Source organism: Paenibacillus sp. CFBP 13594 (assembly GCF_014842675.1).
GTDB lineage: Bacteria > Bacillota > Bacilli > Paenibacillales > Paenibacillaceae > Paenibacillus > Paenibacillus amylolyticus_B.
Genome location: NZ_JACYVQ010000004.1, coordinates 1 through 57,671, shown reverse-complemented (window position 1 = coordinate 57,671; position 57,671 = coordinate 1). Strand labels below are relative to the sequence as shown.

Here is a 57,671-nt window from a genome sequence, read left to right as displayed (position 1 = left end):
GCTGGTTCTCACCCAGTTTGAATGGTGCAGGTGCCTTCATCTGCATGTCCTCTTCGCTGACCCACACCGTATCTTCTCTCGCATCCTCGAACAGATCATACTTCCAGCGACAAGATTGGCAACAGCCGCCCCGGTTGGAGTCCCGATCCGTAAAATGGTTGGAGAGAACGCAACGTCCGGAATACGAGGAACACATCGCCCCGTGAATAAAGGCTTCAATTTCAATATCCACATTGGCCTTGATCTCTTCAATCTCTTCAAAGCTGGTCTCACGTCCGAGAACAACACGTGGAAGTCCTTCATCTTTCCAGAACTTCACGGCTTGCCAGTTGAGTGTGGATTGTTGAGTACTTAGATGTACCTCAAGGCCTGGCACAGCCCGAAGGGCAACTTCAATAATAGCCGGATCAGCTACGATGATCGCAGATATTCCCGCATTATAAAGGTTTTGGAGGTATGTTTCGATACCCTCAACATCCTCATTATGTGCATAGATGTTTGTCGCTACGAACACTTTGGCTCCATACTTTTTGGCAAACTCCACACCTTCACGCATCTCTTCAAAGCTGAAGTTATCCGCGTTGGAACGCAGTCCATAGGCCTGTCCACCGATATACACGGCATCTGCACCATAATGGATTGCAAATTTCAGTTTTTCCAGATTACCCGCCGGAGCTAGCAGCTCCGGTTTGTCCAGACGGTTACGTTTACCCGAGAACTTCCGCTGTACCGCCACTGTTTCCATTCTGTTCACCTCATCTATTAATACACTTGTTCTTTATAGAAAAATCCAAACGACAATTCACGTTCAGGGTCCTGTAACTTCCGCACCTCAGCGAGCCACTCTTCAGAGAACGCATATGCATCAGCATCGGCTACATAACTGTCAATCGCTGTCCGATATGCACGTACAACAGCTTCATTGTAGGCAAGTGATTTTAACATCCCTTCAATTTTGAAACTGTGCACACCCGCCTCCATCAACAGATGGAGATCTTCGAGGATACATATATCCTCAGAGCTCATAATGTGTGTGCCATTAATGTCCTCATAGATCGGGAATTTCTCATCCCGGCGTTCAGCCTCAATCAGGAACAATCCCCGCTCTTTGCCCAGATGTCCCTCAACCGGCCGCCCTTGATGAGCCATGTAACTTTGCACCAGACTGCGCTTCGAATGATAAATATTCGTCATACCATGCACCTGAACCTGAGCTTCCACCTTCAAAAAAGGAACCATTTCCGTCAACTCGTCCATATTCAACTCACGGGCAAGCACAACACGACTAGCGCCCTTGGTTCCCCAATAGTTGGCCGTCGCATAGTTCGTTGAAGTCATCTCCGCATTCCAGTGCAGCTTCACATGTGGAGCGTATTCCTTCATGGTAGCCAGCACGGATGGATCATTAAACTCCACACCATCAATACCGATTCTGCCAAGTGCTTGAACATATTCAGGCAATTCTTTCAACAGTTCGTTGGACATCAGATTAGTCATGGATACATACACACGCGCCTGATGTTTGGCTGCAATGGCAACCACCTCTGCTGTATCTTCCACGCTAAAGCTGCCTGGAAGACGCATGCCGAATCGATCATCTCCAATAACCAGAGCATCTGCTCCCGCCTGGAGCAGCACTTCTGCCTCTTTCACATTCGCTGCTGTAACGAGCAGTTCATGTTTCTTACTCATATAATCCCCTCCGCTTATTGCGCAGCCTTACTTTTGGCTATATTTTGCTGGTGTTCCTTATACGTTTTGGCAAATAGATGTCCAGACGAGCCATCCTTTTTTGTCACATAGAACAGATACTCCGAAGCTTCCGGATTTAGTGCTGCTTCAATGGACGGAAGACTTGGACTGGCAATTGGACCTGGTGGCAAGCCTTTATTCAGATACGTATTATAAGGACTTTTCACCTTCAGATCCTTGTAGAACAATCGCTCCTTCGGTCTGTCGAGCAGATATTGCACGGTAGCATCAATCTCCAGCTTCATATCCTGATTGATCCGATTGTAGATTACACCTGCAACCAGAGCACGTTCCTCGTCCACTACAACTTCTTTCTCCACGAGTGATGCAATCGTCAGCAGTTCATGCAGGGAAAGGTTCTTTTCCTGCAGCTTGGCTTCCAAATCAGGGATAGAATTGATCTTGGTTTGAAATTCTTCCAGCATCCGTTGCATCACATCATGCGTTGAACTTCCTTTTTTAAGTTCATATGTCTCCGGGAACAGATACCCTTCCAATACGTAGCGAAGTTCTTCATCCACTGGAATATCTTTGAGGATATCTACGTCGAAGGCAGACGGATCATTAGCCAGCTTGATAAATTCATCCCGATCGACAACATGCTCATAAGAAAGCTTACCCGCCATTTGCAGAACGTTATAACCCTCCGGAATCGTAAATTTCACCATTTCTTCCGGTACAACTTCACCACTACTCAGCTTGCTAACAATCTCATCATATGTCACGCCAGGATTCATAGAATATGTACCCGCCATGAAATTAGAACCTAGTTTCTTCCACTTTAAATACCCTTTGAAGGTTAACCCACTTCGGATGAGGCCTTCTTCTTGAAGCTGATCCGCGATTTTCGAAGTTCCCGATCCGCTCTTAATCTCGAATACGACCGGTTCTGTAGAAGCTTCCACAGGACGCATCATACTCCATACGTAACCGCCTGCGCCTCCGGCAAGAACTACAATGATAAGCAGTATGACTACAATTGCTTTCCCTTTCAAAAAAGAAACAACTCCTTTACACAACCAAAAAGAGCGGACTTCTCCGCCCTCCCGGTTTCTTCAATTTGAAGCTGATTTAATCTTCGTCAATGGGGAGTGTACACTCATCATACAGTTCCGAGATGTTCTCCCACTCATCATCATCGTCGATCGTAACTAACTCTGGCATGATCTGGTCTTCACTTCCAGGTGATACCCGCAGAAGTTCAACCTCGTCATAAGGTCGCAACGAACTGCGGAGCACCGCGTACTGCTGACCGTTCACTTCGAACTCAGCCAACAAGTCATACGGTTGTGATTTACCGTTCTCTTCCTCGAGCTCAACATGAGCACCGAATGCCAGACGCAGTGAATCTGTCCATTTCAGGTCTTTGCGGCTATATTCCGTCATTTAGTTCGCTTCCTCTTCATCTTCAGCAAGAAATGTATTAAACGTCTCCTCGACGATATCCCATTCGGCATCATCTTGGATGACGAAAAGTTTAATATCGTCGCCCTCTTCTTCATAACGGAATGCATATACATCCGTTTCGCCATCTTCAGGTTCAACCGGAGCAACCATCATGTACTTGGCCTCCGAACCATCTACTTCAAACTTCATGATGACTTCAAATTCCTCTTCATTACCCTCGTCATCCGCAATGTAAATAATTTCCGCTTCTTCTTCCATACCCAGTTGATCTTCAGCCATTGTTGATCCCCCTCACCTTCTACTATTGGCATCCAAATAATTTTGCAAAATCAAGCTTGCGGCCATTTTGTCCACAACCTGCTTGCGTTTTTTCCGACTGACATCCGCTTCGATCAGCGTACGTTCTGCTGCCATGGTTGTCAGCCGTTCATCCCAAAGGTGAACAGGTAAATTCAGTTCATCCCGCAGGCGTTCGGCAAAAGCAATGCAGATCTCACCGCGCGGTCCTACGGTGCCGTTCATGTTTTTGGGAAGTCCGACTACGATCTCACTAATCTCATGCTCACGCACAAGTTCGGCGATCCGAGCGAACTCGCCTTCATCACGGCGGCGTTCTAGCACTTCCAATCCCTGGGCAGTCCAACCGAAGGCGTCACTCGCGGCAACTCCGATTCTTCGGTCCCCATAGTCCAAACCTAATATTTTCATCCATGCTCTCCCATCCTGGGGCCTGCTCAGGTCGATTACAAATAATCGCCTTCTCAAGCTTCAGGCTGTCTTCTGTCGGTTCATTTTCCGCTGCCTGCAAGGCTGCAACACAGCGGAAGCGGCGTACATTACCGGTGATTGGCCAGATAGGAACGTACAAGCTCTTCAATCAGCTCATCGCGTTCCTTTTTACGGACCAGACTACGTGCGTTGTTGTGACGAGGAATGTATGCCGGGTCTCCGGAAATCAGATACCCAACAATCTGGTTGATCGGATTATAATCCTTATCGACCAATGCATCATATACCGTGAGAAGAATCTCTTTGGAGGATGCTTCCTGTTCGTCACCTTTCACATTAAATTTAACCGTCTTATCCATGGAGTCCATTGATGACACCTCGCTCCTGCATGAACATGGGGACCATGTCCTGCCGAATTGATTTCTGTTTATATAATAACATATTCTGACTGCCACAAGTAAACAAAGGATAAGGCAATTGTGTTTTTTGCTTGTCCTTTACTGGCTTCAGCATAATGCATCATTCGATTCCACACGCTCTCGGGTACAAAAAATAAACGAACAGAACCATTTCGATTTATTTTTTGACGATTGAAAGCCGCTCAATGGATTTATGCATTATGCCCGCTAACCAGCGAAACCGCCAGTTTCAGCGCTTCATCCAGCTTGGTCGCATCCTTACCTCCGGCTTGCGCCATATCTGGACGTCCACCGCCACCGCCGCCGCATACTGCTGCGACTTCTTTGACGATTTTGCCTGCGTGTAATCCTTGTTTTACTTGTTCAGCAGGTACTGCTACAACAAAATTCACTTTGCCGTCCGCTGGAGCACCCAATACGAGTACCGCGTTAGGCAATTTTACTTTCAACTCATCTGCCACTGTACGCAGCGCATCCATATTCGGAGCATCTACGCGTGCTGCCAGCAACTGTGTATTTCCTGCTTGTACCACTTGATCCGTCAATTGACCAGCTTCCATGGCACTCAGCTTGCTTTGCAGGGATTCAGTCTCTCTGGCTGCTTCTTTCAGTTGTTGGTTCAGACCTTCGATCCGTTTAGGTACATCAGCCACATTTGCTTTGAGCAGTGCTGCTGATTGTTTAAGCAGTTCCAACTGGCTTTCCACATACAGATATGCGCCGCGGCCAGTTACAGCTTCGATCCGGCGTACGCCGGATCCAATTCCGCTCTCGCTCACCAGTTTGAAGATTCCGATCTCTGAAGTATTATTTACGTGACAGCCGCCACAAAGTTCCAAACTGTAGTCTCCGACTTGAACAACACGTACAATATCTCCATATTTTTCGCCAAACAGGGCCATTGCACCCATTTCTTTAGCTTCATCAATAGCTTTCAGCTCGATGTTCACGTTCAGACGGTTCCAGATCTGTTCGTTCACCTGACGCTCAATTTCTGTCAACTCTTCCGGCGTAATGCTGCCGAAGTGAGAGAAATCAAAACGTAGACGCTGTGGCTCTACGAGCGACCCTGCCTGGTTTACGTGAGTTCCGAGCACATCTTTGAGTGCCTTGTGCAGCAAGTGGGTGGCCGTATGGTTTTTGATAATGTCGCCACGTTTCGCTGAGTCTACTTCGGCATTGATCACATCGCCTACACGCAGTTCACCAGACTCCACAGTCACCAGATGTACATGTTGTCCAAGTGGAGCTTTGAACAAACCTTGTACTTTCGCTGTTACACCAGCACCTCGCAGCAAGCCCTGATCACTCACTTGACCGCCACTTTCCGCGTAGAACGGAGTCTTGTCCAGAACAACCTGACACGTCTGTCCTTCGCCTACAGATTCAACAAGGGCGTCACCAGCTACGATGGCTACCACTTTTGCTTCCGTCAACAGGTCAGTATAACCAACAAACTCGCTTTTAACCTCCAGGTCAGCAAGTGGTCCGCCTTGGACTTTCATGCTCTCGTTCTCTTGACGTCCAGCACGTCCAAGCTCACGTTGTTTCTGCATGGAAGCATCAAAACCTTCACGGTCCACAGTCAAACCATGCTCTGCTGCATAATCTTCTGTCAGGTCAAACGGGAAACCGTACGTATCATACAGTTTGAAAGCTTCAGGTCCGCTAATAACGGTGCGTCCTTCGGATTTGGCTGTGCCGCTGATATCAGCCAGAATAGCCAGACCATCTGTGAGAGTTTCGTGGAAACGCTCTTCCTCGGTTTTGATTACTTTGGCGATGAACTCCTGTTTGTCCACTACCTCAGGGTAGTACATGCCCATCACTTCACCAACGGTTGTTGTCAGTTCATACAGGAATGGACGGTCAAGTCCAAGCACTTTTCCATAACGAACTGCACGGCGAAGCAATCGACGGATGACATATCCACGTCCTTCATTACTTGGCAGAACGCCATCACCTACTGCAAAAGCAACCGTACGGATATGATCGGCAATGACTTTCAGTGCAACATCAATCTCTACGCTGTCGTTATATTTCACACCCGCAAGAGCGGCTGTTCTTTGAATCATCGGTTGGAACAGGTCTGTGTCGAAGTTGGAATCCACATTTTGCAGAATGGAAGCAAAACGCTCCAAACCTGCACCTGTATCAATATTTTTGTTAGGAAGCGGTGTGTAGCTGCCGTCCTTGTTATGGTTGAACTGGGAGAATACCAGGTTCCATACTTCCAGGTAACGTTCGTTTTCCCCACCTGGATACATTTCAGGATCACTCATGTCGTTTCCGTAAGCTTCGCCGCGGTCGTAGAAGATCTCGGTACAAGGACCACATGGGCCTTCGCCGATATCCCAGAAGTTTTCATCCAATTTAATGATACGCTCAGCAGGCAGTCCTACTTTTTCGTTCCACAGTTTGAAAGCTTCTTCATCTTCCGGATATACCGTTACGGAAAGACGCTCCGGATCGAAACCGATCCACTCTTTGCTGGTCAAGAATTCCCATGCCCATGTTACGGTCTCTTCCTTGAAGTAATCTCCAATAGAGAAGTTGCCAAGCATTTCGAAGAACGTATGGTGACGACGCGTTTTACCAACATTCTCGATATCATTGGTACGGATACATTTTTGGGAGTTCGCTAGACGCGGGTTCTCCGGCTTCTCACGTCCGTCAAAATATGGTTTGAGCGGTGCCATACCTGCATTGATCCACAAAAGAGAAGGATCGTTGTGAGGCACGAGCGATGCGCTCGGCTCGATTTTGTGACCTTTACTTGCAAAAAACTCTATCCATTTGGACCGGATTTCACTGGCTTTCATACTGGATGCCCCCATTAAATTATAATAGTCCGTTGCGTATTCGCTCCGGTTGGTCAACATTGCTTTTGTAAAAATAAACACAAAAAACGCCCCTGAATAATCAGGGACGATGTTATCGCGGTACCACCCTGGTTATTGCTGTTCATCCCTTGCTGCCCGGACAAACAAACAATCTCCTCGTTCATGCGAAATAACGGTCGCTCCCGGCAGGGTTGTCCTGCACTCCGAAATTAGCTTTCCGCCGCTTCATCTTTCAAGACTCTTCCAGCCATCAGTTCAGGCTCACCCTGATCCGATGAAGTCTATTCTCTGAGGAAAGGAACCCTCGGCGTACTTTATTTCATCATCGATTTCATGTTCTAAATATACACACTCATTATATCGGTAGCACAAGCGGGTGTCAACGCGGCTTCCTTGAAGATCTGCCCCTACTATTTAGTCGGTCCTTCGTTTGATGTAATAGGCGAAAAAGTGTTGCACAATCACCTTCAGGACGGCAAAAACGGGTACTGCCAGAATTAAACCTACAATGCCTGCCAGTTCACCTCCGACGAGCAGTGCAAATATAATCGACAGTGGATGCAGATGCAACGTACGTCCCACCACCTGAGGAGAAATAACGTTACTCTCCAACACCTGGCACAGTGTATTCACAATGACAACAAGTAGTACCATTTTAAACGATACGGTTGATGCCATGACCACAGCAGGAGCAGCTCCAAGGAACGGCCCCAAGTAGGGCACAATGTTAAACACAGCTACAATGCTTGCAAGCAGCAGGGCATACGGCATATCAATGATGATATAACCAATGTAGGCAAAGATACCAACAATGACACAGACAATAAACTGTCCCCGAATGTAGTTCCCCAGTGCAGTATCGATCTCTTTCATCACCGAGACAATCGCTTTACGACGTGAACGCGGAAGATACGCCACAATGGTGCGCTCAAACACCTCAAAGTCTTTTAACATATAAAAGATCAGAAATGGCACGATAAACACATTAAATAACACATTAATAGTCGCCCCGATATTGTCCATGAGCACGGTAATTCCCTGAGTTAGTCGATCCTCCATCTGAAAAAACCAACTGTTCATGCCTGTTCGCACACTTGGCGGCATTAATTTGTGATCCATATTGTTCATCAGGCTCTGTGCACGCATGGATAGTTCCGGCATATGCTCGTTGAGTTCCCCCAGCTGTTCAATCAGTACCGGAATCACATTCATCAGAATGACACCGAGGCAGGTCAGGAAAAAGGCATATATGAGTAGTACCGCAATCGTACGCGGCACCTTGCGCCCTCCCAGCATGCTGACAATCGGATTAAGTACATAGGATATGATAAGGGCTACGATAAAGGGTGCCAGCACTGTTTTCAGGAACGCATATAAGTGAAGCAGTAAAGGCCGCAGCAGCCATATAAAATATAAAATGATCAATCCGAGCAGCAGCCAGATCGCGTAACGGAACAGCTTGTTTTTGGTTAATTGCTCCACTTGCATCTCTCCTTTTGGACTGGCTCTGAGAGTCAGTATATGTAGGAAAGGTAATATTTATTAACACAGCGCAGAAGTGGAAAGGAGCAATCCGAACATTTTTTCTTAAAACCAAAAAACGCCTCCTTCATCAGAAAAGGAAGCGCATTTTGCAGTACGGCTTAGCATATAATCGTACAAACACCAGCCGAACCATTATGTAACCGCATCTATATACATCTGCCAACAATTAACGACAGCCCCCATGACAGACATTGTCATGAAACCGCATATAGAGGAAGTTATCCTGCTTATTAAGAAGAAGCGTGAAGATGAGGGAAGTCTTGTGGCAGCTCGTCCCCGAAAAACAAATCATCCAGGGAGCTCAGCGTACCGTCTTCTTCCACCTGATATACAGACATTTTCTCACCGTTCACCGTTAATTCGATAAAGCATCCCCAGCAATAAAACTGGTGGGAACCAATTTTCCCGATATCTTTGGAACTACAGTTTGGACATTTCATATTCATTCACCTATCCATTAACAGAATGAATGGCATTTTCCAAGCGTTGTTCACTCAGAGACGGCACCATAATGGCACTTTCCCCGATGGACATATCGCTTGTACATGGCAGCCATTTGCGGCCCTCGATCAGATCGGACACAAAACCGTCCGTAATTTCAATCCCTATTATTGTATTTCCCAACTCTTGGTCAAAATAAACATCGGAGACACGCCCAAGCAGCAAACCTTCTTCGGTGAGCACGGACATCTCCTTCAATTTAGACCGACCGAGGAGGTACGTGTATTTTATGTCGTCGGCTCCCGTCTTGCGGACAGCCTGTTGATTACGGATCATGACGGCATCTTCGCCGTAGGCAACGATATCTTGCCACTGCACGATTTTGACATGATTGGTAAACAGACCTTTGTTCTCAAGCTCAATGCCTTCGATCTCCCAATCATCATTCACAATGAAATCCTGGATTTTACCGACCTGCTTCCCGTCCTCAACATCAAAAACGGCAAGTCCGATCATTTCCTGAAGCTTCATCGCTGGGTCCCCCTCATCTTCTTATCATTAAATAGGCGCGGCGCTATTGCTAGGTATGCCCAAAGTTGATGAGTGGCAATCAGACGCCGATCATCAAAACCGCTTCTATCCAACCGATGAAATGGAACTTCTTCCCTCCTTCTGTTCCATGTGTAAAGTTCCCCTTAGGGTCTATTACGCAGTCGTCCAAGAATGGTTCCAATTTTTTCGGCGGTTATCATGATTTCTTCCGTAGTATTACCCAATCCCCAGCTAAATCGAATCGCAGAGTGTAAAAATGTTTCAGACAATTTCATCGCTTTGAGCACATGAGAGACTTCGAGTGAACCGGAAGTGCAGGCAGAACCGCTTGCAACAGCAATCCCTTCCATATCCAGATTCATTAACATCGTCTCTGTGGACACTTCCGGAAAGCTGATATTCAGGATGTTTGGCAGCGTATGCTCCAGGTGTCCATTCACATGAAAGTGCTCCGTCCCCACATGAATTTCAAGCTGTTCCAACAAAAGTTTACGCAATTCCAAATCATGCTGACGATGCGTATCCATTTGTGCTGATGCAATCTTGAGAGCCTCGGCAAATCCGGTAATACCTGCAATATTTTCCGTACCAGCGCGCCGCTGACGTTCTTGCAATCCCCCATGAGCTCTTGCTTCCAGCACAATTCCTCGCCGTACATAGAGTGCACCCACGCCCTGAGGTCCGTTGATTTTATGCGCAGAGAAGCTGATCAGATCCACAGGCAGTTCTTTACATGAAATATTCTGACTGCCCAAAGCCTGAACCGCATCGGTATGGAACAAAATATTATGCTTACGTGCCAGCTCCCCGACCTCGCGTATCGGTTGAATCGTACCCACTTCATTATTGGCATACATCATGGTAATCAGCACCGTATCCGGCCGAATGGCCTCTTGTAACTCGTCCAGATTTATTCGTCCTTGATGATCCACAGATAGATAGGTTACTTCATAACCTTGCCGCTCCAATTCTTGACACGTATGCAAAACAGCATGGTGCTCAATGGCGGTCGTAATGACATGTTTCCCCTTATCCTGTCTTGTTGAGACGGCTCCGAAAATGGCCAGATTGTCGCTCTCTGTGCCACCTCCGGTAAATACCAATTCGTCCGGGAAACAGCCCAAAGACGCCGCAATGACATCCCTTGCTCCGCTGACAGTCCGTTTGGCCTCACGCCCAAAGGCATGGATACTTGATGCATTGCCAAATTGTCCTGTCATGACGTTCATCATCGCTTCTGCGACTTGTGGATGCATAGGTGTCGATGCGGCGTGATCCAAATAAATTCGTTTCATTTATCTTCACCCCGTTATATGTTAAATTATCTTATTTTTCTGTTATGGAATATGTTTCGTACCCTTACATGCTCACCAACCGCAAGCCATTGTAAAACAGATGTTATGGCATGGATAAAGCCCCCAAATGGGGGCTCAAGTAAGTTAGCATGTCATGCTAGCGCAGTGATTGTTAAATATAAAACATGTAGCTATCTTTTTTGTCCTGATCCTGGAATGTAATCAGGTCTTTCAGTGTTGTGGAATCCAACACTTCCGCAATGCCGTCACGAATACGCAACCACAGATCACGTTTCGCCGGATCATCTTCCTCTGTGAAGTCTACTGGAGAGATTGGCCCTTCCAGTACACGGATTACATCGCCTGCAGTTACGGTTGCAGGATCACCCGCAAGGATATAACCGCCGTAAGCGCCTCTAATGCTCTTCACCAGTCCTGCATTCCGTAGTGGAGCGATCAGTTGCTCCAAGTAATGCTCCGAGAGCTGGTTGCGCTCAGCAATACTTTTAAGTGATGTAGGGCCTTCGCCTATTCTGGCAGCAAGCTCCATCATGATTGTGAGGCCGTAACGGCCTTTTGTCGATATTTTCAAAGGAGTCACCTCTTTCAATTTTCAGAAACGATTGGAAACTTTATATTTAATCCTATGGTCCATGACCGTCTGTTTCACGATCTGTCCACAGCGGAGATGCATTGAGATTAGCATATACCTTCTAATCCTCCGTATTCCGATCATAACCCTCAGCTAATGTTAACATATCTGCATGCTTTATGGAAAAGAAAGATTGACGATATTCCAAAATGTGCGTCTGTGGTGGACACTATCCAAAATTGGCCGGGTGTATCGTATCTTGAGTCCGGTTATGCTAGAATAAGAAACGAAACACATTTATATATAGAAATGGTGATAACGATGTCCAAAACAATTGAAAATACACGGGTCGTCGTTGGCATGTCCGGAGGTGTCGATTCTTCCGTTACCGCACTGCTGCTGAAAGAGCAAGGGTACGATGTCATCGGCATTTTCATGAAAAACTGGGATGACACTGACGAGTTCGGCCACTGTACCGCTGAAGAAGATTCAGAGGATGTACGCCGCGTATGTGAACAGATCGGCATTCCTTACTACACTGTCAACTTCGAGAAAGAGTATTTTGATAAAGTATTTACCTATTTCCTTGATGAATATAAGTCGGGTCGCACGCCAAATCCGGATGTCATGTGTAATCGTGAGATCAAATTTGGTGAATTCCTGAACAAAGCTCTGGATCTCGGCGCAGATTATGTAGCTACAGGACACTATGCTCGCCTGATTGAAGAAGATGGCACATTCAAGCTGCTGCGTGGTGTGGACAACAATAAGGATCAAACTTATTTCCTTAATGCACTCAATCAGAACCAGTTGTCCAAAGCCATGTTCCCGATTGGTCATCTGCCTAAACCGGAAGTACGCAAAATCGCAGAAGCGGCTGGTTTGTATACTGCCAAGAAAAAAGACAGCACAGGTGTCTGCTTCATCGGTGAGCGTAATTTCAAAGAGTTCCTGAGTAACTATCTACCTGCCAAAGGTGGAGACATGGTTGATATCGCGACCGGTGAAGTCAAAGGTCGTCATGACGGTCTGATGTACTACACACTTGGACAGCGCCAAGGTCTTGGCATTGGCGGTTCCGGCAATGGTGAGCCCTGGTTCGTTGCAGACAAGAATCTGGAGAAAAATCAACTGCTTGTTGTTCAGGGCGATGCCCATGCAAGCCTGTACTCCAAATGTCTAACCGCAACGGGTGTGAACTGGATTGCTGGCACAGAGCACATGCCTAATGTCCCCTACCGTTGTACTGCCAAATTCCGCTATCGTCAGCCGGATCAAGGTGTAACATTGACCTGGCAAGAAGATGGAAGTGTGGATGTACAATTTGACCAGCAACAAAAAGCCATTACGCCAGGACAAGCCGTTGTTTTCTACGACGGAGAGGTCTGCCTGGGTGGGGGTACGATCGATCAGGTGCAAAAAGTACCTGTACCCGCAATGCAATAATAGAGCTTGTCCATTAAAATGTGGATTATACACAATACCGTGTATCCCTATTAAAAAAGCCGTCTTTCATGTATACCATGAAGGATGGCTTTTTTCCTGCTTATTTTTGCAAAAAAATTAAAAATAGTTCGTTATGCAGTCAACCAGACTCCTGCCAAGCAGGCCAACACCCCAACTACAATCGAACTGACAACGTAGAGCGACGCGCTTGCGTATCGTTGTCGACCCATAAGTCCTAACGTCTCATAACCAAAGGTAGAGAACGTGGTGTACGCACCGCAAAATCCGGTTCCCCAGATCACCCAGATTCCATCTGAGATCATTGCAGATTCATGCCACCCGTATAACAACCCAAGCAGCAGTGAACCACTGATATTGATGATCCATGTTCCCCACGGAAAAGCCGCTCCCAGCAAGCCCGAGATCCATTTGCCCAGACTGAAACGCAGTACCGCACCCAGTACACCTGCAAAACCAATCCATAAGATCATGAGGCATCACCCTCTTGTCTTGGCGCTCTCAACATACGCTGTCCGATGCTCATTCCCAACACACAAAGCATTAATCCTGCCAACAGACTTACGCTCATATAAAGGGCGGCATTGACCCACTCGCCCCCTTCGGATAAACGAACAATATCCAGTGTAAACGTGGAGAATGTTGTAAATGCTCCAGTAAAACCAGTACCAATGGCCAGTCGAAGTTGTGGTGTTATTTTGCCTGGAACAGCTATAGTAAAGAACCAACCCAAAAAAAGGCTGCCCATCGCATTGATTAACAGTACCGCCCAAGGGAATCCTCCATGGCCAATTGGTATCGCTAACTGTACGGCGTATCGGGTTAATGTACCGAGAAATCCACCCGCCCCTATATACAAAAGCTCTTTCATTGTGTGCATCTCCCGAGTGATCTGTCTCTTCTTACAATTCCCTGCGCCGCTGTTGGTTCAGCCTGATCTTCGATTCGTTACCCTGATCCGTTGCCTCATAGAATACTCTCCGTGAGAGCTGCTTTGGCAGATATTCCTGCTTCACATAATGCCCAGGGTAATTGTGCGGATATTGATAGCCCTCATGTCCAAGTTTTACAGCACCCGAGTAATGCGTATCTCGCAAGTGAAGCGGAACTTCTGCCGATTTCACTTCATCAATCGCGTTCATGGCTTTGGAAATGGCGGTGTACACCGCATTGGATTTTGGACTTTCGACCGCGAACAGAATCGCTTGTGCGATGTTCAGCTTGGCTTCGGGCCAGCCGTTATTTCGGTACGCATCAAGTGCTCCAATGGCCTGAGTCATAGCTTGCGGGTTCGCAAGTCCAATATCTTCACTGCTTGCTGCAATCAGACGCCGAATAAAGGTCATCGGGTCCATGCCGAGCTTCTCCACCGCGTATAGAAACCAAAACAGCGCCGCATCACTGGAACCCCGAATACTCTTGTGAAATGCAGATAACACATCATACTGTGTCGATTCATCCGCCTTCACAATCGGTCGTCGAATAGACTCTTCTGCTACACCAAGCGTAATATGAATGGACCCATCCTTTTCCGGTGGCGTCGTCAACGCAGCCAGTTCAAGTGCGTTAAGCGCACGCCGAATATCTCCGTTGGCCATCGTAGCAATATGTTCAAGCGCCTCATCGTCCGCCTGTAGTTCCATGAACCCCAGACCTTTGTCCGCATCGCTCAATGCTCTGCGCATTGCAATAAGGGAATGATCCTTGTTTAGCGATTCCAGCTGAAACAGAGTTGAACGACTCATCAAGGCTCCATTAACATAATGAAAGGGATTCTCTGTTGTTGCGCCGATAAAAATAATCGTGCCCTTCTCTACCGCTGGCAATAACGCATCCTGACGTGAACTGTTAAACCGATGTACCTCGTCGAGGAACAAAATGGTTTTGGTTCCATACAGCTGTTTATTCGTTTGCGCCTGTTCGATGACTTCACGCACATCCTTGACGGAAGCTTCCACTGCATTCAGACGTACGAACTGTCCTTGCGTTTGCTGGGAAATAATATGTGCCAAGGTTGTCTTGCCACATCCCGGAGGGCCATATAACAAGATGGACGAAATCTGATCGGCCTCAATGGCGCGCCGGAGTAATTTCCCTGGTCCAATAATATGTTCCTGTCCAATATATTCATCCAGATGCTCTGGCCGCAAGCGGTCCGCGAGCAATCTAGCTTGTGGTTTTGAGTCTTGTTGAAACGAAAATAAATCCATTGCTCATCACTTCCTTAACGGATTGCCTTGCCTTGATTACAATTACACTTCTGATGGTTCTCCACTCTCTATCATATCATACTCTCGCGGTAACATAGCCATAAATGCATGAAGTGCACTGCTGACAAAGGCATCCTTGCGAGTAATAAAATGAGTCATCATGCGATTCATACCTACGGGAAGCGTATGCGTGCGCAATAATCCATTTTTGATCTGATGCCTAATCACAATCTCTGGTAATAAGGAAATTCCCATGCCGGACGTAACTCCACTAATAATCGCTTCAAGGGTTCCAAATTCCATTATTACTGGGCGGGTAACACCACCCACCTCTAACCATTCCTCCAAAATCTGACGATAGGAACACCCTATGCTGTAGACAAGAATGGGTTTACTCTTAAGATCTTCATCCGTAGGACCCATGCCAGAATAGACAACAAATAGTTCCTCATCAAATACGGGAATAGAAACGATATCAGGATGATCACAGGGACAGCCTATAAATGCTCCCTCCAATTCATACCCAATAACCTGATCCATAAGCATCTGCGAATTGCCAGTAACCAGTGACAAGGAGACATCTGGATACTGTTTATAATATCTGACGAAAAGTTCAGGTAGTCGCACGGCCGCTGCGGTTTGTGTAGACCCTATTCGCATTGGACCCGATGGTGTGCTCGTCGCTCGAAGCGCCTTGGAAGCATCATTCAGCAAACCAATAATTTTATCTGCATAGGTCACCAACATTTCTCCGGCTGGAGATAACGTCATGCCTCGGTTATGACGAATGAACAACGTTGTACCTACTTCTGCTTCCAGATGCCGGATTCGTGCCGTTACGTTGGATTGCACATACCCCAGTTTAGAAGCAGCTTTGGTCAGATTCCCTTCCTGTGCAACACACTGAAATATTCTAAGATCCCCGCTCTCCATGGTCCCTCCACTCTGACATCATTCAAAATGATATCCGCTTCATTACCAATCATTATACTTCATGTGTAAACCGGACTACAATTCATGTAGATCCCAAACCAGTCATCTGACTGGATGATGATAAGGAGTGTTCAGCATGACATACTGGAAAAATAGAGTTGCTCTGATCACAGGTGCTGGAACAGGTATAGGCCGTGCTGTAAGTCTAATGCTGGCTGAGCGTGGAGCGTTGGTCGCCGTCAACTATTCCCGCTCACAAGATGCAGCAAGCGAGACTGTTCAACACATTTTGGGTACGGGAGGCCATGCATTCGCCGTTCAAGCTAATGTTGCCAATGATCTTGATGTCCGGCGGATGGTCACTACAGTTACTGAAACCTATGGCCCGATAACTGCACTTGTAAATAACGCCGGAATCACGCATCATATCCCCATGCACGATCTGGAGTCTGTTACAGATGACATCTGGAATGAGCTGGTTGATGTGAATGTAAAAGGCATGTTTCATTGCGTTCGTGCAGTGACGGAGGGCATGAGACAGGCTGGTGGTGGTTCCATCGTGAATCTGGGCAGCATTGCAGGCAGTACGGGTTCTGGCTCATCCCTTCCTTACGCCGTCTCCAAAGCGGCAGTTCACGGCCTGACCTTATCCCTTGCGCACGCACTCTCACCACACATTCGGGTGAATGCTATCGTCCCTGGCGCAGTTGCTACAAGGTGGTGGGCTGGAAACGAGGAGCGAATGCATCGTCTCGGTGGAGAAGTGTTATTACAGCATATTGCCTCACCTGAAGATATCGCACACATGATCTGTGCTGCGCTGGAACAGCAATCCATGACCGGGCAGCTAATTACTGTAGATAGCGGACAGACGTTATGAGCTCCAGTCATGATAAAGATACCCGGATCATCAAACCATTGAAATATACACTATTGATCATTTTGACAACGTTAATCATGGGCACTTCTTTTCCAGTTGGCAAGATCGGCATGTTATATGCCCCATCCTTCCTGCTCATGGGCATACGTTATGTACTGGCTGGTGGATTGATGGCTTGGTTTCTACGCAAACGTCCTTTGCCTACCGAGTGGCAGTCTTGGTTGAAAATAATCCTCATTGGTCTGTTTCAATCCGCAGGAGTGATGGGCTGCGCCTACTACAGCATGAATTGGATTACATCCGGTGAATCCGCCATTATTACGTTTACCAATCCGTTACTGGTCATTATCCTCAGTGCTCTCTTATATAGAGTGACCTACCGTTTCAGTCAGTGGATCGGTGTTATACTCGGTTTCATCGGGATTATGTTAACCTTTGGATGGCAGATGAGCTTTAGTCCTGGAACCTGGATTGGATTTGGTGGTGCGATCTCCTTTGCAGTATCCACATTGCTCATCAAACGCTGGGGCGATGGCTACGATACTTTTGTTTTAACAGCCTATCAGATGCTCGCGGGAGGTGCTGCGCTTCTTCTATTGAGCGCATGGACTGAACAGCCTCACTTTATGGTCAATACCACCTCGGTTATGGCTCTGCTCTGGTTAACGTTTGTTTGCTCCATCATTCAGTTCTCACTCTGGTTTTATCTGCTTCAGAATAGTGACCCAGCCCAAACCAGTTCGTATCTGTTTCTAGCACCGTTTTTTGGTGTATTATCGAGTTGGATTTTACTAGGAGAACACGTTCAGTGGTTTGCATTGGCAGGCGGTTTATTCATTGGTGTTGGTATATTCCTGGTGAATCGTCGCTCGTCCAGAATGAGAAATAGCGTAACATAACCCTGAACTTCCACCGTCGTTCTTTCTCGGAAGCTTAAGCAATTCTTGCACAACAGCAGAAAAGGCATGCGCTTATGGGACACTTTCCCATGAACGTCATGCCTTTTCTTGTATAGCAAACTTTACTCACCCAAGCTCAGGCCAACCCTGAATGGTTACAGGCTCGCCGTCGGGATTATGTGTTGCAGCCGCGTATTCTGGCAAATCATCCTCGTGGAACAACCACAATTCGTGCAAGGCCCTTGTACAACCAACGTACAACAGCTTCGCATCACCTGCATTCGGCAAATAATGCTTCTGGTCTACGTCTGCCACAATAACCGCATCAAACTCCAACCCTTTGGACAGATAGACAGGCAAAACGGAGTGCCCACCAGTGTACTGCTTTTTGCCACCATCGATCAGGTTCAGATCCCAGCCTGCGGCCTGTAGGTCACGGTGAAGTTCCTCTGCTTCATGCAGTGTACGGGTCAGGATGGAGACGGTTCGGTAGTCTTTGACCGTTAACATCTTCAGAGCCTCTTCAAGGCTCGCCGTCCGCCCTTCTCCTCCATAAGCCAACGTCCGAACTGGATCACCACTACGGAAAACAGGTATCGCCGTAATCCCGCTCTTGACGCCACGTTCCAGAATCGTGTTGGCATAATCGATAATTTCCATCGTTGAACGATAACTTCGGGTCAATGCAAAGTATGCATTCTGTTCCTCAGGAAATAGAGAACTCATCTCTTCCCACGCATGAACACCACGGTACTCATGAATGCCTTGGGACAAGTCACCCAGTATGGTGAAGGAATGCCCTTTGACGAACTGATCCAATAACGCCACATGAAAAGGGGAAAAGTCCTGCGCTTCATCAATCACAATATGGTCAAACCGCTCCGAACCCTCAATATCATGGACCAATGTATGAATGTATACCAATGCAGGCAGATCCTCTTCACGGACGATATCCTGCTTCAGATCTGCTGCCGTTTGTTTCATGACCAGTTTTGGAATAAGTCCGCTGAGCGAGGATGGCACAGAGCCACCCTTTGCAGCTTTGAACAGCTGTTTGTATAACGTAAGCGGCTCGTATTGAGGCCATTTTTTGGCATAGGCTTTCTCACGAGTAGACGCTTTTTTCTTGCGTTCTTTGCGCACAGCTTCTGGCATCGGTTTCTTAAGTTCCATCTCAATCCAGCGGTGAACCCGCGCCATGACCCGTACTTTGCGTTTGGCCAGCGGATAATGTTTGTACTCCTCACCGAACCAGTTCTCGATCTCCGTCTTGCTGAGCACCTTACCATCCCATGGACTGAAGTCCATATCCGGTACGGAATCCGCTTCCATGCCTGACAGCCACTCTCGAATAAGCTCCATGAAACGGATCGATCCTTTGTAACGTCCAGGTACATCATCATTCAATTCAGGCCGTGCATCAGGTGTTTCGAACCAGGTGTTCAATGTATCCGACGTATTCGCCAAAGGCATTTCCAGCCCCAGCAGATTCATCGCCCAATCCGGGAATGTCCGCTGCTGAATATCCCCTACTCCGAGTTCCGGGAGTACATCCGAGATGTAATCCAGGAACATGTGGTTGGGTGCAAAAATAACCATTTTCTCCGCAGATACCTGCTCCTTGTACTGATATAGCAAAAAGGCAAGACGATGCAGGGCAACCGTTGTTTTCCCTGATCCGGCTACACCTTGAATGATTAATGCGGTATTTCGCGCCGCACGAATGATCAGATCCTGCTCCGCCTGAATCGTAGATACGATGTCACGGAGTTTGTTATCCTTGTTCTCTCCCAGACGATAAACGAGGAATTCATCCGATACCGCTGGCTGGTCACTGTCACGGTTATATGTATCCGCCACACGTTCCAATATCCGCTGCCGAATGACAACGTTCCGTTTCAGGTACACCAGACCTTCAATAAGCCCTTCCGGGGCTTCATACGTAGCGGAGGCTTCCCCTCCGGTAAATGAGTAAAACAGGCTGGCGACAGGAGCACGCCAGTCGATGACGAGCGGATGCTCTCCCACCTCTTCGCGGTCTACGCCGATTTTGCCAATATACAGCGGTTTCCGTGCACCACTGCCCTGTTCTTCGAAATCCAAGCGTCCGAAATAGGGTTGCTGCGCGCTCTTGGACAAGGCGGTGCGGCGCTCTTCGCGTCCAGCTTCCAGCACTTGTTCTGTGAAGTCGTGGCCGGTATACACCGGAATGTTCTGCAGTCGTTCCAGCTGACTATCCACTTCCTCCATCGTTCGCTCTAACCTGTACTCTTCTTCTTGATAGGCACTTTGAAAGCTGTCTGACATGTTTCAGTTACCTCCTAAGAATATGTTTTGCTCTGTATCGCCTAGATCTGGAAATACAAAAGGATACTTACTATATCACATAGGGCAATTGAAAGCCACATCCGTTTTGTAAGCTTACTTTTGTAATATATGAGGCTCATCTGAATTGATAATTAATGATGGCACTGACAAGCGCACAACAACCAAACAAAATAAACCACCAGGCCCACTTGTTTCTGGCCTGCCTGCGCCTGCTGTTCAATACGCCGTAAATCCCGATTAGCAATACGATGGTGGAAAAACTAATTCCTACGATCCAACCAGCCATGATATCTGCCCCCATTGTTTTCAGTACACACGATTAGTCTCTTATTTCCTGTGTTTTAAATGAAAAGCTCCTCCTCGAATATCCACTTGGAATTCACCTTTTCCACTTTTGTGTATTAGATTATTGCTGTCCCCATGAAGAGGAGTCAATTCAAATTCACTTTTTAACGCTCCTGATCTTCTTTTAAGTAAAATTCGGAAACCTTCGTTATCTGGAATGGAAACCACTGCCTTTGCCCCTGTGAATACAAAACGCAATCTCTCTGGCATCTTGAGACAGTCCATATTTAATTTTCTGCCTGTTGTGATAATTTGCAAGTGGCGAAACTCCCCCGAAATGTCGATCTTGGCTGAACTGGATTGAAGATTAAGCTTATCTGCACTAAGGTGTTTTACTTTCACTACGGATGCCACTGCGCACAGTTCAAGCTCCTCCATCCTCCCTGATAGGTCTACACGACCTGAGGTGATCTTACATTGACAGCGAGTGGCCAGAAGCCGATTCAACCGGAGGTGTCCTCCTGTGGAGATCAGCGAAATACTGTTAAAAACCCGAGCTGGTACATGAATCTCCAATGTTGTTCTACCAATATTTATTCCAACGTGGCCTCTCCTTTGTCTCCCGTCCACAATGCTTAAGGAATCCCCTCGTATGTTAACTTGCATCAGCCTTCGCTTGGAAAACCACGCATCCACATATTGCATGACGTGTATCAGTTCATCCACACTCGGAAGAACTCTGATATCTCCTGACAACCAATTTAACTGTATATCATGAATGGGTTGATCAATGTCTATGCTCTTGCATATGGCAAGCTCACTACTTTTCAACATCTTTTCCCTCTCCATTTCAAACAATCAGGTGTATGTTTATTCCGCCTCCGCATAGCCTCCTGTGCTGGCATGCCGATTCGTAATTCGCTGAATGAGCTGTTCGCTAACGATATCTGCCCCCAAAAGCTTCATCATGTGTTGCAAAAACTTAAGCCTTTCCAATGTCTGCTCCTGATCTCTGCCAAATAGAAGAGGGTTGATCCAGATGTTGACAAGCAGCATGAAGATTTCAGCACACTCCAGCGGATATTCGACTGAAATGGACCCATCTTCCTTGCCTTGCTCCATAATATTGGCAATAATTCTTGCGTCTTTTAGAACACCCTTCCTGATTCCACCAAGTACAAACTGCGGATTCTTGATCTGAGTGCTTAGAACCTGATCAATTGAGTTAGACTGGATTCCAGGATCAACAATAATATTTTCCAAAATACTCGTGAGCTTCTGTCTGGCATTCGGAGCATGCGTGTTCTGGATGAGTTCCATAAACATGTCTTCTGCCCGCCCAAGCTCCTTCTCCATCACTGCACTAAGGATATCCTCCTTGGATTTGAAATGATGATATATTGCACCTTTGGACATACCTAATTCATCTATAATGTCTTGAATACTGGTCTTTTCATATCCCTTTTCGGTGAACATTTGAGTTGAGACTGTCAGAATCAGGTCCAGTGTCTGCTCAGGATATTTATTTCTGGCCATAAGTTCCTCCTTATACATACCAACGGTCGGTATCTATAATATAGAGTATGTTGGTCTTATTGTAAATATGAGGAATTTAAGAAAAGAAAAAAATCTCCGTTGAAATACCTCATGAGTATTTCAATGGAGATCCTGCAATAATGAGAATTACTCTTCGTTTTGTACTGTAGCTGCATTTCCTTCCTGTGCCACAAACTGTTTTTGAGCTAATTCACGGTATACCGGATGATTGCTAATTAATTCCGTATGAGTTCCTGTTCCGGTAACATGCCCATGCTCCAATACAACAATCTGATCGGAATCCACCACTGTGGACAATCGGTGCGCGATCACGATCGTGGTTCTGCCTTCCATCAGGTTGGACAAAGCCTGTTGTACTTCATACTCCGAGGTGCTGTCCAGACTGGATGTTGCTTCATCCAACATGAGAATATCCGGACTGCGCAGTAAGGCACGAGCAATAGCAATCCGCTGACGTTGGCCCCCGGATAGCTTAATTCCTCTCTCGCCCACTTCCGTGTCATAACCCTGTGGCAGCTTGTCGATAAAATCGGCAGAATAGGCCATCTCAGCAGCTCGCCGGATCTCATCCATCGTGGCCTCACGACCTAATCCGTACGTGATGTTGTCTTTAATCGTACCCGCCATAAGTGGACTTTCCTGAGATACATACCCAATCTTGCTACGCCAGGAGGATAAGGAATACTCCGTTATGGCTTGTCCCCCATACGAAATGTGGCCTGAATCGGGCATATAAAACTGCTCCATCAAGGAGAACAGTGTTGATTTGCCACTACCGCTTGGGCCGACAATCGCTGTCACTTTTTGTGTAGGTACCGTCAGATTGATTCCGTGCAGCACTTCCTCACCTGTGACATAGGAAAAGTGTACATCATGGAATGCAATCGTCTCATTTCCTTTTGGAGCTACCTTGGTGCTGTGATGTGGCTCTTCCTCATCGGCAAGGATCGCTTGTATGCGCTCTGTTGCACCTACAACTTTCTGTAAACGGGAGTATAACGTCGTGAATTGTCCCATTGGCATAATGACCTGGAACAACAGCAATATGAACGCGACCAGTTCACCCGGTGACAGCATGCCAGACGCTACGCGCATTCCCCCCACACCCAGAATAACGACCAACACGGCAGTCATGACAAATGTAAACAAGGGACCGATGAGAGCGAGGATACGTGCTTCCTGCAAACCAAAAGCGAACATTTTACGAATCCGGGAATCCCCTGCTTCCACTTCCTGTTTCTCCGTGCCGTAGGCTTTGACCAAGCGAATCTCGCCAATAACCTGACTGAGCACGGACGTAAGACCTGCCATCTCGTCCTGCTGCTTCTTGGAGATCTTGTACATTTTCTTCCCGACCGGCAACAGAATCAACAGCGTAAGTGGCACCAGACTCAGAATAATGAGCGACATCACCCAATCCAAGTAAAATAGTAATGCCACGCCACCCACAACAGCAACGATGTTGGATACAAAAGACACCAGATAATCTGCTATCAACGTCATGATCTGGCTTGTATCATTGGTAATCCGGCTCATCGTATCGCCTGTCCGATTTCGGTCGAAATACGGCATTCTCAGCGACAAGACCTTGTTCCACAGCTTAGTGCGTAGCGTTGCGACCACGCGTTGTCCTGCGTAATTTAACATATAAATGCTAATACCTGAGGCAATCGCCTGAATCACAAATGCCCCAAGCAATAACAAAATCACAGATTTGTTCAATGCCGAAGTGGTAAGTCCATCAATCAGACCTTTGGTCATCAATGGCACGATCAGTCCGGCTGTTGTTTGAATCAGGGTTAAGATGAGGGCAAGAATCAAAATCAATTTTGGCGGATTCGTGGAAGCGATAAGCTTGACGAAATCCTTAAATCCCTTTTTTCCTACCTTCGGTTCATTCTGCCCTGTTTGTTGCTGCTCTTCCATTTCCGTTCCTCCCGTTCTCCATCTGCTCACCAGAGATCATACGTACGAATTTACATGACGTTGCCTTTTGTTGTTTAACACAGCTTTACAAGATACCATGTAACACAAAATTGGCTAAAAAGAGGATGGAAATGCCATACATGACCACAGGTACCTGTTTACCTTGACCTGCTGCCAGCTTCGCTAATGGATAGGCAATAAATCCAAACGCCATACCGTCCACGATGCTATATGTAAATGGAATCATGACCATGATCAGAAATGCTGGGAATGCCTCTGTAAAGTCACCAAAATCCATATCTTTCACACCTTGCACCATCAGGCCACCAATAATGATCAAGATGGGTGCAATTGCACTGTCCGGAATGTAACCGAGCAACGGGATGAAGAAAAAAGTAGCCCCGAATAACACGGCTGTAACGAGTGGAGTCAAACCTGTGCGACCGCCTGCCGCAATTCCGGCTGTAGTCTCGGCTGCAGCAACTGGAGGACTACTTCCGAATACGCCTGCCAATACGGTACTAATGGATAGTGCGCGCAGACTTCCTTTGAACCGCTCTGGACGACCAATCATCTGTGTCTGAGCGGTAATTAATCCGATATTTTCGAACACCACAATTAGCAGTAGCAAAAATACCGCGATCCAGAACGCGACATCAGCCAGCTTCATTAGAGACAATTCGCCAAACAATCCACCGTATTGACGCAGCGCATCCATCGCTGATACGGATTCACCCGGGTTCACTGCTCCAAGTACATAGGCAAGGCCTGTCCCGACCAGAATACTGATGAGAAGTCCACCCTGTACGTTACGTATAAATAAAATCAAGGCAATCACCAGCGTAACGCAGGCTGTAATGACATTCGGATCATTGAAATGCCCAATCGCGACAAATGTGGTCTGGTGCGCGATAACGATTCCACTTTTTTGCAAACCGATAAATGTCAGAAACAAACCAATCCCGACCGTAATGCCATGCTGCAGATTTTTCGGGATCGCTTCGCTGATCATTTTGTATAGTGACGTAAACGCAACAATGGCAAACAGTATACCTGTAACGGTTACAACGGCCAGCGCTTCTTGCCAGCTTAATTTCATGGAATGTACAAGTGTATACGTGAAAAATGCATTAATCCCCATTCCGGGTACCACGATAATCGGTGATTTTCCGCCAAATGCCATGAGCAAACAGCCTGCAATGGACGTCAGCAGGGTTCCAACCATAGCTGCCTGCAAAGGCATCCCGGCATCGGAAAGAATTGTAGCATTGACCATAACGATATAGACCACGGCAAAATAGGAAATGGCTCCCGCCACAACTTCCTTTTTCCACTGGTCTCCTGGCTCCATGCCAAGACGTCTGGCCATCCATCCGTGTTTCATTTCGTTCTATTCCCCTCTCTATATAAATTCAACTAAAAAATGTTTACACTTGCCACTCCGATGACAGAATAATCTTCCGATCGCTGTTATCCCCAAGATTTTTTTAGCATTTCCTTCTCCAGTGGGAAAATCCGGTGATAGCGTATGCTTCCGATGTAGCTTTCTTTCCGAAAGCTTTTAGGCGAACGCTTCGCTTCTCCAGCTTTTTTCTGTCCTCTCCGTTCTTGTGTAAAAAGTTAAGTCGAACCTATATGCCACAAATTCGTTTATGTATGTATCATCATTTCGCGCAGCAGTGAATATCATACACGGTTTTGACTTTGAAGTACATGACGTAACTCTGACATTTATCTAGGAATACAGTTCGGCTATCATAGACGATTGACGTCCCATCCGCTCCGTATTGCGAAGTATAACCTACACAAAAAAGCGTGGATGCCTTATCGGCATCCACGCTTCTTCCGTTGGCAGCAAGTTACTGCTGCTTGTTCTCTGCAATTTCTAACAAATCCTTAATCGCAACACTGACCATAATCAGTCCGGCTACCGGAGGCACAAATGAATTACTCGCAGGTGGCTGTTTGGCCTTACGAATTTCTGGAGCATTCTCGGGAACGATTTTCTGTGTTACGTCCTCACGCGGTTTCATCGGCTTTTCAGTCGAGAAAACCACTTTCACACCTTTTTTAATGCCATCTTTACGAAGTGTAGTCCGCACAACACGGGCAATCGGGTCCATGGTCGTTTTCGAAATATCCGCAACCTGGAATTTCGTTGGATCCATTTTATTCGCCGCACCCATGCTGGAAATCATCGGAATTTTACGTTTCAGGCACTCTTTAATGAGATGGATTTTGTAGATAATCGTGTCGGATGCATCCAGCACATAATCCAGTTCATATTTGAACAGTTCCTCATACGTTTCTTCCGTGTAAAACATATTTAATGCAATGGCATCACATTCCGGATTGATCAGTTTCACCCGTTCCACCATCAGGTCCGCTTTTTTCTGTCCCACTGTCGTGGTCAGCGCATGAATCTGGCGGTTGATGTTGGTGATATCCACGACGTCTTTGTCAATCAGGATGATGCGTCCCACACCACTACGGGCAAGAGCTTCTACAGCAATACCACCTACGCCGCCAATACCGAGCACAGCGACTGTACTATTTTTCAATGCGTCCAGACCTTCAGGTCCGATCGCAAGTTCTGTTCTTGAAAATTGATGGAGCATTGAGAATCGATGCCTCCTTTATTTCTTTTCCGCTACCGGTTTACGGGCTACACGGATATGAAGTTGTTCCAATTGCGAGTCATCCACTTCGGAAGGTGCATTCATCAGCAGATCCGTTGCACTTGCCGTTTTCGGGAAGGCAATCGTTTCACGCAGATTTGTGCGACCCGCCAGCAACATCACCAAACGGTCAAGACCAAAAGCAATTCCGCCATGTGGTGGTGTTCCATATTCAAATGCTTCCAGCAGGTAGCCGAATTTCTCATTCGCTACTTCTGTAGAGAGTCCAAGGGCAGCAAACATTTTCTCCTGAACGTCACGTTTATAGATACGCATCGAACCGCCACCTACTTCATAACCATTGAGAACAAGGTCATAGGCTTGGGCACGAATAGCACCCGGATCTGTGTCGAACAGATGTACATCTTCGTCTTTTGGACGTGTGAACGGATGGTGTTCTGCCACATAACGTTTTGCATCTTCATCATATCCGAGGAGTGGGAAGTCCACAACCCAAGCGAATTTGAATTTGCTGTCATCGATCAGTCCGAGTTGACGGCCGATTTTCAGACGCAATGCACCCAGCACGTCAGCAACCACTTTTTTCGTGTCAGCAGAGAAGAGCAACAAGTCGCCATCCTCAGCACCTGTGCGTTCTTTGACAGCTTCGATTTCTTCAGGCGTGAAGAACTTCACGATTGGCCCTTTGAACTCGCCGTCTTTTACTTGAATCCAAGCCAGACCTTTCGCACCGTAACGTGCAGCAAATGGTCCGAGATCATCGATCTCTTTACGGCTCCATGTGCCACAGCCTTTAGCGTTCAGCACTTTCACTTCTCCACCTTTTTCGATGACGGAAGCAAACACTTTCACACCACTGTTGGCTACAATATCGTTCATTTCAACCAGTTCCATACCGAAGCGCAGATCTGGTTTGTCTGAACCATATTTACCCATTGCATCTGCATACGTAATCCGTTGGAAAGGCAGTTCCAGCTCAATACCTTTCGTTTCACGCAGCAATTTGGCCATCAGTTCTTCCATCATTGGCAGCAGGTCATCCTGTTGCAGGAAAGAAGTCTCGATGTCGACTTGAGTGAATTCTGGTTGACGGTCTGCACGCAGATCCTCATCCCGGAAACAACGAGCGATCTGATAATAACGCTCAACGCCACCCACCATCAGCAATTGTTTGTAGATTTGTGGGGATTGTGGCAAGGCGAAGAATTCACCTTCATGCACACGGCTCGGTACGAGATAATCACGCGCACCTTCCGGGGAACTCTTGGTCAGGATTGGTGTTTCCACTTCAACGAACTCTTCTCCATCCAGGTAGTCACGGAACACTTTGGATGCTTTGGAACGCAGTTTCAATGTTTCGAACATTTCCGGACGACGCAGGTCCAGGTAACGATATTTCAAACGAAGGGATTCATCAACTTCAACACCATCTTCAATGAAGAATGGAGGTGTTTTGGCTGCGTTCAGCACTTCGATTTCTGTGATTTGAACTTCAATTTCGCCAGTAGGCAGGTTTTTGTTAACTGTTTCTGCATCACGTTTAACAACTTTACCCGTTACAGCGATAACATACTCGCTACGTACGCGATCTGCGATTTGCAAAGCTTCACCGGAATAAGCCGGGTTAAAGACAACTTGTACAATTCCGCTACGATCACGCAGATCGATGAAAAGTACGCCCCCCAAGTCACGGCGGGTTTGAACCCAACCGTTCAATGTTACTGTTTCACCGATGTGTGCGGGTGTTAATGCGCCGCAATGATGACTTCTTTTCATAACCAAACTCCTCATTATGTGAATTTCCGTTCTGTATGGGCAATTATTACCTGCTCTTCAACAGTCCGGTTACGTGTAGACCATGTATTCAAAAAGGCATGTTACCTCTGGCCCGCCAACTTCCGCTTAATTGGAATCGTCGGTGAACCTCAGTAATTTTGCCGGATCAATTGTTTAACTTGAATGTTTAAGACTTAATGTAATACTTCGTGCTTATTTACCTTCGCGAATTGCTGTTACCAGATCATCAAGCTTCACGGTTTGTTGCTCACCCGTATCCATCGACTTGAGGGCGATCTCACCACGCTCTAGCTCGTCATCACCAAGGATGGCGGTATAGCGGGATTTGAAACGGTCAGCTGACTTCATCTGTGCTTTCATCTTGCGACCCAGATAATCACGTTCACCAGACAGTCCAGACTGGCGAAGTTTGAACAACAGTCGGTTCACTTCACGATCAGCGGCCTCTCCCAGAGCAACAAAGTACACATCCAGTGGAGCGAGCGTAGTCACCTCAATGTTCTGGTGCTCCAGAATCAGTTGAATACGCTCCAGACCAATACCGAAGCCGATGCCCGGCTGATCAGGTCCGCCGATATCTCCAACGAGACCATTGTACCGGCCACCGCCGCCAACCGTATCAATTGCTCCAATCCCTTGGGCTTTTAATTCAAACGCAGTCAGCGTGTAATAATCCAAGCCCCGTACCAGACGATTGTTCACAGCATAATCTACTCCGAAATCATCCAGGTATGCCTGTAGCTTGGCAAAGTGATTCAAAGACTCTTCATCCAGGCTATCCAATATGGACGGTGCCCCTACGAATTTGTCCTGATCGACTTTACAGTCGAGTACACGCAGCGGATTACGCTCCATGCGGGACTGACAGTCCTTGCACAGGCTGTCTTTCATCGGTCTGAGGAACCCAAGTAATGTCTCGCGGTATTCTGCACGGCTAGTCGAGTTACCAACGGAGTTGATCTCCACTTTAACATCCTTCAAGCCGAGCTCAACACACAACTGGTAGCCCAGTGCGATGACTTCGGCATCAATCGCCGGGTCCAGTGCACCGATGGCTTCTACACCAAACTGGTGGAACTGACGCTGACGGCCTGCCTGCGGACGCTCATACCGGAACATCGGACCGATGTAATACAACTTGCTCACATCCGGTTCGCCGTAGATTTTATTCTCTACATACGCACGGACAACACCGGCTGTTCCCTCTGGACGAAGAGTCATGCTGCGATTGCCTTTGTCATCAAAGGTATACATTTCTTTCTCAACGATATCGGTAGTCTCTCCTACACCGCGTACAAATAAAGAAGTCTGTTCGAAGATCGGTGTACGAATCTCACGGTAATTAAAACGTCGACACAGATCTCGTGCTTTTTCTTCTACGTACTGCCATTTCTCGACAACTCCAGGCAGTAAGTCCTGCGTTCCAGTCGGTTTTTGAAAAGCCATCTTGATCCCTCCAGCATTGATTTTTTTCTGTAAAAGTTAATCCAGAAATGTTACACCTGGACTCTCCGACTGTAGTACCATCTTTTGATCGCTGTTATCCCCAGATTCTTTGAATTAATTTTTTTCAATGTGAAAATCCGGGGATAAAGGCGAACGCTTCGCTTCTACAGATTGGTTCTACAATCTCCGTTATGGTATAAATGTTAGAATCAACTTATATAACAAAAAAATCCCTCGCCCTGTCTGCTATGTATAGCAAACAAAGGGACGAGAGATTGTGTAATATACATTCACCCGTGGTACCACCCACATTCCGGAAACCTGACACTTTAGCCGTTCAGGTGATCTCTGGTGATTCAACATTGCCTAGGGCACTGTAATCAAGCAGATATTCCGCTCTACGTGTAACGCACGTCCTGCGCAGGCCGGCTACTGGTCAACAGATCATGTCTGTTATGTTCGCCGTCTGTTCTCGGGGAAGTCATTCGTCCGCTCATCAAGAGAATCCTTACAGCCTTGGGATTCCTCTCTGGTCATGTGGGTACGGAGTACTTGGTCCCGTCATCAAATCAGTAATATAGTTCAAAAATCGACTTGTATTGACTGTAGTCAACTTATTATTTTCTGATTGTAATGAACCGCAGTGCTAAAGTCAAGGGTTAACACGAAAAGATAGCTCTAAAAAATTTTACTCACACGCAGCATGGTATGAGGAGTCCACAGAAAATATGGCTAGTAGAAGCTGGATTCATCATATGAATTCCAACTTCTATTCGCTTCTTATTCCTCTATTGTTGCAGCATCCACTTCAACAGATCCGGCGCGCTCGCCCATAAACGGGAATGCATAATGACATATTCAATCGCTTCGTCGGAGTCGCCCATCCCGACAAAATCAGGGAGGTTATGCGGCAACCGCTTCAAACCCAACAGGTAATCAGGCACATGTTTGTTCACACCCCGCGCCACACGGTACAGCATTTTGAGCTGGGAGGTGATTCCGTTTTTCTTATACTCCAGAATAATCTTGTCATAGGCAAAGGCCGCTGCGGCGTCACCTCTTCCATACTCCTCCAGCAATTGCTCTGCCTGATCCAATTGGTTACTGTACAAATACACAGCAGCGAGCAAGTAACGTGCTCCGGTATTGTCTTCCGTATTAAGCTCTAGAATATGCTCCAGGACTTGTGCTGCTTCTTTCGTATCTCCGCCAAACCAGCAGGATTCGGCATAACTTTTGCATATCCGGATATAGGGACGAGTCTCATGAAGCCCCCAGAAGTCCCCTTTGTTCTCCTCAAAGAACAGTTCGCCCAGTTCACGTTTGCCAGCAGCGATTCCTTCCTTGAGGTAAGATCGTGCATCTTGCTCATCGTCCGATTCCTCAGCTAGAATGAGATACGCATCAGAACTGTCAGGATACATCTCCAGCGCTGTTTCCGCCATATGTACTCTCCGTTTGGAAGAGCTCGCTTCCCTTGCCTTAGACAGCAGAGCCTGTGCTTTGTCTTTCGATGTGCCTGGACCGTTCAGCATCAATAGCTCGTCCGTTTCCCCGCCCATGCCGTATTCTTCGATGTAACTACTCATCTCCTTAACCTTCCGGGAGATCGTGCCTGTCGTTACCTCATATTTATCAGCCAGCTCAGCCTTTGAGACATTGAAGCCGTATTCCTCGGACAGCAAATACTCAATTGCAGCAGAGAACGAGCCTGTCTTCTTCACAGTAGGACGGGTCTGACGGGAGTAGCCGTTCCATAACACCAGAGCTTCCAAAATCACCTCTGGCTCGTATTGTTTCCTCATGTTCTCAATAGTCTGCAGGGCCAGCTGTTCGTGAGCCGGATGCTCCCATTTCAAATCGCTTGCCACCATCTTTTTCAGCTTGGTCAAGGTCAGTTTGCTCTCAGGCTGAATAGAAGCTTCCCGAACCGGTTGCTCCGTTGATATTATCCCCAGTATGGATTCTACTGCAGAGGACTCCTTGTTGAGACAACATTTCTTATATTTTTTCCCACTACCGCATGGGCATAAATCATTTCTTCCAACCTTACTCAAAACTAATTCCCCCTTAAATCTGTCTCTAGCCATTCGCATGAGAACTCTGTTGCTTTAGCATTGTAGGTGTCATTTCTCTAACGAGGCATTCTATATAACTTTCAAATTCCATCGATCAAGCAGAAACGGCTGCCCCGTACTTATATAAAAAAGGTGGGGCCGTTTCAGCGAGTATGTGTTCATCTGGAATATGACGGATCACTCTGGCGATGAGTTCCTCATACTCACTGTCATAGGATTGGATTCGCCTGAACCCAATCGCTGGAGCTAAATTTACCGTCCAATGTAACCCAACTATGAAAACAATTCGCTGTAGAATATATAAACCCATCTCTCTATTCTAGCAAAAATTGAATAAAGGGGTAAGCTCTGCCCAAAACATACACATTCTCAGCTCAAAAAAAAATAGCCTGCACACGGTGTGCAGGCTCAAAGGATATATAAAAAAAGGGGGTCATGTGTGTTATTATAAGCCCACTATGTTAAAGGCTTATGTATCTAATATTACAGTAATATTACAAAAATGATAGCGCTTTATAAATTAACTTTTTAATATCCTCCTGATTAAAAAGCCCTTGCACATCACTCGACTGTGTGGTCGAGCAGTGCAAGGGCCATGAAGTATCTACACGTTAATTCAAATCTTCCACATAGGCATGGTTGGAACGAAGCTTATGAACAATCTCGTCATAATCCTCATCCCTTACTTTGGCAGACAGAACATAATGCAGATCATCATAATCGGCCGAAGAAACATCCGCCGCTTGCAGCAGGTCTCCATCCTCATTCACTCTGTCACGAGTATCCCGTTCTGCATCACGGTCCACATTGGCTACCACAGGGATCACATTTTCGCTGGCTGGAACACCAGGGGCTGCACCTACACCCATTGCTCCGTTGGTACCTACGCCACCTGCTGTATTATAAGGCACCAGTGGCACCATAACACGCGTGTCTCTACCTATCGCACTATCAAGTTGACCTACTTCCAAATGCTCTGTACGGAACGTCTGAAGTGAAGTTCTTGCTCCCTCTGCCTCGTCCTCGGTTCGAAAATACGCCTGAATATGTTTTGTCATGTCAAACCCTCCTTTTTCGGAATGAAATGCAACGTGAAGTTTGTAAACGTCACGATGTAACGTAGTTAAGATACATCAATATATGTCAGTTTCACTAGCTGAAGTTATATTACTTTTAGCAGTTCACGTACAAACGCTGGCTCATCTTCAGGTGTTCGGGATGTAATATAGTTTCCATCCACAACGGCCTCATGATCCTTGAACTCTGCTCCTGCGTTTACCATGTCATCCTTAAGTGGTGGATAGGATGTAATGGTGCGGCCTTTCAACAGACCGGCACTAGCCAAAATTTGCGGGCCATGACATATCGCTGCGATTGGTTTCTTCGCACTGTTGATCTCAGTGACAAACTTCAAGATGTGCGCATCAGATCGCAAATTCTCAGGGGATGATCCACCAGGAATCACGACTGCATCATACTCTGAAGCGGATGCGTCAGCAATCGCCTTATCTGTCGTATAGGAGGCCTTTCCTCCTTTACCTTTAAGGGTCTCACCGGCTTTTAATCCGATAATCTCCACTTCGTGTCCAGCTTTTTTTACTTCGTCATACGGAACCTGCATCTCCGAATCTTCAAAGTCATTCGCCAATAAAAAAGCAACTTTACTCATAATGTATGTTCTCCTTTCCGTGTTCGAACTTTCTTTATGAATCGGGCCTTGCAGTACAATGGCACTTCGTTGTGCCTCGTTTTGTTATTACCCTCACCAGAGCAATTTATAACAATTCAATGTAATTTCATTTTGTAACGAAGTCATCAAACGAACATTTAAAAAGATCATCTCATGACAAAAAGTCCTGATTCGGTAAGGAATCAGGACTTTTTCAGAATCTGTATGATCCAAATATCGGATAATTATATACCTGTGTAAACATTCAAGATCGCGGAAGATGACTCTGCTTCCCTTTGTCCGAATCCTGAAGTGCCCAGATCGTTGCAACATACTCAGCAGCCGAACGGGCAAGGTGCAATGATTCATACAGGTTGCCAGGGAGTAACAGAGGTTCTGAACGGGTACGTGTTTCTTTCGCAGATTGGCGCATAATTGGATGGATGCTCCTTTGATCATGAAATAGTCATCAACGAATTATCCCTCATTATGGCCTGAACCCTATGAAATTATGCACGTAGTTCCTGACGAACCGGACTTTCAAGCATCAAAGTCACGGGTCCCCAGTTGGTAAATGTTACATCCATCATCGCTCCGAAACGCCCGGTTTCCACCTGAATACCTTTATCCCGTAGCAGTTGATTAAACGTTTCATATAACAGTTCTGCCGCTTCAGGTCGGGCCGCAGCCGCAAAGCTCGGGCGCTTTCCTTTGCGACAATCTCCGTACAGGGTAAACTGGGAAACAGACAATACAGCACCGCCTACATCAAGCAGGCTGAGATTCATCTTCTCCTGATCATCCTCAAATATCCGCAACCCACTAACTTTGTCAGCCAGATACTGGGCATCCTTCCCGGTGTCCTCATGGGTAATGCCTACGAGCAGCATTAATCCGGATTCGATCTTACCTGTCAGCTCGTCTCCCACAGTCACCTGAGCCTCTTTACAGCGTTGTACAAGCACCCTCATCTTACAGGCTCCTTACTGCATAATCCGATGCACTGAATAGACATCTTTCACACGTTTGATCCGTTCTACAACGGATTGCAGATGATCCGTATTACGAATCAGAATTGTGACGTGCACCAATGCTAATTTATTTTTATCTGTCCGTCCTGTAACGGCAGATATATTGGTTTTACTTTCAGATACAGCCTGAAGTACCTCATTGAGCAAGCCATTCCGATCATGGCCTGTAATCTCAATATCCACACTGTAACTTGCTTCGATATTCTCTTCCCACTCGACCTCTATAACACGTGCTGCTTCTTCACCGTCTGCACTTGTAGGAATATTCGGACAGTCACTACGGTGTACGGAAACGCCGCGTCCACGTGTAACGTATCCGATAATGTCATCTCCAGGTACAGGATTACAGCATCGTGCGAATCGAACAAGCAGATTATCGATGCCTTTGACACGAATACCGTTGGTTGGTCGATTTCTGCGCTCAGGCGCAGGTTTCAGCTCGCGCATCTCAGAATTTAATTCCAGCAAACTGGATTCTTCCTGCTCTTTACGCAGTTTTTCGGTTGCTTTGGTTACAATCTGTGCAGCAGTAATCCCACCGAATCCAACAGCCGCAAGCATGTCCTCAATATCATTAAATGCATATTTTTTGGCAGCTTCCATCAACTTGTCATCCGTCATCCACGCAGAAGGATCAAGCCCCATACGTTTCAGTTCACGCTCACAGCTTTCCCGACCTTTTTCAACGTTTTCTTCACGGCGTTCCTTCTTGAACCATTGTTTGATCTTCGCTCGTGCATGAGAAGATTTCGCAATTTTCATCCAGTCCTGGCTCGGTCCGTAAGAATGTTTGGACGTCAAAATTTCGATGATATCACCTGTCTTCAGATGATAATCAAGCGGAACAATCCGACCGTTTACTTTGGCACCAATGGTCCGATTACCAACCTCCGTATGAATTCGATAAGCAAAATCCAAAGGAACAGAGCCGATCGGCAATTCAATGACTTCTCCTTTTGGCGTAAATACAAATACCAGATCCGAGAAGAAATCCATTTTGAGCGATTCTACGAATTCTGACGCGTCCTGTGCTTCATTTTGGAGTTCAAGAATTTCGCGGAAGAACGTAATTTTATCTTCGAATTGCGGACCTGCCGCTGCGCCTTCCTTATATGCCCAGTGAGCAGCGATACCAAATTCAGCAGTCCGGTGCATATCCCATGTCCGGATCTGTACTTCCGTTGGTTCGCCATTGGGACCAACTACGGTTGTATGCAGCGATTGGTACATATTCGCCTTTGGCATCGCAATATAGTCTTTAAAACGTCCAGGCATCGGTTTCCATAAGGTGTGTATAATTCCCAGGGTAGCATAACAATCCTTGATATTATCCACAATAATACGAATGGCAAGCAGATCATAAATTTCGTTAAACTGCTTGTTTTTGGTGGTCATTTTCTTGAACACGCTGTAGATATGTTTCGGGCGGCCCGAAAGGTCTGCCTGAATGCCCATCTCATCGAGTTTGTTCGTAATTCCGTCCATAACCGTATCAATATATTGCTCACGTTCGGCACGCTTTTTGTGCATCAGGTTCGCAATACGGTAATATTGCTGCGGATTCAAATAACGGAGGGCGATGTCCTCCATTTCCCATTTGATCGCAGAGATCCCCAGACGGTTCGCAATCGGACAGAAAATTTCCAGCGTCTCATATGAAATTCGGCGCTGGCTTTCTTCCGACTGAAACTTGAGTGTCCGCATATTATGCAGACGGTCAGCCAATTTAATCACGATGACACGGATGTCCTGCGCCATGGCGATGAACATTTTGCGGTAGTTCTCGTTCTGCTGTTCTTCCTTGGAGCGGAACTTAATACGTTCCAGCTTCGTCAAGCCGTCAACAAGCATGGCACACGTATTGCCGAAATGATTGCGGATCTCTTCAAGTGAGACCGTAGTATCCTCTACTACATCATGAAGAAGCGCTGCTATTATGGAGATGGTGTCCATCTGCATGTTCACAACAATGTCGGCAACCGCAAGCGGATGCAGAATATACGGTTCTCCCGATTTTCGCGTCTGTCCATGGTGGGCCTGATCAGCAAATTCGTAAGCTTCTCGTATGCGCACCAGATCGGGTTCTTTGATATATGCCCCGGCCTTCTCGAGTAATTGCTCTATGCCCATTCTGATCTGTTCCGTGTCCTTTCTATACCAAATGGAACCCGTGACAGTGCTGCAACACAGGTTCCCCGTAAAAGTAATTTCCTATAATTATGACGCTTCGCCCGTTTCCCGTCAACTGCTGACGAATAAGAGCGCTTATCCAATTTTTATATTGGTGATCTGTATTACTGTTAACCCGTTTCCCTATGCTTCACAGGGGATTGAATGTATTTCTTTAATTCTTATGTATTATTGCCGTTATTTGCTGAAATAGAAGGAAAATTCATGAAAATATAAATTCCATCGCTCTGCTACGTCAAAAATGTTATTGCTTAATTAAGAGAAACTCTGTAATCTATTGAAAGTTTGTGTTTCGGAAAAGGAGATGAAATTCATTGCAACGCGAAATTCAGGTTAATCAAAAGATGCCACTTGGCTCAGGTTCACTGCTTAGCCTTCAGCATTTGTTCGCCATGTTTGGCAGCACGGTGCTTGTACCTAACCTGTTCGGTGTCGATCCAAGTATGATCCTGCTGATGAACGGGATTGGAACACTGTTGTACATACTGATGTGTAAAGGTAAGATTCCAGCATATCTCGGATCAAGCTTTGCCTTTATTGCACCTGTCACAATGGTATTAAAAGAAAATCCAGGTAACGGTTACTCCATGGCACTGGGCGCCTTTATCATTACAGGTATTGTGTTCTGCCTCGTAGCCCTCATTATTAAATATGCTGGTACCGGATGGATTAACGTAGTCTTTCCCCCAGCAGTTATGGGTGCCATTGTTGCCCTGATCGGTCTGGAACTCGTACCCGTTGCAGCTGGTATGGCCGGATTAATTAATTCGGATCCTGTAGCTAACCCCAACTGGTTTCCTCAGGCAAAACCCATTATTCTCTCTATGGTCACGCTCGGAATCACTGTCATTGGAGCCGTGACGTTCCGTGGTTTCCCCAAAATCATTCATATTTTAATCGGAATTGTATCCGGTTATGTATTGGGTAGTTTAATGGGTCTCGTAGACAAACAAGCTATTGGACAAGCTGATTTCATCTCACTACCGACTGTAACCACACCTACATTTGACTGGTCCGTCATTTTCACCATTTTACCTGTAGCGCTTGTCGTTATCGTAGAACATATTGGACATTTACTTGTAACCAGCAGCATTGTGGGCAAAGATCTTTCGAAAGACCCAGGCCTCCATCGTTCCCTGCTTGGTAACGGGGTATCCACCATTCTTTCCGGGTTTGTAGGATCTACTCCCAATACAACCTATGGTGAGAACATCGGTGTTATGGCACTGACCCGCGTATACTCTACATACGTCATTGGTGGGGCAGCGGTTATTGCAATCGTGCTCTCCTTCTCAGGGACGTTCTCAGCACTTGTAGCTAACATTCCTGTGCCTGTTATGGGTGGGGTATCCCTGCTTCTGTTCGGAGTTATTGCAGCATCGGGTCTGCGTATTCTGGTTGAACAGAAAGTCGACTTTGCCAAGCCGACCAATTTACTGCTTACTACACTTGTACTGGTCATTGGACTGAGTGGTACTGAGGTTGTCTTCTACGGCGTTCATCTGAAAGGGATGGCACTGGCAACCATCGTCGGAATCCTGATGAGCTTGTTGTTCAAACTGTTTGAAGTAATGGGTTGGTTGAATGACGATTCGCAAAAACAGCCTATCACTGAAAAAACGCCTGATTAATCTCACTGTACCGTATATAATCAAAAAAAGCCTGTTCTATCCAACCTTAACGGTTGGATAGAACAGGCTTTTTTATAATCATTAATGCTGTATATTATTTCCCGGGAAACGGAAAAGCAATTCAGGTTTTAATCACAACACTCCAAGTGGAGATTTAAACTTAGTAGTTCATCAATGTGAATACATCGATTTTTCCAGGCAACTTAGCACGACCATTCAGATCAGACAGCTCGATCAGGAATGCAGCACCAACAACGTTCCCACCCAATTGTTCAATCAAGTTGATGGAAGTTGCAATCGTTCCACCCGTTGCGAGCAGATCATCTGCGATCAGGACATTTTGACCTTTTTCAATCGCATCTGTGTGCATCGCGAGTGTATCCTTGCCATACTCGAGATCATAACCAACTTCAATCGTCTCTCCAGGCAGTTTTCCACTTTTGCGAATCGGAGCAAAACCGACACCAAGAGCGTATGCCAGAGGGGCGCCCACAACGAAACCACGTGCTTCAGGTCCAGCAATAACGTCAATTTTGAGATCAGAAACCATCACTTTCAGTTCATTGATCGCATTGCGGTACATTTCTCCATCCTTCAACAATGTTGTAATGTCCTTAAAGCTGATTCCCGGTTGTGGAAAGTCAGGGATGACACGAATATAATCTTTAAAATCCAAAATAATCTCCTCCTAAAATAAATACACAAACTTCCATCTAAGATACGCCCTTCATCCGGGATATCATCCATTGTGTCAGTTGCGGTGTGGCTGCATCCAGCATCACCTGTTCTATCTCGGCCATATTTTCGAGCGCCTGATAGTGACGTGAAGCGGTTAGTTCACGCTTAGGCGGGTTATCCACAAACGTAATTTTGCCGTTATCACGGGTAATGAAGGATAACTCTTCGAATACATCCAACATCATCGTAATCATGCGCGGCGAACAACTACACTGACGACTGAGCACAGGAGTAATCTCTTGTTCCTCCACGGGTTCAGCTTTCCATTTCAACACCTGCATATAAATACGCTTAAAGAGTTCTCTGGAAGGCATCTGAAGGCGATCTCGGCGGTTGCCTGATCCGTGCAGAAGGATGATATTCTCAGCTCCACTGAACAAAGCCAGCATGGCATTAAGTTGTTCCGGGGTTTCCGGCGTATCAAACACAAATAACGTCCGGACTTGTTCCTGTCCATAATGCTGTGCAGCAGCATTACACGGAAATAACCCGACCTTTCTATCATATACCCAAAGGCAAGGTTCATACAATGAATTTCCCTCGGAAACGTCTGTTTCTTTCCGAACAATTGCACCAACAGAACCAGATTTATATCGCAGATGCACCTCAAGTGAGCTCAAGAAATGTTTCATCGCATTTAATGGCTCGGCATTTCCGCGCAAATCAAACACTTGAACCTGAGGAACATGAATGTCCTGAAGCATCAATTGAGGTTTTCTCATTCCATTCCATTCATTGATGGACAGTTCTCCCATCACATCAATAACGGAACCTGGGAGAAGAAATTCTGCTAACGCTCCCTTGCCAAAAGCGACGGTTTCCAGTTGCTGACCATCCTGTTCCAGAACCAGTTTCAGATGGCGTTTCTCTCGTCCCATCGTTCTGGTTTCCTTCACAGTCACACTTCTCAATACAAACCGTGGCGAAGGATTGCTCATTCCAAAAGGCTGCAATCTGTCGATCTCCTGGATCACTTTCAGCGGAACATCACTGATTCTGCATTCATCATCCGCAAGACGTTGAGGTACAAAGTCCTCTTCAGTTAATACAGATGCAGCAAACTCATTCAAACCAGCCTCAAGTTCTTCCAGCTGTTCCCGATGCAAGGTCATACCTGCTGCAGCAGGGTGTCCCCCGTAATGGTCCATAGTGTGTTTATTGACTGTGAGTGCCTGATAGATATCCAAGCCCTCAATGGAGCGCGCAGAGCCCTTGCAGACACCGCTCTCTGGATCGATCCCAAGGATAAGTGTAGGTCGGTAATAACGCTCCAGCAATTTGGACGCCACAATACCAACCACTCCAACGTTCCAGCCCTCACCAGCCAATACGATTACATCTGGAACGGATCCTGAACGTAGCTGTATCTTTTGTTCCAGCTGTGCAGTTGCTTCTTGTAATATGCCCTCTACGACTTGCTGCCGCTCCCGATTCAATAGATCTAGTTGGCCCGCAAGCGTATGAGCTTCATCCAGATTCTCGGTGGTGAGAAGTGATACCGCTCTCCCGGCATGATCCAAACGTCCACTGGCATTAATACGAGGTGCCATGGCAAAGGCAATATTAATTGAAGTCACCTGACTCTGATCCACTCCACTGATTTCCAGCAATGCACTCACACCGGGTAGACGTGAACCACGCATCGATTCTATTCCATAACTGACGATAACCCGGTTCTCCCCTTCCAAAGGCATCAGATCGGCTACGGTACCGATGGCGGCAATCTCCATCCATTCACCGGGTACCTCCCCGATTAGTGCCTGAGCAAGTTTCAGGGCTACTCCCGCTCCGGCCAAACCTTTAAAAGGATACGGACATCCTGGAAGTTTTGGATTAATAAGAGTAAAGGCTTCTGGCAAAATTTCAGGTGGCTCGTGGTGGTCTGTCACAATGACTTCAATTCCCAGTGTTGCCGCATAGGCAATCTGTTCAACAGCACTGATTCCGGTATCCACGGTAATAATCAATGAAACGCCTTGTTGATGGGCCCAATCCAACGCATGGTTGTGCAACCCATACCCTTCATTCGAGCGATGAGGGATATAGATATCGTACGAAGCCCCAAGATGACGCATCAAATGGATCATAAGCGATGTGCTGGATACGCCATCAGCGTCATAATCCCCGTAGATCAAAATATGTTCTTCCCGCTCCAATGCCAGTTTGATACGTGGCACAGCTTCATTCATGCCGAGGAGCAGATAGGGATCATGCATCTGATTAAGGTCAGGATGCAAAAAACGTTCGGCCTCCTTCTCATTGTGCACTCCTCGACTCACAAGCAAACGTCCAACAAGGGGTGAAACGGAAAGCGCCTGCGAGAGTCCCGCAGCCGCCTCCAAATCGATATTCGGTGTATTCCACCGGTATTGCGAATAAAGCAATGATAACGCTCCTTTCCTGATCTACTGGACCCGCGCTTCACTACTGAATTAATGTCGCTTCGTGATCGGGCAGTTCATGATTGGATTTATAGGGATAACCTGGATCATAAGGTATCGCTTGAATCTGTACTTCTTTCACATGACTGAAACGGGTGAGCAGTAATGTCTTGGCACGATTTGCAATCTCCTGTGCTTCCAGTATCGAGATCCTCGGATTCACACTAATGACCAGCTCAATCGTAACGTCATGTTCCTGTTCACGTGCAACCAAATGCTCAATGGTAATGATGCCATATACCCGCTGTACGGTCTCTTTGAAATCTGACGCTTCTTCCTGCTCCAACTCCTGAACGAGTGAACCATAGACTGTGTCCACAATCATTCGGTAACCCTTGTGAAGCACAAAACAGGAAGCAATCAACGCAGCTGTGGGGTCCAGGTAGAGCAGCATGCTCAAACCCGTTTCTTCACCAGCCATCGATCCTATAATGCCGATTAACACGGTGAGCGAACAATAGAGTGCACGGCGATGTTGCTGTGCATAGGCCAGCGCCTGAGACTGGTTTCGTTTACGGAAATATCTGTACTGAAATTGAAAAATCGCTTCTTTCACAGCCAAAGCTGCAACAGCCACCAAAAGTACCGACTTGCCGGGTGCTTCCGGTTCACTTCCGGAGAGACTGCCCAATGCGGAGATGGCAAGCTGTAATCCACCCATGAGAATCAGCACAGATAACAATACTGAGATTCCGGGTCTAGCAACACTTGAATGTTCTTTAAACCGTCCCCTGCGAGCCTTGCTCTTATCACGTACAGACTTGGAGGGAAAGAGACCTGCCAGGGCAGAACCAGCTTCAGAAGCAGAATACAAGCCGTCAGCGAGCAATGATTTGCTGTTTGCCATATAACCGACTCCCGCCTTGATCACCGCAAGTCCCATATTACCAGCAATACCGCTCCATGTGGCAGCCTGGGCAGATGGGATATGTTCTCTGGTCATGAATATTCCCCCTTAATTCTGTACATAAAGTTGCAAAACCGCGCCTGGCAGACGCGGCTTCACAATAAAATGTTTAGTTAGATTCTTTAGCTACTGTCTTAGGTTTGTTCGTTTGTTTACCTTTGAGCGTAAACCATAATGGAGCTGCAATAAAGATTGAAGAATAGGCACCGAAGAATGTTCCGATCACCATCGCCAGAGAGAACATACGAATCGACTCTCCGCCAAAAATAAACAAACAGAGTGAAGCAACAAATACAGTAAATGTTGTATTCAGCGAGCGCGTCATCGTTTGGGCTAAACTATGATTCACCACTTCACGCAAATCAGCTTTCGTTGATTTTTTGGCGAAACGCAGATTCTCCCGAATCCGGTCAAAGATAACGATCGTATCGTTGATCGAGAATCCGACAATGGTTAACACTGCCGTAATAAAGGTCAGATTCACTTCAAGACGGAATATAGAAAATACACTTATAACTACGAAGGCATCATGGAATATGGAAACAACTGCTGCCAAAGCGAATCGCCATTCGAATCGAATCGCAACATAGATCATGATTCCGATACTGGCAATCAGCACCGCATAGATTGCATTACGCTCAAGCTCTTTGGCCATTTCTGGATCAACGGTATTCACTTCATAAGAAGCAGTCTCATCCAGTTTGCTAAATTCTTGCTTGAATTTGCTTTCTTGGTTTTCATCCAGTACGTTCGAGAATCGAATATTAACCCGATCAGATCCAGTTGTAATCTGGACTTCCTTTGTGTCAACACCCAGTTCATTCACGATTGGATTGATTTGCTCCGTTGTAACTGCTTTGGATACGGTAATATCCACATTTGATCCTGAACGGAAGTCAACGGCGTAGTTTAATCCAAGTGAGAGCAAACTGATAATCCCTACCACAGTTAAAATGATCGAGAATGTATAGGCAATTTTACTTCCTTTAATATAATCAAAATTCCAATTAAAGCGCACGAATTTCACTCTCCTTCACTCCGAAGTACTTAGGCTTCTTCAACACGTTAGCCCGTACGAGCAGGGTCAACAGGAAGCGGGAGAAGAAAATATTCGTGATGATACTGGTGACAATATCAAAGATCAGCACGAGTGCAAAACCTTTAACCGCACCTGTACCCAGGAAGAACATAACAGCGGCCGCAATAATGGTAGTGACATTGGAGTCAATGATTGTCCGGAAGGAATGTTTACCACCCGCTTTAACCGAAGACAAGATCGACTTACCACTGCGCATCTCTTCTTTAATCCGTTCGTACGTGATGATATTGGCATCCACCGCCATCCCTATACCCAGGATAAACGCCGCAATACCTGGAAGGGTAAGCACGAATTCTCCTAAATAGAAGATTGCAAGTACCAGCCACGTATGTGTAATCAAGGCAAAACTCGCAATAATACCAGGAATGCGATAAAGCCCAATCATGAACACTAGAATAATAACGGAACCAATCAATCCCGCTTTAATAGTCTGATCCAAAGAAAGCTTACCAAGTGTTGCACCAACACTTTGTGAATACTTCTCTGTAAGTTTCAGTGGCAATGCACCCAGGTTAATGGTGTCACGAAGCTGGTTTGCTTCGTCACGTGTGTAAGCACCCGAAATCTGAGCGGAACCATCTGTCAACTGTTGTCTAACGGTTGGAGCAGATAGAAGCTCATCGTCCAAATAAATAGCGAGAGGTTGTCCGATCAAACGTTTGGTAATCTCGGAAAATTTGGCTTTGTCTTTCACTTGAATGTCAATCATCGGCTCATTCAATTGAGTGAACACAACTTTGGCTGCATTCTCAACAAATTCATTTCCGCGAAGCTCAATTTTGGTGTATTCGCCTTCCTTGTCGTTCTCTGCTTTACTACGGAAGGTCAAAACAGCAGGTTCTTTCATTTTGGCTCTAACTTCAGCCTCATCCGTAACCCCTGCCAACTTCAATCGAATCCGGTTGCTTCCTTCAGTGGTTACCTCCGGTTCGCTTGTTCCAAGCGCATTGGCGCGGCTTTCAAGGCTTTTGGCCGTTTGCACCAAAGATGCTTTCGTTACTTGTTGACCTGCTTCGAGCGGCTCTGCTTCATATAAAATCTCGTAGCCTCCCTTTAAATCAAGGCCCAAGCGTATATTTTTGAGCAGTTCCGGGCTTGTTCCCACCATTACCCCTGTGGTGACAAGCACGACCAGAATGAAACTGATAATTCTTTTCATGCCGTTCCTAGATCCCCTTTCGTTCTCAATATTCCTATTATAGCGATGCCGTAAAAAGCAGTCAATTTTCAACAAAAAAGATCCCTTTCGTCTAGAAAGAGGACCCCCGGTATGCAGACACGGTCATAAAGTTCATAAAGCTTGTTGCTTTCAGTGACAAAATGTCGTTCACCAGCTGGTGAAGCGGTGGAATGCCCTGTTTTTCATATTTATGACTGACGCAATTCCAGACATCTTTGCTGGTGACATATTCGTAACCGACAAGCCTTAATTCCTCCGCCTTGCTACGGCAGAGCATCTCTATTGACTGTTCCAACTCCACATCATTCATTTCTTCCAACGGGGAGCCTCCCTTCGTACATCCAAGCCTTTATGCGGCATCAATATTACATGATTCGACTTCACCTAATCATATTCCTTCTTGCTGATTATGGTTCTTTTTGTTAATCGTGTCCAAGTTGTCATGAGAAGATAAAGGACTGGCATAGGATGAAGAACAACGGCTTTGTCCCGTTTATGTTGATAGCCTGTACTTTCAACCGGGAAAGAGGGGTAGTCTTGAAGAAACAGACATTTATTCAGGGGGCCATGATCCTGCTCGCGGCAGGCATAATTAATCGAATACTTGGTTTCATACCGCGCATTGCGCTGCCACGAGTCATCGGTGCAGAAGGTGTTGGCATCTACCAATTGAGCTATCCCTTTTTTATCGTACTGGTGACATTAATTACGGGTGGTATTCCGCTCGCCGTAGCCAAGCTCGTTGCCGAAGCTGATACCGGTGCCAATCGTTATTCTCCCCAGCGAATCCTGCAAGTAAGCTTAAGTTTTACGTTGACCCTTGGTGTTGTATTCATGTTTTTGTGCATCCTGTTTGCACCCTGGGTTACCAAGTACGTGCTCACTGATGAGCGGGTGTACCATACGTTCGTTAGTATGAGCCCCATGATTGCCATTATCGCCGTATCTGCTGTCTACAGAGGGTACTTCCAAGGCAAGCAAAATATGATGCCTACTGCCATTTCATCCATTGTTGAAACCATCATTCGTATCGTCTGTGTCATTTGGTTTGCCTGGCTTCTCCTCCCCCACGGTATTGCCCAAGCTGCTGCTGGTGCCATGCTGGGCGCGCTCGTTGGAGAATTCGGCGGTATGCTTGTACTCTTGTGGAAGTATAACAGGCAGAAGAAAGAGTTACCGCTCGCTATGCAACAGAACATGTCCAATCTCACAGCCAAACCTTTAAACCCAATACCTTCAGTTCTGAAAGAAACGGGTACTCCACAGCCGGGATTAATCCGGCGTTTGCTTGCAATCTCTATTCCTGTTACAGCAGGCCGATTGGTTGGCTCCTTATCCTATCTGGCCGAAACCATCGTTACTGCCCAGAGTCTGGCTCTGGCAGGCATATCCAAAGGGCTCGCTACAGCACAATATGGTGCATTACAAGGTATGATTATTCCTTTGCTGCTGCTGCCGGGGGCACTAACCTCATCGCTCGCGACATCACTTGTGCCTTCACTGTCCGAAGCTTCTGCTCAGGGAGATCGCGCACTGATTCACAAAAGAATGCATCAGGCCTTACGTTTGGCACTTGTGACAGGTGCTCCGTTTTCCGTGTTTATGTATGTGCTTGCCGAACCGATGTGTCTTGTTCTGTATAATGATGCATCGATCGGAAGCATGCTGAAGCTAATGGCTCCTTTTGCTTTGTTCATTTATATTCAAGCTCCTCTTCAAGCTGCATTACAAGCTCTTGACCGTCCAGGTAAAGCATTGCTAAATACGTTTATCGGTGCTGTTATCAAAATCACGATGATTTTAACGCTTGCTTCCCAGCCTGAATATGGCATCTTCGGTGCAGTCATCGCCATCTGTGTGAATTCTACGGTAGTTACCCTGTTGCATGCCCAAAGCGTACGTAGCCTGCTACAGTTCCGCTTCAAAATGATGGATTGGGTCAAGACGGGTGCAGGAATGTTTATCATGGGAGCAGCGACCCTACTTGTATACGAAGAGACTGCCATGATATTGCCTTTTTGGGTAAGGATGCTTCTCGCTCCTTTTGTCGGGCTTATCGTGTATTTCATCGTCATGGGCTGGACCAAAATGATTGACTTTCATGATCTGTCCCGTGTTCCTTTGATTGGTTCATGGTTCAAGCGCCGGTCAGGCAAATGATTTTCATTTTTTATCATCTTTTGGACTGACATATATCTTCCCATTGTGGTCAATGGAACATATAAATACATCCTTGAAATCCAGAATTCCGTTATATTGAATTTGATTTTTCAGCCAAAATCTCGTTTTCTGAATGATCTCAAGATTCTGATCCTGAACCTTTCCGTCCATAATTAAGGGTAGTGGCAGACCTTCATATTTAATATTTGGAAATTTGATATTTGGAGATCCGTCAATCTGGTTTTTTCCCGTTTTGGATTTACTGGAAGAAGAATCTTCTGAGTCAGAACCGGAAGAATTGCTGTCGTTAGAAATATTCTCATCCTTGGGAAACACGGTCAGCTTGCCTGTGGTCTCCAAAATAGCGAAATCAACCTCACCGATACTGTCTACATTCTGTTCACGGAGTTGTTGCAATAGATCATCCAGATTATAGCGTTGCTTCCGCATCTCATCCCGGTGAAGGACGCCTTTGGAGATCAAAACAGTAGGTTTGCCATCAATTATCAGGCGAAGACGCCGACTTTTAAGACCTATAAAGGCCATTCCGATCTGTACAATGATCAAGGTAAGCATGGGGGCAATCCCGTGAGAGAGCGGTTTATCAATATCTTCAATGACAAAAGCAGCCATTTCAGCAAGCATAATGGACACGACAAGATCAAACATGGATAGCTTACCGATCTCACGTTTACCCATAACCCTCATTGCACAGTACACCAAAAAGTACATGAGAATGGTTCGAAAGATATGTGATCCGACATCTGGGAAGTTCACAACAGGGGTCCTCCTTCGAAACTGAGTTTTTAACAGTTAGCTGGGTAGTGCAATCCCTATTTTGACCTGAACCTTACATGCTCATGCAGAAATAATCCGTTCATTTAATGGAAAACAGTTCATAAGTCCGAAAGCTTGACCATACACTGTATTAACTTATAACTTGTACAAGGGGGTTGCTTCATGCAATTGATCCGCCGCTTGGTTTCGTTTCGAGTGTCCAATCCGATTCTGTCAGGCCTCTGTCAGGCTTTTGTATGGATGTTTATCGGGGCATTTATTCTCTCCTTGTTTCTCTGGATGAGCGGAATGCGGGAACAGGACCTCTCGTTGTATACCTATGTTGTTCATGGCTTGTCATTATTGGTTGGTGGTTTTGTGGCAGGCAAACGTTCTGGTGAAAAAGGATGGTACTACGGAGGGATTACCGGAATCGTATATGGACTCCTTGTGCTGTTGATCGGATTTCTCGCGCTGGATGCTTCGTTTAATTGGAAGGATAGTCTACAACTGCTTAGCGCGTTTTTCATTTCAGCTCTCGGTGGCATATTCGGTGTAAATACGCATCGCTCCTAACTGACTGGTAAAGAACATCGACCTTCACTCATAAATCAAAAAAGAGAACCGGTGTCTCCAGGGAGATCCGGTTCTCTACTAGTGAATACGCCACAAACGTACCCTTATTATTCTATGTTACAGTAACTATTCAACAGCCGTATCACGAGCTACGGCCGTGCTGATTGCATTGCGGTCAAATGTAAGCTTAGTTACATCGTTTACACGCAATACAACCACATCGTCCGTAATCTCAGCGATCGTTCCGTGAAGGCCACCAATCGTTACAATTTTATCGCCTTTTTTCAACTGGCTCAGCATGGAATTCCGTTGCTTTTGCTTTTTGTTCTGTGGACGAATCATTAAGAAGTAGAAAATCGCAACCATGAGTACTAAAGGTACAATCAAAGATACGATTCCACCGCCTTGCGCTCCTGCTAGAGGCATTCCTTGAAACATTCAAAACTCCCCCTTATCGACTATACGTACAGATATTACTTGTTACGCCGGCTTCCGCAAAACTTGAATCAGAAACCTTTGTCATTGTCATGAAGACCATATTGATCGAAAAATTCATCCCGGAAATCAAGCAAACGATCTTCCATAATGGCTTTACGTACGTTACGCATCAAATTCTGCAAGAAATGAAGATTATGGATCGTTGTCAAACGCAGGCCAAATGTTTCATCTGCTTTGATCAAATGACGCAGATAAGCTCTGGAATAGTTGCGGCAAGTGTAGCAATCACATTCAGGATCTAATGGTCCAAAATCTGTTGCAAACTTGGCATTGCGAACTACCAGACGTCCTTGGCTGGTCATTGTTGTTCCGTTACGGGCAATCCGGGTTGGCAGAACACAATCGAACATGTCCACTCCACGAATTGATCCCTCAATCAACGCATCGGGCGAACCTACCCCCATCAAATAACGTGGTTTATTGGATGGCAACAAAGGTAACGTATAATCCAATACACCATACATCAAATGTTTCGGTTCTCCAACACTCAGTCCACCAATAGCATACCCCGGGAAATCCATGGAAGTCAAATCTGCGGCGCTCTGACGGCGAAGATCCTCATGCATGCCTCCCTGTACGATGGCAAACAGACCTTGGTCATGCGGACGAGCGTGACTTTCGAGACAACGTTCCGCCCAGCGGCTTGTTCTTTCGAGTGATTTTTTTACATATTCATATTCAGCCGGATACGGTGGGCATTCATCAAACGCCATCATAATATCGGAGCCAAGTGCGTTCTGGATTTCCATCGCCACTTCAGGAGAAAGGAACTTCTTGTCTCCATTCAGATGAGAACGGAAGTTAACGCCTTCTTCCGTAATTTTGCGCATCTCGCTGAGAGAAAACACTTGGAATCCGCCGCTGTCCGTCAGAATTGGACGATCCCAGTTCATGAATTTGTGCAATCCGCCAGCTTCACGGATGATTTCATGTCCTGGTCTTAGAAACAGGTGATAGGTATTACTCAAAATAATCTGAGCATCCATTTCTTTCAACTCTTCAGGGCTCATTGTTTTGACAGTCGCCTGTGTCCCTACAGGCATAAAGGTTGGTGTCTCAATAATACCGTGAGGTGTATGTACACGTCCCAGACGTGCACCGGATTGTTTGCAAGTTTTGATATGTTCATACGTAATTGCTGCCATTGGTTTTAATCATCCTCTAAAAGTTAATCGTTATACCGTTATACTAATATATCAACATGGCATCGCCGAAGCTGAAGAACCGGTATTTCTCTTGGATGGCTTCCTCATATGCCTGCATAATATGTTCCCTGCCTGCTAGTGCACTAACCAACATAACCAACGTGGATTTCGGGAGATGAAAATTCGTAAGCATCCCATCGATCACTTTGAAGGAATAGCCTGGGTAGATGAAAATGCTGGTCCATCCGCTGCTCGCTTGCAGTATTCCATTTTCAAATTTGCTGCCTACCGTTTCCAGAGTCCGGCAACTGGTTGTACCAACCGCAAAAACACGGTGTCCATTCTCTTTGGTCTGGTTAATCAGGTCTGCTGTTTCTTGTGACAAGGAGTAATACTCCTCATGCATGACATGATCTTCTACAACGTCTACCGACATTGGTCTGAATGTTCCCAGTCCTACATGAAGCGTGATGAAGGCCACATTAACACCTTTGGCACGAATCTGATCCAACAATTCATCCGTAAAGTGCAGTCCCGCTGTAGGTGCAGCAGCCGATCCTTCATGCTTGGCATACACGGTCTGATACCGTTCGCGGTCATCCAATGTCTCCTTGATATAAGGTGGCAACGGCATCTCACCCAAACGGTCCAGAATCTCCTGGAAGATTCCATCATACGTAAACGTAAGCGTACGTGCCCCCATCTCGCCCTCTTCTTCAATGATTGCCTTCAGTTCCTCACCGAATACGATGACCGAACCGGCTTTCAGCTTTTTACCCGGCTTAACCAGTGCTTCCCACTTGTCGCCTTCCACATTTTTAAGCAATAGCACTTCCGCTTTTGCTCCTGTATCTTCTTTTGTACCAAACAGACGAGCTGGAAGAACACGTGTATCATTCAGAATCAATGTATCGCCGGGATTCAGAAAATCGATAATATCAGGAAATGTTTGATGATTAATCTCACCACTATCTTTGTTCAAGGTAAGCAAACGGGATGCCGTGCGATCAAGCAACGGCGTCTGTGCTATCAATTGCTCCGGTAATTCAAAATCATATAAGTTCACATTCATTTAGTTTCATTCCTTAACAATAGTCGCATTTTGATAATAGTGTTTCAATATTGCCTGGTAATCATACCCCTCATCTGCCATGCCTTTGGCTCCCCATTGGGACAAGCCCAATCCGTGGCCATTGCCCTGACCGATGAACATGAAGGTCTGACCCTGCGTTACCGCTCTCGCTTGACCATCACCACTCATCACCACAAGGGCATTACCGGATGATGAGCCTGTACCAGAGGCAGACATTACAGCAGCACCATTAGAACCGGTTTTGCTGGCTGTTTTGCCGTCAGCGCCTAATACAGTATAACTTCCGGTTCCTGCAATATCAAATAAAGTGCTCGGTAATCCACCAAGCGCAGAGCGGTATGTATCGGCATATTTCACCGTCATAGCCTGTCCGTTGGCAGTGACTTCAAGTGCTCTTCCGGAAGGTCCACGCTTGGTCACTTCCAAGGTTGAGATTGAAGCAGGAACAGACGCTGTTGTTTTACCCTGAAGGGATTTAACCAACTGTGCAGACGTGAAAGGTCCTCTCACCCAAGCATAATCATTCGATTGAGCCACTTTTGCCAGTACAACAGCTTCGTTGCCTGGATTCATTTTGGCTACAGGTTCAACGGTGGATTGAATTAACGGAATGGCACGTACATTGGTGTTCTGAGCCGTTACCGTCACTTTGGCCAGTCCCGCATTGGTCTTGGTCGTTAATTCTTTGATGTTATCCTCACGAATGTACCCGCTAACGCCTGAACTCAGCAGCACATGGTACCACGTATGTAATCCTGCCTGGGCTGATGTATCCCCTGAGCTAACCACATTGGTGAACACACCTGCTCCGCCGTTCCATACCTCAGAAGGATGAGCGGTCTGTCCGCCCGCATTGGAGGAGAACACCGCTTCGATAATTTTCCCACCGCTCTTGACTACTTCTCCAGCAGTTGCATCTACTGCGCTGGTTACTTTATCGTTCTCCGAACCAATCCCGTTATAGGCTTGGCTGAGCGTTGTATCCACAACATTGGCAATTTTGAAACGTTCACCCTGTTGAAGCGCGTAGGATCGGGCAGCTACGGCTTGAACTTTCAGAGCTTCAGCAGGCCAGGAGGAATACACCTCTGCCCCTACGACAGAGTACAGGTATTGCTCCAGTGGAACGACATTGACCAACGCCAGATCACCACTTACGATGCTGATTTCCATATCTCCACGATACGTTCGCTGGGAACGTTCCACTACTTTGATACCATTCCCATTCCCTTGTACCAATGCTTTGGATTCAGTACCTGCAATGGTGTAATGGGGAGCTGTTTTGAGTGCATCCGTACTTAATCCTGCATCCTGGCGGATGATGAGCCCTGCACTATTGTTGACAGGTGAAAGGCTTACCCCCGGAGCTTTGGCTTCCACACTGTTCTTTAATGCGGTTAATTCCGCATCCGTTGAAGCTTCACCCACCCATACTGCATATGCTTGGCTTCCTCCACTCAGTTGAAGGACCGGATAAGCACTACTAACTCCTGTTGATAAAAGGTTGGCTTGCGCTGCCTCTGCTTCCTGAAGTGAACCATACGTTCCAGCAGACAGGCGCTTACTTCCGGTCACAGTTGGCTTTTGACCAGCCAATTGAGCTGCTGCTGCCTTTTGTACCCGTGTAACAGCTTGTCCAGCCAGTGCCTCCGTTGCATAATTGCCTGTGTAGAGCTGGTAAATGGCATTTCCATTCACAGACGTTGTGAACAACAACGGCTTATCCGCGGTTGCCTGCAACAATTTTGCTGCTGCAGATGCTGCCTTGAAATCCGCTGTTTCCAACACTTTCACTCTGAAACCATCTGCACTGAAACGAACTTGCCCTGCCGGAAGGCTTACATTTGCGCCACTCTCCGATTGGATGCTCCATTGTCCGGTCGATTCAAGCGTAATGAGTGATGTAGTTGATTTATACGTACTGCCCAGATTCGCAAACAAGGCTACCCGGATCGTCTGTCCATCATTTCCTGCTGCATATGCAGGCACTTGCAGACAACCCACTGTCAAAAGAGCTGCCGCCAGTACCTTCAATCGACGACTCCACTTCTTCGTTCGTATTGCTTTTCCCACAATCAGACTCCTCTCCATGCATTGCCTTCACTTTATATCGGATTAACACACGTAATATTTCAATGTTTATGGTGAACCTTCAATTGGTAAACGTTCGAATCGTGGACTTTCACCAGGCTCTATTATTTTCCGTCTCTTGGTGGAACAGGTAGACCCAAATGATGATAGGCTAGATCTGTTACGATCCTGCCCCTTGGTGTACGCTGAATCATACCAATCTGAAGCAGATACGGTTCATAAACATCCTCGATCGTCTGACTTTCTTCACCAATTGTAGCAGCAATGGTATCCAACCCTACCGGACCTCCCCGGAAGCTGTTGATCATCGATTTGAGCATCTTATGATCGATCTCATCCAGGCCACGCGGATCAATCTGGAGACGTTGCAACGCTTCTTCCGCCAGTGTCTGTGTTATAATCCCGTCACCACGCACCTGTGCAAAGTCACGTACTCGTTTTAACAAACGGTTCGCGATCCTCGGTGTCCCACGTGAGCGCAAAGCAATCTCTTGCGCAGCATCCCCCACAATTTCCACACCCAAAATTTCGGTAGAGCGTGAGACGATATAAGCCAGCTCATCAACTGTGTAGAATTCCAATCGACTGATAACACCAAATCGGTCTCGAAGTGGAGCAGACAGCAAGCCAGCACGCGTTGTAGCCCCAATCAGAGTGAATGGCGGCAGATCCAGCCGAACGGAACGTGCACTTGGACCTTTACCAATCATAATGTCCAATGCGGAATCTTCCATAGCGGGGTACATGACTTCTTCAACTGTACGATGCAAACGATGAATCTCATCAATAAACAGGACATCGCCTTCCTGCAGATTGGTTAACAATGCTGCAAGATCACCCGGGCGTTCAATAGCCGGGCCTGACGTAGTTCGTAAATTAACGCCCAGTTCGTTGGCAATAATATTGGCAAGTGTTGTTTTACCCAGTCCAGGTGGGCCATATAACAAAACGTGATCCAATGCCTCATTACGAAATTTGGCAGCTTCAATATATATCTTTAAATTTTCCTTCACCTGATTCTGTCCGATATATTCATTCAGATACCGGGGACGAAGACTCAACTCAACATTTTGGTCCTCCATCATCAGGTTCGCGGAAATAATCCGATCATCCATGTTCATCCCTACCTTTTTTTGCAGGCTACAGCTATATTAGAATATGCAATTTGTATTATCCCGTAAACAGCATTTGCAGCGCCTTTTTCATCAACACATCAACGGAATCTGCTGTAGTAACATCCTTTTTCAATTTGAGCCATACTTTATCAAGCTCACTGTCAGTATACCCAAGTGCCTTGAGACCTTCACGTGCCTCATCCCAGGCTGAACCACTTCCCGACTCTTCCGATGGAGGAGCGAACAAACCTGTTGCATAAGCTGCCGCACCAAAGCTATCCAGCTTATCCTTGAGATCCAGAATCATGCGTTGTGCAGTCTTCTTGCCGATGCCTGGCAATTTGGTCAAGAACGTAAGATTCTCCTGATAAATCGCCGTAACCACATGTTCTGGTGTACCTCCAGCGAGTATGCCCAGAGCTACTTTTGGACCGATACCGGATACTTCAATCAGTTTACGGAACAAACGCTGCTCATCCCGGGTAACAAATCCAAACAGCAACATCGCATCCTCACGCACATGATGGTGAGTGTACACCGTAATTTCGCCTTCTTGCTTGGCAAACGCAAATGGATTCGGACAGAATACGCGATACCCTACACCATGAACATCCAGCACAATATAATCATTCTCTACATGAATGAACTGTCCTCTTAGAAAATCAATCATTTTCGCAATACCTCATTCAACTTGGAATTTAATGTATAAGAGTGTGCGTGGCACACGGCTACAGCCAATGCATCCGCTACGTCATCCGGCTTAGGAACGACCTGAAGACGCAAGAACATTTTGACCATCTCCTGTACTTGCTTCTTCTCCGCTTTACCGTACCCCACAACAGCCTGCTTGATCTGCATTGGCGTATACTCTGCAATAGGTAAACCCTTCTGCGCGGCAGCGAGTACCATAACGCCTCTCGCCTGACTGACAGACATTGCTGTTGTAACGTTCCGGTTGAAAAAAAGTTTCTCTAGCGCTACTGCGTCAGGTTTGTATTTATCAATCAATTGCACCATACCTTCATATACGTGAAGCAACCGTTCCTCTTCAGGGGTATGAGCTTCCGTCTGAATACATCCATATTGTACGGGTACCACCTTACTGCCGATTTTATCCACAAAACCAAAACCAACAATCGCAATACCCGGGTCAATTCCCAAAAAACGCAAAACCATCTCTCCCTCACAAAAGCGAACATATGTATCGTTCATTTCATTATAACAAAAGATAGACCCTGCGGCAGGAAAAACTTTGTCTAACTGATTACTCGTCTTTATTCGCGGAATTTTTACATGTTTATTCGTATTTTCAACTATTTCAGTATAAACGACAAAAAGGACATCTCTTCGATGTCCTTCATCATATTCCACATATATTTGGGTGTAACGCTTGGTTCCCTAAACCATCAATGTTATTGCTATTGCCACCATTTCACCATCGTTTCAGTACTTCACAATCTTAGTACTGTAGGTGAGGACGTTTGGATTACCCGCCATTATGGATTAAATGATGATCTTCATCCACGGCGTAGTCACTGAACGTAGAGATCACGCTATCATACTCATCCTTGTCCTGAATCCGAATCCCCTGCTGCAATTGATCCAGCACCCCTTCAGGCAAAGAACTTTCCAACGTCCCAACATCCAATTGAAAGAACGTACGAATAACCTTCTCTTTTGCCGGCTTACCCTCGTACAAATTAAGGTTCCCTACAGCATCTATGCTGATATAAGCCTGCTGTTTACAAAGCGGTGAAAGATCATCTACACGTTGCTTCAAATGCAACTCATCTGATGTTCCGACGGTAGCATCCCATTCCGGATGTTGAGCAAGGAGCATCTTCAACTGCGGTCTAGCCATCTTGCCTAACTGCTCTGTCTCCACTCCGCAGATGTACTGTGTTTCCAAAACCACACTTGTCAAATGATCCGGATCAGAATCAAGTTGCTCTACTAACGCCTGAATCTCCTGTTCAGATCTTGTTTCCTGCGTAACAGGCCCCATCACACTGGTTGCCTCACTAAAATTAGTTGTCAGCAAACGCTCAATCGCCGATGAGATGGACAACCCGCTATAAGCCAATATCGTAACTGCAAGCAGAGCCGCCGTCATCCATACTGTTCGTTTCCACCGTCGCCAGCGTCTCTTGAATTGTTTTCTGAAGTTAAACGTGTTCACATGAACCCCTTCTATCACTTTTTAAACCTATTGTGACCTAAAGACTGAGGCTTTATGCACAACTAACTTATCGCTGAAGAAGGAACACACATGTGTTAGGTTAGAGAACTTGTCATAGTGAATACCGGAACCTGCATTTATAGAATCTTATATAGATAAATATAAAAAAACACTATCTAATTATAGATAGTGTTTTTAGAGATCGGGATGACACGATTTGAACATGCGACCCCCTGGTCCCAAACCAGGTGCTCTACCAAGCTGAGCTACATCCCGTTATATATACCGGCGAGAGGACTCGAACCTCCACGGTTTCCCACTCGATTTTGAGTCGAGCGCGTCTGCCATTCCGCCACGCCGGCAAATTTGAAGTTATAATGGCGCGCCCTGAGAGATTCGAACTCCCGGCCTTTTGATTCGTAGTCAAACGCTCTATCCAGCTGAGCTAAGGGCGCAAATATTGGAGCGGAAGACGGGAATCGAACCCGCGACCCTCGCCTTGGCAAGGCGATGCTCTACCGCTGAGCCACTTCCGCATACGGTATTAATAAATATAAAAATGGCGGAACCGACGGGATTCGAACCCGCGATCTCCTGCGTGACAGGCAGGCATGTTAGGCCAACTACACCACGGTTCCAGATCACTTTCTCAAAGGAAAGTATAATTGCGGGGGCAGGATTTGAACCTGCGGCCTTCGGGTTATGAGCCCGACGAGCTACCGGGCTGCTCCACCCCGCGTCGTTATAAAGTTTATATGGTGGAGGCTGAGGGGATCGAACCCCCGACCCTCTGCTTGTAAGGCAGATGCTCTCCCAGCTGAGCTAAGCCTCCAACTTATATGACCCGTAGGGGATTCGAACCCCTGTTACCTCCGTGAAAGGGAGGTGTCTTAACCCCTTGACCAACGGGCCTTAATGGCTCCCCGAACAGGGCTCGAACCTGTGACAACTCGATTAACAGTCGAGTGCTCTACCAACTGAGCTATCAGGGAATATATGCATTTGCAGAGCAAATGCAATTCATCGTACAACATTAACAAGCAGAGCCTGTTTTCTATGTATGATGAAAGAGTTCGCTTGGCGGCGTCCTACTCTCCCAGGACCCTGCGGTCCAAGTACCATCGGCGCTAGAGG

General features: G+C 46.4%; 53 protein-coding genes and 9 tRNA genes (1 of these 62 running past the window's edge). 6 read left to right on the top strand and 56 right to left on the bottom strand.

The window, feature by feature from the left end; all coding sequences use genetic code 11:
- The 13 genes from IFU39_RS14110 to cymR all read right to left on the bottom strand — a co-directional run.
- On the bottom strand, nt 1-745 hold the 5' portion of the coding sequence (locus IFU39_RS14110) for a peptidase U32 family protein (RefSeq protein ID WP_091020429.1). It extends 584 nt beyond the left edge of the window; only the first 745 of its 1,329 coding nucleotides appear in the window; the start codon lies at nt 743-745; its stop codon lies off the left edge, out of view.
- A gap of 17 nt (nt 746-762) precedes the next feature.
- Nucleotides 763-1,692, bottom strand: coding sequence for a peptidase U32 family protein (locus tag IFU39_RS14105; protein ID WP_091020431.1), 930 nt, complete (start codon nt 1,690-1,692; stop codon nt 763-765).
- A gap of 14 nt (nt 1,693-1,706) precedes the next feature.
- A complete protein-coding gene (gene mltG, locus IFU39_RS14100) occupies nt 1,707-2,747 on the bottom strand; it encodes an endolytic transglycosylase MltG (RefSeq protein ID WP_197997794.1) in 1,041 nt (346 codons plus the stop codon).
- Between the two features lie 76 nt (nt 2,748-2,823).
- Nucleotides 2,824-3,138, bottom strand: a complete 315-nt coding sequence (locus IFU39_RS14095) for a DUF1292 domain-containing protein (protein WP_047844066.1) — start codon at nt 3,136-3,138, stop codon at nt 2,824-2,826.
- Entirely contained in the window at nt 3,139-3,438 is a 300-nt protein-coding gene (locus IFU39_RS14090) for a DUF1292 domain-containing protein (RefSeq protein WP_017686820.1), read from the bottom strand. It lies immediately after the preceding gene.
- Between the two features lie 12 nt (nt 3,439-3,450).
- A complete protein-coding gene (gene ruvX / locus IFU39_RS14085) occupies nt 3,451-3,867 on the bottom strand; it encodes a Holliday junction resolvase RuvX (protein ID WP_062835871.1) in 417 nt (138 codons plus the stop codon).
- Between the two features lie 128 nt (nt 3,868-3,995).
- Entirely contained in the window at nt 3,996-4,256 is a 261-nt protein-coding gene (locus IFU39_RS14080; RefSeq protein ID WP_017686818.1) for an IreB family regulatory phosphoprotein, read from the bottom strand.
- Nucleotides 4,257-4,498: 242 nt separating this feature from the next.
- Nucleotides 4,499-7,129, bottom strand: a complete 2,631-nt coding sequence (gene alaS, locus IFU39_RS14075; protein ID WP_105601814.1) for an alanine--tRNA ligase — start codon at nt 7,127-7,129, stop codon at nt 4,499-4,501.
- A 435-nt stretch (nt 7,130-7,564) separates the two neighbouring features.
- Nucleotides 7,565-8,632, bottom strand: a complete 1,068-nt coding sequence (locus IFU39_RS14070) for an AI-2E family transporter (protein WP_091020435.1) — start codon at nt 8,630-8,632, stop codon at nt 7,565-7,567.
- Nucleotides 8,633-8,925: 293 nt separating this feature from the next.
- Entirely contained in the window at nt 8,926-9,135 is a 210-nt protein-coding gene (locus IFU39_RS14065) for a hypothetical protein (protein ID WP_017686815.1), read from the bottom strand.
- Nucleotides 9,136-9,145: 10 nt separating this feature from the next.
- Nucleotides 9,146-9,667 carry a PRC-barrel domain-containing protein gene (locus IFU39_RS14060; RefSeq protein WP_017686814.1) on the bottom strand — a complete coding sequence of 174 codons (522 nt, stop codon included), beginning with the start codon at nt 9,665-9,667 and terminating at the stop codon, nt 9,146-9,148.
- A 164-nt stretch (nt 9,668-9,831) separates the two neighbouring features.
- Nucleotides 9,832-10,983 carry a cysteine desulfurase family protein gene (locus tag IFU39_RS14055; RefSeq protein ID WP_192133271.1) on the bottom strand — a complete coding sequence of 384 codons (1,152 nt, stop codon included), beginning with the start codon at nt 10,981-10,983 and terminating at the stop codon, nt 9,832-9,834.
- 172 nt (nt 10,984-11,155) lie between these two features.
- A complete protein-coding gene (cymR, locus tag IFU39_RS14050) occupies nt 11,156-11,575 on the bottom strand; it encodes a cysteine metabolism transcriptional regulator CymR (RefSeq protein ID WP_017686811.1) in 420 nt (139 codons plus the stop codon).
- A 321-nt stretch (nt 11,576-11,896) separates the two neighbouring features.
- On the opposite strand from cymR, the gene mnmA reads away from it, so the two are divergent.
- Nucleotides 11,897-13,021 carry a tRNA 2-thiouridine(34) synthase MnmA gene (gene mnmA, locus IFU39_RS14045; protein ID WP_192133269.1) on the top strand — a complete coding sequence of 375 codons (1,125 nt, stop codon included), beginning with the start codon at nt 11,897-11,899 and terminating at the stop codon, nt 13,019-13,021.
- A gap of 131 nt (nt 13,022-13,152) precedes the next feature.
- On the opposite strand, the gene crcB is transcribed toward mnmA, so the two are convergent.
- From crcB to IFU39_RS14025, 4 genes are read right to left on the bottom strand one after another with little or no spacing between them, the layout of a single operon-like run.
- Complete coding sequence (gene crcB, locus IFU39_RS14040; RefSeq protein WP_091020438.1) at nt 13,153-13,512, bottom strand: fluoride efflux transporter CrcB; 360 nt, start codon at nt 13,510-13,512, stop codon at nt 13,153-13,155.
- On the bottom strand, nt 13,509-13,910 hold the full coding sequence (locus tag IFU39_RS14035) for a fluoride efflux transporter FluC (RefSeq protein WP_192133267.1): 402 nt from the start codon (nt 13,908-13,910) through the stop codon (nt 13,509-13,511). The genes crcB and IFU39_RS14035 overlap by 4 nt, the downstream gene beginning before the upstream one ends.
- A 31-nt stretch (nt 13,911-13,941) precedes the next feature.
- Nucleotides 13,942-15,249, bottom strand: a complete 1,308-nt coding sequence (locus tag IFU39_RS14030) for a replication-associated recombination protein A (RefSeq protein WP_091020442.1) — start codon at nt 15,247-15,249, stop codon at nt 13,942-13,944.
- 42 nt (nt 15,250-15,291) lie between these two features.
- Nucleotides 15,292-16,182 carry a LysR family transcriptional regulator gene (locus tag IFU39_RS14025; protein ID WP_091020443.1) on the bottom strand — a complete coding sequence of 297 codons (891 nt, stop codon included), beginning with the start codon at nt 16,180-16,182 and terminating at the stop codon, nt 15,292-15,294.
- 136 nt (nt 16,183-16,318) lie between these two features.
- Between IFU39_RS14025 and IFU39_RS14020 the strand changes: the two genes are divergently transcribed.
- Both IFU39_RS14020 and IFU39_RS14015 read left to right on the top strand, forming a co-directional pair.
- Nucleotides 16,319-17,062: an SDR family NAD(P)-dependent oxidoreductase gene (locus IFU39_RS14020; RefSeq protein ID WP_192133265.1), complete on the top strand. Its 744-nt coding sequence runs from the start codon at nt 16,319-16,321 to the stop codon at nt 17,060-17,062.
- Nucleotides 17,059-17,961 carry a DMT family transporter gene (locus IFU39_RS14015; RefSeq protein WP_192133263.1) on the top strand — a complete coding sequence of 301 codons (903 nt, stop codon included), beginning with the start codon at nt 17,059-17,061 and terminating at the stop codon, nt 17,959-17,961. The genes IFU39_RS14020 and IFU39_RS14015 overlap by 4 nt, the downstream gene beginning before the upstream one ends.
- 126 nt (nt 17,962-18,087) lie before the next feature.
- Here the strand turns inward: IFU39_RS14015 and IFU39_RS14010 are convergent, their stop codons facing one another.
- The 15 genes from IFU39_RS14010 to IFU39_RS13940 form a co-directional block, all read right to left on the bottom strand.
- A complete protein-coding gene (locus IFU39_RS14010; protein WP_192133261.1) occupies nt 18,088-20,268 on the bottom strand; it encodes a HelD family protein in 2,181 nt (726 codons plus the stop codon).
- Nucleotides 20,269-20,404: 136 nt separating this feature from the next.
- The gene (locus tag IFU39_RS14005) at nt 20,405-20,575 is read right to left on the bottom strand and encodes a hypothetical protein (RefSeq protein ID WP_179198679.1); all 171 of its coding nucleotides are present in this window, start codon (nt 20,573-20,575) and stop codon (nt 20,405-20,407) included.
- A gap of 41 nt (nt 20,576-20,616) precedes the next feature.
- A complete protein-coding gene (locus IFU39_RS14000) occupies nt 20,617-21,408 on the bottom strand; it encodes a DUF4097 family beta strand repeat-containing protein (RefSeq protein ID WP_244660998.1) in 792 nt (263 codons plus the stop codon).
- A 36-nt stretch (nt 21,409-21,444) separates the two neighbouring features.
- Nucleotides 21,445-22,110 carry a TetR/AcrR family transcriptional regulator gene (locus tag IFU39_RS13995; RefSeq protein ID WP_192133257.1) on the bottom strand — a complete coding sequence of 222 codons (666 nt, stop codon included), beginning with the start codon at nt 22,108-22,110 and terminating at the stop codon, nt 21,445-21,447.
- Nucleotides 22,111-22,257: 147 nt separating this feature from the next.
- On the bottom strand, nt 22,258-24,057 hold the full coding sequence (locus tag IFU39_RS13990) for an ABC transporter ATP-binding protein (protein ID WP_192133255.1): 1,800 nt from the start codon (nt 24,055-24,057) through the stop codon (nt 22,258-22,260).
- An 85-nt stretch (nt 24,058-24,142) separates the two neighbouring features.
- Complete coding sequence (locus IFU39_RS13985) at nt 24,143-25,441, bottom strand: NCS2 family permease (protein ID WP_105601824.1); 1,299 nt, start codon at nt 25,439-25,441, stop codon at nt 24,143-24,145.
- Between the two features lie 475 nt (nt 25,442-25,916).
- Nucleotides 25,917-26,675, bottom strand: coding sequence for a tRNA threonylcarbamoyladenosine dehydratase (locus IFU39_RS13980; protein WP_091020457.1), 759 nt, complete (start codon nt 26,673-26,675; stop codon nt 25,917-25,919).
- Between the two features lie 18 nt (nt 26,676-26,693).
- On the bottom strand, nt 26,694-28,472 hold the full coding sequence (gene aspS, locus IFU39_RS13975) for an aspartate--tRNA ligase (RefSeq protein ID WP_036616911.1): 1,779 nt from the start codon (nt 28,470-28,472) through the stop codon (nt 26,694-26,696).
- A gap of 213 nt (nt 28,473-28,685) precedes the next feature.
- On the bottom strand, nt 28,686-29,939 hold the full coding sequence (hisS, locus tag IFU39_RS13970; protein WP_192133253.1) for a histidine--tRNA ligase: 1,254 nt from the start codon (nt 29,937-29,939) through the stop codon (nt 28,686-28,688).
- Nucleotides 29,940-30,727: 788 nt separating this feature from the next.
- Nucleotides 30,728-31,996, bottom strand: a complete 1,269-nt coding sequence (locus IFU39_RS13965; RefSeq protein ID WP_192133251.1) for an SEC-C metal-binding domain-containing protein — start codon at nt 31,994-31,996, stop codon at nt 30,728-30,730.
- 632 nt (nt 31,997-32,628) lie between these two features.
- A complete protein-coding gene (locus IFU39_RS13960; protein ID WP_091020461.1) occupies nt 32,629-33,075 on the bottom strand; it encodes a hypothetical protein in 447 nt (148 codons plus the stop codon).
- 104 nt (nt 33,076-33,179) lie between these two features.
- The gene (locus IFU39_RS13955; RefSeq protein WP_091020462.1) at nt 33,180-33,686 is read right to left on the bottom strand and encodes a type 1 glutamine amidotransferase domain-containing protein; all 507 of its coding nucleotides are present in this window, start codon (nt 33,684-33,686) and stop codon (nt 33,180-33,182) included.
- A gap of 265 nt (nt 33,687-33,951) precedes the next feature.
- On the bottom strand, nt 33,952-34,119 hold the full coding sequence (locus tag IFU39_RS13950; protein WP_017686784.1) for a hypothetical protein: 168 nt from the start codon (nt 34,117-34,119) through the stop codon (nt 33,952-33,954).
- Nucleotides 34,120-34,195: 76 nt separating this feature from the next.
- A complete protein-coding gene (gene dtd / locus IFU39_RS13945) occupies nt 34,196-34,657 on the bottom strand; it encodes a D-aminoacyl-tRNA deacylase (RefSeq protein WP_192133249.1) in 462 nt (153 codons plus the stop codon).
- Nucleotides 34,658-34,669: 12 nt separating this feature from the next.
- On the bottom strand, nt 34,670-36,847 hold the full coding sequence (locus IFU39_RS13940) for a RelA/SpoT family protein (protein WP_091020468.1): 2,178 nt from the start codon (nt 36,845-36,847) through the stop codon (nt 34,670-34,672).
- A gap of 374 nt (nt 36,848-37,221) precedes the next feature.
- Between IFU39_RS13940 and uraA the strand changes: the two genes are divergently transcribed.
- A complete protein-coding gene (gene uraA, locus IFU39_RS13935) occupies nt 37,222-38,538 on the top strand; it encodes a uracil permease (protein ID WP_091020470.1) in 1,317 nt (438 codons plus the stop codon).
- A gap of 160 nt (nt 38,539-38,698) precedes the next feature.
- Here the strand turns inward: uraA and IFU39_RS13930 are convergent, their stop codons facing one another.
- The 6 genes from IFU39_RS13930 to IFU39_RS13905 all read right to left on the bottom strand — a co-directional run bounded on the left by IFU39_RS13930 (nt 38,699) and on the right by IFU39_RS13905 (nt 45,213).
- Nucleotides 38,699-39,214: an adenine phosphoribosyltransferase gene (locus IFU39_RS13930; RefSeq protein ID WP_192133247.1), complete on the bottom strand. Its 516-nt coding sequence runs from the start codon at nt 39,212-39,214 to the stop codon at nt 38,699-38,701.
- Between the two features lie 37 nt (nt 39,215-39,251).
- Complete coding sequence (recJ, locus tag IFU39_RS13925; protein WP_105601832.1) at nt 39,252-41,660, bottom strand: single-stranded-DNA-specific exonuclease RecJ; 2,409 nt, start codon at nt 41,658-41,660, stop codon at nt 39,252-39,254.
- Between the two features lie 40 nt (nt 41,661-41,700).
- Entirely contained in the window at nt 41,701-42,660 is a 960-nt protein-coding gene (locus IFU39_RS13920; protein WP_091020475.1) for a cation diffusion facilitator family transporter, read from the bottom strand.
- Between the two features lie 73 nt (nt 42,661-42,733).
- Nucleotides 42,734-43,642 (bottom strand): protein translocase subunit SecF, encoded by a 909-nt coding sequence (gene secF / locus IFU39_RS13915; protein ID WP_091020476.1) that lies wholly within the window; start codon nt 43,640-43,642, stop codon nt 42,734-42,736.
- Nucleotides 43,632-44,882: a protein translocase subunit SecD gene (secD, locus tag IFU39_RS13910; RefSeq protein WP_091020478.1), complete on the bottom strand. Its 1,251-nt coding sequence runs from the start codon at nt 44,880-44,882 to the stop codon at nt 43,632-43,634. Before secD ends, secF begins: the two co-directional genes overlap by 11 nt.
- Before the next feature lie 91 nt (nt 44,883-44,973).
- Nucleotides 44,974-45,213 carry a post-transcriptional regulator gene (locus IFU39_RS13905; protein ID WP_036617497.1) on the bottom strand — a complete coding sequence of 80 codons (240 nt, stop codon included), beginning with the start codon at nt 45,211-45,213 and terminating at the stop codon, nt 44,974-44,976.
- A 227-nt stretch (nt 45,214-45,440) separates the two neighbouring features.
- Between IFU39_RS13905 and spoVB the strand changes: the two genes are divergently transcribed.
- On the top strand, nt 45,441-47,063 hold the full coding sequence (gene spoVB, locus IFU39_RS13900; protein WP_192133245.1) for a stage V sporulation protein B: 1,623 nt from the start codon (nt 45,441-45,443) through the stop codon (nt 47,061-47,063).
- A 3-nt stretch (nt 47,064-47,066) separates the two neighbouring features.
- Here spoVB and IFU39_RS13895 read toward each other — a convergent pair whose 3' ends face one another.
- Nucleotides 47,067-47,795, bottom strand: a complete 729-nt coding sequence (locus IFU39_RS13895; RefSeq protein ID WP_105601856.1) for a YetF domain-containing protein — start codon at nt 47,793-47,795, stop codon at nt 47,067-47,069.
- Between the two features lie 228 nt (nt 47,796-48,023).
- On the opposite strand from IFU39_RS13895, the gene IFU39_RS13890 reads away from it, so the two are divergent.
- Nucleotides 48,024-48,416 carry a TIGR04086 family membrane protein gene (locus IFU39_RS13890; protein ID WP_091020482.1) on the top strand — a complete coding sequence of 131 codons (393 nt, stop codon included), beginning with the start codon at nt 48,024-48,026 and terminating at the stop codon, nt 48,414-48,416.
- Between the two features lie 126 nt (nt 48,417-48,542).
- Here IFU39_RS13890 and yajC read toward each other — a convergent pair whose 3' ends face one another.
- The 17 genes from yajC to IFU39_RS13805 form a co-directional block, all read right to left on the bottom strand.
- On the bottom strand, nt 48,543-48,854 hold the full coding sequence (gene yajC / locus IFU39_RS13885; RefSeq protein ID WP_036616875.1) for a preprotein translocase subunit YajC: 312 nt from the start codon (nt 48,852-48,854) through the stop codon (nt 48,543-48,545).
- 68 nt (nt 48,855-48,922) lie between these two features.
- Nucleotides 48,923-50,059 (bottom strand): tRNA guanosine(34) transglycosylase Tgt, encoded by a 1,137-nt coding sequence (gene tgt, locus IFU39_RS13880; RefSeq protein WP_036616872.1) that lies wholly within the window; start codon nt 50,057-50,059, stop codon nt 48,923-48,925.
- A gap of 43 nt (nt 50,060-50,102) precedes the next feature.
- Entirely contained in the window at nt 50,103-51,131 is a 1,029-nt protein-coding gene (queA, locus tag IFU39_RS13875; RefSeq protein ID WP_091027605.1) for a tRNA preQ1(34) S-adenosylmethionine ribosyltransferase-isomerase QueA, read from the bottom strand.
- A gap of 6 nt (nt 51,132-51,137) precedes the next feature.
- Nucleotides 51,138-53,243 (bottom strand): SpoIID/LytB domain-containing protein, encoded by a 2,106-nt coding sequence (locus IFU39_RS13870; RefSeq protein WP_197997792.1) that lies wholly within the window; start codon nt 53,241-53,243, stop codon nt 51,138-51,140.
- Nucleotides 53,244-53,347: 104 nt separating this feature from the next.
- Nucleotides 53,348-54,358: a Holliday junction branch migration DNA helicase RuvB gene (ruvB, locus tag IFU39_RS13865; protein WP_091020485.1), complete on the bottom strand. Its 1,011-nt coding sequence runs from the start codon at nt 54,356-54,358 to the stop codon at nt 53,348-53,350.
- Between the two features lie 55 nt (nt 54,359-54,413).
- Entirely contained in the window at nt 54,414-55,028 is a 615-nt protein-coding gene (gene ruvA, locus IFU39_RS13860) for a Holliday junction branch migration protein RuvA (protein WP_036616866.1), read from the bottom strand.
- Entirely contained in the window at nt 55,025-55,528 is a 504-nt protein-coding gene (ruvC, locus tag IFU39_RS13855) for a crossover junction endodeoxyribonuclease RuvC (protein ID WP_017686765.1), read from the bottom strand. Before ruvC ends, ruvA begins: the two co-directional genes overlap by 4 nt.
- A gap of 316 nt (nt 55,529-55,844) precedes the next feature.
- Nucleotides 55,845-56,537, bottom strand: coding sequence for a BofC C-terminal domain-containing protein (locus IFU39_RS33410; protein WP_192133241.1), 693 nt, complete (start codon nt 56,535-56,537; stop codon nt 55,845-55,847).
- A 202-nt stretch (nt 56,538-56,739) separates the two neighbouring features.
- Nucleotides 56,740-56,813 (bottom strand) — tRNA-Pro (locus IFU39_RS13845).
- 7 nt (nt 56,814-56,820) lie between these two features.
- Nucleotides 56,821-56,899 (bottom strand) — tRNA-Leu (locus IFU39_RS13840).
- A 16-nt stretch (nt 56,900-56,915) separates the two neighbouring features.
- Nucleotides 56,916-56,992, bottom strand: a tRNA-Arg gene (locus IFU39_RS13835).
- A 6-nt stretch (nt 56,993-56,998) separates the two neighbouring features.
- A tRNA-Gly gene (locus tag IFU39_RS13830) sits at nt 56,999-57,073 on the bottom strand.
- Nucleotides 57,074-57,097: 24 nt separating this feature from the next.
- Nucleotides 57,098-57,175: transfer RNA gene (locus tag IFU39_RS13825), tRNA-Asp, on the bottom strand.
- Between the two features lie 27 nt (nt 57,176-57,202).
- Nucleotides 57,203-57,276 (bottom strand) — tRNA-Met (locus IFU39_RS13820).
- A gap of 17 nt (nt 57,277-57,293) precedes the next feature.
- Nucleotides 57,294-57,369 (bottom strand) — tRNA-Val (locus IFU39_RS13815).
- Between the two features lie 8 nt (nt 57,370-57,377).
- A tRNA-Glu gene (locus IFU39_RS13810) sits at nt 57,378-57,449 on the bottom strand.
- A 4-nt stretch (nt 57,450-57,453) separates the two neighbouring features.
- Nucleotides 57,454-57,529, bottom strand: a tRNA-Asn gene (locus IFU39_RS13805).
- Nucleotides 57,530-57,671 lie beyond the last annotated feature (142 nt).

Bases quoted from the DNA above. Each gene is read 5' to 3' on its own strand.
- IFU39_RS13995 (WP_192133257.1), bottom strand. From the start codon at position 22,110: ATGGCCAGAAATAAATATCCTGAGCAGACACTGGACCTGATTCTGACA.
- IFU39_RS14080 (WP_017686818.1), bottom strand. From the start codon at position 4,256: ATGGACTCCATGGATAAGACGGTTAAATTTAATGTGAAAGGTGACGAA.
- IFU39_RS13870 (WP_197997792.1), bottom strand. From the start codon at position 53,243: ATGGAGAGGAGTCTGATTGTGGGAAAAGCAATACGAACGAAGAAGTGG.
- queA (WP_091027605.1), bottom strand. From the start codon at position 51,131: ATGAATGTGAACTTATATGATTTTGAATTACCGGAGCAATTGATAGCA.
- IFU39_RS13985 (WP_105601824.1), bottom strand. From the start codon at position 25,441: ATGAAACACGGATGGATGGCCAGACGTCTTGGCATGGAGCCAGGAGAC.
- aspS (WP_036616911.1), bottom strand. From the start codon at position 28,472: ATGAAAAGAAGTCATCATTGCGGCGCATTAACACCCGCACACATCGGT.
- ruvX (WP_062835871.1), bottom strand. From the start codon at position 3,867: ATGAAAATATTAGGTTTGGACTATGGGGACCGAAGAATCGGAGTTGCC.
- IFU39_RS13890 (WP_091020482.1), top strand. From the start codon at position 48,024: ATGCAATTGATCCGCCGCTTGGTTTCGTTTCGAGTGTCCAATCCGATT.
- IFU39_RS14000 (WP_244660998.1), bottom strand. From the start codon at position 21,408: ATGTTGAAAAGTAGTGAGCTTGCCATATGCAAGAGCATAGACATTGAT.
- IFU39_RS13940 (WP_091020468.1), bottom strand. From the start codon at position 36,847: ATGGGCATAGAGCAATTACTCGAGAAGGCCGGGGCATATATCAAAGAA.
- IFU39_RS13960 (WP_091020461.1), bottom strand. From the start codon at position 33,075: ATGACAAAACATATTCAGGCGTATTTTCGAACCGAGGACGAGGCAGAG.
- IFU39_RS13895 (WP_105601856.1), bottom strand. From the start codon at position 47,795: ATGTACTTTTTGGTGTACTGTGCAATGAGGGTTATGGGTAAACGTGAG.
- mnmA (WP_192133269.1), top strand. From the start codon at position 11,897: ATGTCCAAAACAATTGAAAATACACGGGTCGTCGTTGGCATGTCCGGA.
- IFU39_RS14020 (WP_192133265.1), top strand. From the start codon at position 16,319: ATGACATACTGGAAAAATAGAGTTGCTCTGATCACAGGTGCTGGAACA.
- secD (WP_091020478.1), bottom strand. From the start codon at position 44,882: ATGAAAAGAATTATCAGTTTCATTCTGGTCGTGCTTGTCACCACAGGG.
- IFU39_RS13955 (WP_091020462.1), bottom strand. From the start codon at position 33,686: ATGAGTAAAGTTGCTTTTTTATTGGCGAATGACTTTGAAGATTCGGAG.
- IFU39_RS14065 (WP_017686815.1), bottom strand. From the start codon at position 9,135: ATGAAATGTCCAAACTGTAGTTCCAAAGATATCGGGAAAATTGGTTCC.
- IFU39_RS14055 (WP_192133271.1), bottom strand. From the start codon at position 10,983: ATGAAACGAATTTATTTGGATCACGCCGCATCGACACCTATGCATCCA.
- IFU39_RS13905 (WP_036617497.1), bottom strand. From the start codon at position 45,213: ATGAATGATGTGGAGTTGGAACAGTCAATAGAGATGCTCTGCCGTAGC.
- IFU39_RS14105 (WP_091020431.1), bottom strand. From the start codon at position 1,692: ATGAGTAAGAAACATGAACTGCTCGTTACAGCAGCGAATGTGAAAGAG.
- IFU39_RS14090 (WP_017686820.1), bottom strand. From the start codon at position 3,438: ATGGCTGAAGATCAACTGGGTATGGAAGAAGAAGCGGAAATTATTTAC.
- ruvA (WP_036616866.1), bottom strand. From the start codon at position 55,028: ATGATTGATTTTCTAAGAGGACAGTTCATTCATGTAGAGAATGATTAT.
- IFU39_RS14005 (WP_179198679.1), bottom strand. From the start codon at position 20,575: ATGGCTGGTTGGATCGTAGGAATTAGTTTTTCCACCATCGTATTGCTA.
- IFU39_RS14010 (WP_192133261.1), bottom strand. From the start codon at position 20,268: ATGTCAGACAGCTTTCAAAGTGCCTATCAAGAAGAAGAGTACAGGTTA.
- IFU39_RS14025 (WP_091020443.1), bottom strand. From the start codon at position 16,182: ATGGAGAGCGGGGATCTTAGAATATTTCAGTGTGTTGCACAGGAAGGG.
- IFU39_RS13990 (WP_192133255.1), bottom strand. From the start codon at position 24,057: ATGGAAGAGCAGCAACAAACAGGGCAGAATGAACCGAAGGTAGGAAAA.
- IFU39_RS14035 (WP_192133267.1), bottom strand. From the start codon at position 13,910: ATGAAAGAGCTTTTGTATATAGGGGCGGGTGGATTTCTCGGTACATTA.
- IFU39_RS14060 (WP_017686814.1), bottom strand. From the start codon at position 9,667: ATGAAGCTTCAGGAAATGATCGGACTTGCCGTTTTTGATGTTGAGGAC.
- IFU39_RS13980 (WP_091020457.1), bottom strand. From the start codon at position 26,675: ATGCTCCATCAATTTTCAAGAACAGAACTTGCGATCGGACCTGAAGGT.
- dtd (WP_192133249.1), bottom strand. From the start codon at position 34,657: ATGAGGGTGCTTGTACAACGCTGTAAAGAGGCTCAGGTGACTGTGGGA.
- alaS (WP_105601814.1), bottom strand. From the start codon at position 7,129: ATGAAAGCCAGTGAAATCCGGTCCAAATGGATAGAGTTTTTTGCAAGT.
- IFU39_RS14015 (WP_192133263.1), top strand. From the start codon at position 17,059: ATGAGCTCCAGTCATGATAAAGATACCCGGATCATCAAACCATTGAAA.
- tgt (WP_036616872.1), bottom strand. From the start codon at position 50,059: ATGGCAGCAATTACGTATGAACATATCAAAACTTGCAAACAATCCGGT.
- IFU39_RS13950 (WP_017686784.1), bottom strand. From the start codon at position 34,119: ATGCGCCAATCTGCGAAAGAAACACGTACCCGTTCAGAACCTCTGTTA.
- IFU39_RS13920 (WP_091020475.1), bottom strand. From the start codon at position 42,660: ATGACCAGAGAACATATCCCATCTGCCCAGGCTGCCACATGGAGCGGT.
- IFU39_RS14095 (WP_047844066.1), bottom strand. From the start codon at position 3,138: ATGACGGAATATAGCCGCAAAGACCTGAAATGGACAGATTCACTGCGT.
- ruvB (WP_091020485.1), bottom strand. From the start codon at position 54,358: ATGGATGATCGGATTATTTCCGCGAACCTGATGATGGAGGACCAAAAT.
- yajC (WP_036616875.1), bottom strand. From the start codon at position 48,854: ATGTTTCAAGGAATGCCTCTAGCAGGAGCGCAAGGCGGTGGAATCGTA.
- IFU39_RS14030 (WP_091020442.1), bottom strand. From the start codon at position 15,249: ATGGATTTATTTTCGTTTCAACAAGACTCAAAACCACAAGCTAGATTG.
- hisS (WP_192133253.1), bottom strand. From the start codon at position 29,939: ATGGCTTTTCAAAAACCGACTGGAACGCAGGACTTACTGCCTGGAGTT.
- crcB (WP_091020438.1), bottom strand. From the start codon at position 13,512: ATGATCTTATGGATTGGTTTTGCAGGTGTACTGGGTGCGGTACTGCGT.